Origin of the sequence: Nitrospira sp. (assembly GCA_030692565.1) — a bacterium.
GTDB lineage: Bacteria > Nitrospirota > Nitrospiria > Nitrospirales > Nitrospiraceae > Nitrospira_D.
Genome location: JAUYAO010000058.1, coordinates 57,672 through 112,415, shown reverse-complemented (window position 1 = coordinate 112,415; position 54,744 = coordinate 57,672). Strand labels below are relative to the sequence as shown.

Below are 54,744 nucleotides of genomic sequence, written 5' to 3'. Positions count from 1 at the left end.
GAAGGGGGGTGCGCGGCTTTGGAATCTGGGCCTCTTTCTCTGCCGCACTTCCAGCAAGTCCCAAACTGGCCATCGTGATGCTCTCCACATGCAGCACAGGCCCACCCGTTCTGGCTGGGCATATCGAAAGCCGATGGTTCCTCAATCAGCTCAAGAGCCTGATCGTTGTCTATGTCTCGTACTACCCACAACTCGGGGAAGACTTCTGTAAATGGGACCTCTCCGGCGAGACTGGATGAACGCTGGTTCTTGATCGTGCAGGGGATGCCTGCCCGTTCAAGGCGCTCTTTAAGCATTTCTATTTCGACTAAGTTCTGAGAGACGAAGACTTTTTTCATGCCCGCCTCACTTCTCCTGGTCGCTCGCCAGGGTTCACCGGAATTCCTTATATATGCTGAGCCCTCTCACTTCTTAAAAATCAACCTCGGCTCCGTCATGTTTCCCATCGAGGCCGCCACCAGCTCCCACCCGCTTGATCCAAACTCGTTCAGCTTGGATTGCATATTCTGCGTGTCAGGAAGCACCTCAACGATTCTGTACTGAAACTGTTTCTGCTCTTGCGCCTTCGCGGTGAACGGCTGCCCCATGAGCAGCAGGAGTCCCAATGCGCCAAGGCTTACGCCCGTGATCAGCCACGCTATTGAAAGACGTGCGTTCTGCATAGGTCACCTCACTCAGCTTATGGTTATGGATGCGCGACGCGCCGGTTGTGGCCGGTGCCGAGATCGACTTTGAGCGGCATGGATAGCCCCAAGTGCTTTATCATGCCCGCCACTCATGCTTCACTCGTTGCTTTGCTTTTCTTTGAGCCATGCGGACAGATTCGGGTGAGCGTCGGCGACGAGCTGTTCTGGTTTTCTCGAAGTCGGCAAGGATGGCGGCCTCGGTGAGACGATGGCTCTTCATCGAAGCCCGAATCTCATCGGTCAGGGTCGAGAACAGGTCTTCCTTGATTTCGGACGGGAGGGCCTCGCCGGCGGCTGGTAGGAAGAACCCCACGATCTTTCCGTGTCTTGTGACTATGATCGGCTCATCCTGCTTGAGGAGACTGGTGGCGCGATCGCGAAATTGTCTGACAGTTGCGGTCTTCATGTGGTCACCGAAGTGGGCACAGTCTGACAGGCTATGTGATCGTCTTCAACCTCGTCCCATAGGTGGGACGTGCGCCAGGAATTCTGAGCTCTGGCGAATGCTTGGAAATAGTGCATCAATTGCTTCAAGCAACACTTCTTGGCCTCACCGCGAGTTTATGAAATAATAACCGCGTGGCTAAACTGTTTCGGTATAAATTTGAGTGGGATCCCGCCAAAGCTCGGCAAAACATTCGGAAGCACGGAATTGCTTTCGAGCGAGCGGCCACAGTATTTCTCGACTCGGAAGCGCTTTCTGAATTTGACGAGAAACATAGTGGCCATGAAGATCGGTGGGCCACATTGGGACTAGACACAGCCGACACGGTATTGGTTGTGTGTCACACCTTCGATGAAGCCGCTGATGGTGCCAGAGTTCGTATCATCTCAGCCCGTAAGGCGACAAGAAACGAGACTAAACAGTACAGGAGGACGTAAATGAAACGAGAGTACGATTTTTCAAAGGGCGTGCGAGGAAAGTTTTTTCGGAAGGCCGCGGCCCTGCACTTCCCCGTTTATCTTGATGCCAAAGTCCACCGGCAACTCGAACGGATTGCCAAGAAAAAGCACACGGAAGTCGGAGACTTGGTTAATCAGCTCCTCAAGAAAGATGTCGAACTGCTTGAGGCCTTTTCCTGATCTATGGTTATGGATGCGCGACGCGCCAGTTGTGGCCGGTGCCGAGATCGACTTTGAGCGGGACGGAGAGTTTCAGTTGCTTGCCGACGCCTTCCATCTCGTGTTTCACCAGCCGCTTGGCTTCGTCCAATTCTCTTTCAGGCACTTCGAAAATCAATTCGTCATGGACCTGGAGGATCATCTTCGTGTGCGGCATCTCGTGATGGAGGGCCTTGCTCACATTGATCATGGCGACTTTGATCAAGTCGGCGGCTGAACCCTGGATGGGACTGTTCACCGCCATGCGTTCCCCGAAGCCGCGCTGCACCGGATCACCGCTCTGCAGTTCTGGAATCGGCCGCCGCCGTCCCAGTATTGTGGTGGTGAAACCTTTCTCTTTGCCTTCGGCGATATTCCGATCCATCAGGGCGCGCACGCCGGCATATTTTTCAAAATAGGTCTCGATATATTTCTTGGCTTCCGCCTGTGGCACGCCGATGTTCTGCGAGAGGCCGAAGGGGCTGATGCCGTAAACGATGCCGAAGACGACGCTCTTGGCCGCGCGTCGCATCTCGCGCGTGATCTGCGAAGCGGGGAGGTGGAAAATATCCATGGCCGTCGCCATGTGAATGTCTTCGCCTTTCTCGAACACTTCGAGCAAGCGCGGATCCTGCGACAAATGCGCGAGAATGCGCGGTTCGATCTGACTATAGTCGGCGCAGAGCAGGGTATGACCTTTCGGCGCGATGAAGGCTTCGCGAATGCGCAGACCGTAGTCGCCCTTGACCGGAATGTTCTGCAGATTAGGATCGGTCGATGACAGCCGGCCGGTCGCGGCGACGGTTTGATTGAGCGATGTGTGGAGCCGCTTGGTTTCGGGATTCACGAGTTCCGGCAAGGCATCGACGTAGGTCGATTTGAGTTTGCTGATGCTGCGATAGGTCAGGATCTGCGCAGGTAAATCGTGCTGGGTTGCGAGCTGCGTAAGCGTGTCTTCGTCGGTCGAATAGCCGGTCTTGGTCTTGCGGCCTGGCTTAAGGCCGAGTTTCTCGAAAAGTATGACTGCCAGCTGTTTCGGCGAATTGATGTTGAACTCGCCGCCCGCCAGGCCAGCGATGGTCTCCATCATCTTGTCGAGCTCGTGCTCCAATTCCTTGCTCAATACCTTGAGCCCCTCGACGTCGAGCAGGAAACCGTTTCGTTCGATCTCGGCCAGCACCGGCACGAGCGGCATTTCAATCTCATGGAAGAGTTTCAGGCTGCCCTGGGCGGTCAGTCGCTCGATCATCACCGGGGCCAGCTGGGCCAGCACGGTGGCCTGTTCGGCGGCTTCATCGCGCGAGCCGGTATCTTCATCGAAGAGCGATTGCGGCGCCTTGGCTTCGGGGCGGGATTCGCCCAGGCGATGGCCGACTGCCTCCATCGCAATGGTAGCGAGGCTGTGGTCGCGGCGATTGGGGTTGAGCAGATAGTCTGCGACCATCGTATCGAGATAGGGGCCGGCGACGGTGACGCCGATGCGATGGAACGCGAGCAGCGTGGCTTTCAGGTCATGGACGACCTTGGTGCGCGTCTGGTCATGCAACAGGGTCGTGATCGGGCGCATGTAGGTATGCACGTCGAGCGGGAAAAAGGCGGTGTGGCCTCCCGATGAGAGCGCGAACCCGAGCACGTCGGCACTGACGCTGGCCCCGCCTGAGAGCAGGCATTGCACGGCGAGCGGACTTCCTACTGGAAGGCTTTTGACGAACCGTTCTGCGGAGGGCTCGTCTTGGATGATCGTGAGTGCTGCCGCCGGAGTCTCCGGTGGCTTGGTTGCCGGTTGAAGCGTCTTCAGCAGGGCGGTGAATTCCAGTTCGCGGAGCAGGTCGGTGAGTTGATCCTGGTGCGGCGGCTTGACCCGGAAGGCCTCCGCGTCGAATTCGACCGGGCTGTTCACGTCGATGGTCGCGAGCTTGCGGCTGAGCCGGGCGTTGTCGGCCTGTTCGATCAGCATCGCTTTGATGCGGGGCGGCGTGACTTCCTCGACGCGGCGGAGCAATTCGTCGATGGTGCCGAACTGCGCGATGAGCTTGATTGCCGTTTTTTCACCGATACCTTTGACGCCGGGGATGTTGTCCGAGGCATCGCCCATGAGCCCCATAATCTCGATGACCCGCGCCGGTTCGACGCCGAACTTCTCCACGCATTCGGCTTCGCCGGACCATTTATCTTTCACCGGGTCGTAGATGCGGATGTGCGGCGTGACGAGCTGCAGCATGTCCTTGTCGCCGGTGACGATCACGACGTCATCGCCGGCGCGCTCTGCTTTCTTGGCGAGCGTGCCGATCAGGTCGTCCGCCTCGTAGCCGGCCTGCTTGACGGCGGGAATGTTCAAGGCTTCGACGGCCTGATGGATATAGGGGATTTGTGCGCTCATACCGTCGGGCATCGGGGGCCGCTGGGCTTTGTATTCTTTAAACTCCTGGTGGCGCAGTGTCGGACCCCGCTCATCGAATGCGACGACGATCCCGTCCGGCTTCCGCTCACGCAGGATCTTCAGGAGCGTGGTCATGAAGCCATAGACCGCGTTCGTCTGGAGGCCCTTGGAATTATTCAGGGCGGGGAGGGCAAAGAAGGCGCGATAGATGTAAGCGCTCCCATCGATCAGATAGAGCGTCTTGCGGCTGGAGTCAGTCGTCATAGCGGTTTACGAATCCGGCGCGAGGGTCAGGGGTGGTTTGCCGAACTTCGCGCGAATCGCGTTGAGGGCCTGCAACACGGTGTGCTGGCCGACGATTTTCGCTTCCAGTTTCCGCTTCCCAGGAAAATCCAGGAGCGAGATACCGATGAGCATGGTCAGAATTCCCTGGCCGGGCAGGAACAGCATGGCGAATCCGGCCAGGAGGAATACGGCGCCGATGGCGTTCTTGACGATCAGTCCGACCAATCGCAGGACCGGGTGATGATCTTTCATCCAGTGCCGCGGGGTGCGCGTATCGAAATAGTCTTCCGGCAGGCGCACCATGATGAAGGGGATGGCAATCAGGGTACCGATGAACCCGATCAACGAGCCGACCGTCAGCCAGATGAGCACGTGGACTGGGACATATTGTGTAATGGTCGCAAGAATGGCATCCATGGGGGAGGGATCCTAGCACGGGGATCCTCTCAACCGGAAGGGCTGGGGCTTGCATGGTTTACCTCGGAAAGGACGGCGTCATATAATGGCGCAGCATTTCCGGAGCGAGTGAGTCCTGTATGGCCCTCCGTCCCCTCATGCCCTGGCGGTTTCTCCCTGTTCTGCTGCTGTGTCTGCTCTTCGGCGGCGGACCGGTTTCCGGTCTGTCTCTGGCCGCCGAGAGCGATGAGCTTCAGATCGAAGTCAGTAAGAAGGGGCTTGGGAAAGAGGTCGTGATCACGCAGGGGGCCAAAGAGTGGTTCATGATGATTGAAGTGACGCCGGAGAATACGGTGGTGGTTCGGCAAGAAAAGGATCATGACAAGTATCTCGTCGATGAAAGCGAAACCCACGACCGTCCGCTGGTGTCTGCCGAAGTGGACGCGGCCATTGCCGATTATATTAACAGCGTGAAAGCCCGCGCCAAGAAGAAGTAACGGTCTTATGTCGAAGAAGCCCAAGTTTGTCATCTTTGCCCATAACGCCACCTACGACAAGTTGCATCAAGTCGCGACGCTCGGCATGACGGCTGCCGCGATGGGCAAAGACGTGATCGTCGTGCTGTTGTTCTGGACGATCAAGAAACTGGCCGAAGGGAAGATCGATCAGATCGACTTTCCCCCGGAGTATGCGGACTCTGCCGTGGAAGTCGCACGCTTGTTGAAAGAGAAGCAGGTTCCGAAGATTTCCGAAATGTTTCACGATGCCAAGCAGGTCGGCCACTTTCGCCTGATCGCCTGTAGCGCCGGCCTGGAATACATGGGCGTGGACGGCCAGGCGGTTGAGGCCAAGGTCGATGAAGTTCTCGGGCTCCCCGCCATTTTAAGTTTGACCGCCGAGGCGGAGACGAAGTTGTTTATTTAGCGGGATTTCTCTACTCCCACCCGATCGCAATAGTCCTTCAGTTTGCACTTGCTGCACCAGGGAGAGACCGGTTGGCAGAGGTTCTGCCCGAAGGGCACCAGGAGATCGTTGAAGGTGATCCAATGTTGCGGAGGGAGTTTCCGGCGCAACGCCTCTTCGCTCTCGTCAGGAGTCTTGGTCTTGATGTAGCCCCAGCGGTTGCTGATCCGGTGCACGTGAATATCGACGCAGATGCCTGGTTTGCCGTAGCCCACCGTGACGACCAGGTTGGCGGTCTTTCGTCCTACCCCTGAGAGCGTGACCAATTCGTCGATGGAATCGGGCACGACTCCGCCGTACGTTTCCAAGAGCCGCTGACAGATCTGATGAATGGATTTGGCTTTCGTCCGGTAGAAGCAGACCGGATAGATGGCCTGTTCTATCGTTTCGAGCGGAAGCGTCAGCATCGGGGCGGGTTTGTGCGCTAAGGCAAACAGCCGCTCGCTGGCTTCACCGGTGGTTTTGTCTTTGGTGCGGAGGCTGAGGAGGCAGGAAATCAGAATACGGAACGGATCGCGGTTCGACTCTCGCGCCACGACCCCCACAACCGGTTCCTGCCATTGACGGATCTCTCGCCTGACGATCCTGATGGCGGCATGGATCTGATCCTGACGCATCTGGTCCGACTAGCGTGGAGTGGGGGAATGCTGACCGAGGAGAGCGCTCGAGTGAACGATCAGCTACTCAGGCTTCCGCTTGGACAACCACTTCTGACGGCGGCGTTGAGCTTCGCGCAGTTTCGCTTTCTTTCTGACGCTCGGCTTTTCATAGAAACGGCGACGCTTCAGTTCGCGGAACAAACCTTCGCCTGCCAGCTTCTTCTTGGCAACCTTCAGAGCTTTTTCAACGTTGTTATTGAAAACTTTAATTTCCATCCGGTCCGACTTTCCACTTTCTCAGGCCGTGCCTGTCTGCACCCATGACACTACGTACTAGGCGGCGGAGTGTAGCATAGCCCCCTGAGTTCCTCAAGACCGTTGGCGATCTTGGTCATTCGGCGCGCATGATTTGCAGCAACAGACTGATTTCGTTGCAGTTTTACGTTGGTTTGTGCGGTATGCAGTCCGGCTTCGGTCGCGGCGATCGCGCAGATCATTCCAACAGTGAGATCCGATTGCACTGCCGGTGACAGAGACTGTCGAATGGCGGCGATCGTCAGTCCTGCTTCGCAGGCGAGTTCCGCGATTGTGAGCGGAACCTCGGTCGCTTGCTCAAGGGCCGTTGAGAGAAGCTGTGGACGGTCAGCGTGATCCGCGGGGAGGCGTCGGGCTTGTGAGACTGCGGCATAGGCCGCGCAGTCGTTCTGCATCAAGGCCGCCAGTTTTTGACTAAGGCTGTTGAGGGATTGCTCGGCCGTCGACTGCTTCCCGATTCGTGCTCCCATGGTGCCCAAAGATGCCGCGAGGGCTCCCGCCAGTGCTGCGACCGCGCCGCCGGCCGGTGCCGGCGTGGGGGCCGACAGGGCATAGAGAAACTCACTGATGGTTGATTCCGATCCGGGGTCGGGCCGGGCGCCCTGGGCGGCCGCCAGTCTTGTTTCCAGAATTTGAGTGGAGTCGAAGTTCACGATCTGTAAGAGCGACGCAGCGGCCTGATCCAGCGCGGCTTGGGGAACGAGACCGATCAGTTCGCTCTCGACGATCTCCACACCGACCTTGGCTGCCTCGGCTTGCACTCCACGGAAGGCTGCGGCCATTGATGTGACATGGTAGTCGGTCAGATTCATCGAGACTTGCACGAGTCCGCGGCTGGCCAGCGCCACTCCAATCGCTTTGACGCAGGGCAGGCCGCCGTTGGAGTGCCGGATCGTGCGCGCCATGGCCTTCGCGATCGTGAGATCGGGGGTCTTCAGATTCACATTGAAGGCAATGAGGGGGGGCCTGGCGCCGATCACAATAGCTCCCGCCGTGTCATGGAGACGGGCGGGTCCGAAGTCCGGGCGCCAGTTTTGGTCGGTCGCCATTCTCGCTCCCAGCCCGGACAGTGCTCCCCGTCGGATCGTTTCCAGCCTGGTTCGGTCCGGATGGCCAGCCGCCTGCTCATACAGAAACACCGGGATCAGCAGTTCGGTTCCTATCCGTTCGCCCAGTCGGAGGCCGAGCTGCACACAGTCTTCCATTGTCGTGCCCTGGATTGGGACAAAGGGAACGACATCCGTCGCCCCGATGCGTGGATGGACTCCCGTGTGGTTACGCAGATCAATCAGCTTCGTCGCGATTTGTATTGCTTGAAACGCCGCTTCCAGGACCGCATCGGGATCGCCGGCAAAGGTCAACACAGACCGATGGTGATCGGGATCGCTCGTCCGATCCAACAGCCAGACGCCCGGGACCGATTCCACCGCTGCGATCAGCGCCTGAACGGTGGCGGGATTCCGGCCTTCGCTGAAATTGGGGATGCACTCGATGATCTTTCCCATCAACGCTCTCATCGTCCGGAAACGAAAAAGCCGGAGGTTCACGTTCCCTCCGGCTTTCTATGGCTTCGCCTGCGAAGCCGTCGTGCGGTTACTTGGTCTTCTTGACGAAGGCTTTATAGATCCGGCCTGACGTGGCCTGCTCTTCTTCCATGCCGACCAGTTGATGTCCCGTCGTGTCGCACCAGGCGGGCATATCTTTCTTGATGCCTTCGTCGTCGGATACCACCTCGAGCACCTGCCCGAGGGTGAGTTCCTTGATCTTCTTCGAAGTCAGAATAATCGGCATGGGGCAAAAGTATCCGAGTGTATCGAGCTTCACATCAGCCTGCATCGTCGGTATCTCCGTCTGTGATCGATTTATATAAAGAGGTTGACGCTACCCTGCTTGGCCTCCGCCAAGTAAGTCGTGACCCCGGCGAATTGATCGATTCCGTCGATCAACGTGTCTTTCGTAATGCCCATGAGGCCCATCGTCGTGGTGCAGGCGATGAACCGCACGCCCAAATCCAGTGCCGTCTCCATCAGCTCGGGAACTCCCGGCATCCGGTTCTGTTTCATGACGAGTTTCATCATGCTCGTGCCGAGACCGCCGAAGTGGAATCGTGAGAGGGGGAGATTGTCGGCGCCTCCCTTGTTCAGCATGCCGAACATGCGGCGGAGCCAGTCTTTGGCCGAGCTGGTGGCCCCTTTCTTGCGGATCGTATTCAATCCCCAGAAGGTGAAGAAGACGGTGACCTGCATGCCCATTGCGGCGGCGCCGGTGGCGATGATGAACGCGGCCATCGCGCGATCCAAATCGCCGCTCAAGAGGACAATGGTCACCTTGTCGGGTTTCGTTTCTTGCAGTTGCGCCAATGTGGCGGAAGGTTCTATCTGCGTCATCTGCATGGGTGCCTCAATCTGCGTGATATGACCGTGCGATGCGAACAGCCGCTGTTTTCAAGGTGTTTTGACTATAGTCTCCGTATCTTTTTCTTGTCAAGGCAACGCGCTTGACCGCACTCGTGCGGCTGGCTATAGTCCCAGCCGATCGGGTTTTGACCAGACGTTGGATACTGCCATCCCATGAGCACCGTTCTCGAACAGGATACGACGCCGCTACGCAGTCCTCCGCTGCTGGGCTTCTGGTATGCGGCCGCGCCCAGTTCCGATGTGGCCCCTGGCGCCATGAAGGGCGTGGTACTGCTGAGCACGCCGATTCTTCTCTGTCGTACCAAAGACGGCGGCGTCTTTGCGATGCTCGATCTCTGTCCCCATCGGGGGATGCCCCTATCCTTCGGGCGGATGGATGGGGATCGGGTGGAGTGTTACTACCACGGCTGGCAATTCGGGACGGATGGACGGTGCACGGCGATTCCGTCCCTGGTGAGCGATTCCCCGATCGATCCGAAGAAGATCTGCGTCACGTCCTATCCCTGTCAGGACCAGGACGGGTATATCTGGGTTTATATGGCGGACAGCCGTTATCCCGATCGACCGATTCCTCCGTTGATGCGACATCCCCTTCCTTCGAGCCCCTATCTGATGTTCCAGCATTCACAGATGTTGTCCAGCACGCTCGATGACGGCGTGGTGGGGTTGATGGATCCGGCGCATGGCCCCTATGTGCATCAGAGCGGTTTGTGGCGGAAGCCCGCCAGCCAGCACGACAAAGCGAAGACCTTTGAACCGATCCCGAACGGGTTCCGGATGATCGGCCATGCGCCGTCGAAAAACAGTCCGCCGTATCAATTGTTGAAGTGGGTTTCCGGGGGAGAATTACGCACCACCATCGATTTCGTGTTGCCCAATCAGCGGTATGAGTTCATCCAATGCGGTTCGCTGTGGGTCTCGATCCGGGTCTTGATGACGCCGATTACCGAACACGAAACCCGCATGGATTTCTGTGCGGCCTGGAATGCCTTCCGTTGGCTGCCGTTCGGCAAGTCGATTTTCAGATATTTCGCCAAGGGCTTTCTGGCGCAGGACAAGGTGGCGATGGACCGCCAGTCGATCGGGCTCAAGCACAAGCCGCCGTTCCGTCTGGTCGGCGATGCCGATCAGCAGGCCAAGTGGTATCACAAGTTGAAAGCGGCCCATGTCGCGTCGCTCCAGACCGGACAACCGTTCGAGCATCCACTCAAAGGACCTGTTACGCTGCGATGGCGAAGCTAGGGTTCTTCCTCGTCTATCTCGGGTTGCTTGTCAGTCTTGCCTCAATAGGGTGTCCCGCTCCGGTCGCCGCTCAAGCCGCACGGATTGTGTCCGTTCCCACGCTGGGTGTGCGGACCGACGGCTTGCCTGGCGTGATCAATCAGGTCTTGATTCAATTTGAGCGAATTCCTGTTCAGCACGGTCCCGTCCTTGATTTCAATGAAATCAATCTGGGCGGAGGTTCTCTGGTGGGTGAGGAGTGGAAAGACGGAGTACGCCATGCCGTGCAGGCCGTCGCCAGGCTCGTGGGAGAGGACGGACATGATTGGCGGATCACATTGAAGAACCGGGCGGTGACGGCTGTGACGGACGGTCGAAGTTCGAGCGGTGCCATTGCGGTCGGCATTCTGGCTGCCTATAGAGGCGATGCCCTGAGGTCGGATATCGCGGTGTCCGGCGTGATTACGCCGGATGGGCGGATCGATGTCGTGGGCGGCTTGCCAAGCAAGCTGGAGGCGGCTGCCGGGGGGCAATATCGATCGTTGGTGATCTCACGCCATCAACCCTATACCTCGGATTGGCCTCAAGGTGAAGAAGCGGCGGCTCGATTGCGCATCGCGCTGATTCAGGTTCGTACGTTGGCTGAGGCGTACGAGGCGATGACCGGGGGCGGGCGCTAACGTTCTTTCGATTCAGTCGGGAGGATGAGTTCCATAGCCCGGCGGATCTGAGCACGGGAACCGAGCAGGACCACAATATCGCCGGGGAGCAGTTTGGTTTTTTCCGACGGGTTTGATTCGGTGATTCCCGCTCTGGTCCAGGCAATGACCGAGGCTCCGGTCCGTGGTCGCAACGAAAGCTGGGAAAGCAGTTTCCCGGCCGCCGGCGAGCCGTCTTCAATCCGGCAGGTCTCTACTTCCACATCGCTGAGTGTTCCGCCGCGGAGATGATGCGCCAGTTCCGGCAAGTCGTTCCGGCGCAGCAGAGCGTAGCCTTCCCGGCGCACTTGCTCGGCCTTCCGCATGACGAATTCCTGCGGCATGTTGTAGGTGCGGAGGACCAGGGCGAAGATTTCAATCGACGTCTCGAATTCCTCCGGCACCACGTCATCGGCCCCGAGTTGATGGAGTTCTTCCAGCTCCCGCAGGTAGCGGGTCCGTACTACGATGTGGAGTTTCGGATTCAAGCCTCTGGCGACTTGGACGGTGCGTCTGGCCATGAAGGGATCGGAGATCGCGACGACCAGCACACGTGCATCTTCGATCTTCACATGGCGGAGCACGTTCGGATTGGTCGCATCGCCGTAGTACAGCGGGAGTCCATGCTTGGTTTCCCGTTGGACCGTATCGCCATCGAGATCCAGCGCGATATAGGGCACTTCGGTTTCGCCCAGCACTCGCGCGAGGTTGCGCCCGTTCAAACCATATCCCACGATGATCACGTGGTCCTTGATCCGGAGATGCCGGCCTTCCGCTTCGAGCACGTGGGCCGTCGTCCGGCCGGGGAACCAGTGGCGGAGCCGCTGCATCGCTTCGGCCCGGCGGGCGAGATGCGGGGACCATTGCATGAGGAACGGAGTAATAATCATCGAACAGACGGAGACGGCCAGAAACACTTGATAGGGGGCGCCGGTCAGCAACTTATTTTCTTGTCCAACTTGCGCGAGGATGAAGCTGAATTCGCCGACCTGGGCGAGGGCCACGCCAGCCATGACGGCTGAACGTGGAGGGATGGCGACGGCGAGGACGGCTCCGGTCCCTGTCACAAACTTGATTACGAGGATGGCAGCAAGGAGGCCGGTGACCACGACAGGATATTCGAGCAAGATTCGCCAATCCATAAGAATACCGATGGACACGAAGAACAGGCTGTTGAAGCTGTCCCGAAACGGCAACACTTCTGCCATGGCCTGGTGGCTGAATTCCGACTCAGAGATGACGAGCCCCGCGATGAAGGCGCCCAGCGCCAGCGAGAGACCGCCGAGCGAGGTTAGCCAGGCGATGCCGAGGCAGAGCACGATGATCGTGAGCAGAAAGAGTTCGCGGCTGCGGCTCCGGACAATGTGCTCGAGGAGTTTCGGTACGAGATACCACGCAGCGGCTACGACGAGACCGACGACTATCACAGATTTCCCGAGCGTGAGGAGAATGGAGAGCGCGGCTCCTTCACTGGGGCTGGACAGGATCGGCGCGAGGAGGATCATCGGGACAACGGCCAGGTCCTGGAACACGAGTATGCCGATCGTCGCGCGGCCGTGGAGCGATTCGCTTTCACCGTTCGCCGCGAGGGCTTTCAAGACGATCGCGGTGCTGCTGAGGGAGAGGAGGAAGCCCCAGAAGATGCCTTGTTGCCATGGCACACCGGCGAGCGTCGCTCCGGCCCAGACGATGGCGATGACGCCTCCAACCTGAATCGGCGCGGCAATAAAGAGCAGGCGCCGCAGCGAAGCCAGCTGCACGAGCGAAAATTCGATGCCGATCGTGAAGAGCAGTAGGACCACGCCGATCTCGGCCAGTACTTGAACCGTACTGGAGTCGGAGATCAGATTGAATCCGTGGGGGCCGATCAGTGCCCCGGCCACCAGAAATCCCGCGATCGACGGGAGCCGGAATTGATGAAAGACAAACACGACGGCAATGGACACCGTGAAGATGACGAGCAGATTGCTGAGAACGCTGTAGTCGGTCATGCGATAGGCTGCCGGATTGGGTGTGAAAAGTCAGGCGGGGAGCTTGATCATCCCGTGCGGAGCGCGCCTCACGATTCACATGATTCAGAGCGGAGAATACCTCAGCGGAGGGTCCCGAACAAGGTAAAGCTTCTTGTCCGACTTATCGGAGATGCGTAGAGTGGCCCGGGGAGTGAGGAAAGGAATCGAATGATTCGCGCGATCTTGTTCGATTTTAACGGCGTCATCGCGGACGATGAGACGACCCATGTGGGGTGTTTCTGTCAGGCGCTCCAAGAATTCGACCTGACGCTTTCCAAAGCCGAGTATTACGGGACGTATCTGGGAATGGATGAACGGACCTGCACCGCGCTTCTCCTCACGGCGCGCGATGGAAAGAGTGACGCCGGGTTGGTCCAGCGGATTCAGGAGCGGAAGGCCGAGTTGTTCCGGCTCCATCCCCGCGCACAGCAACCGGAACTGTTTCCCGGCGTGATTGAGTTTGTGCAAGCCGCCCGGCGGCTGTGTCATCTGGCGATCGCCTCCGGTGGCCGGCGCGAGCAGATTGATCGGGCCCTTCGCGGGACGGTGAACGAACGGGCCATTGAACTCATCGTATCGGCAGAGGATTGTTCGGTCGGGAAACCTGATCCGGCTATCTATCTGTTGACGTTGAAGCGGTTGAACGACGTCGTTCGGCCTCCGTTGGGGGCCGACGAGTGCCTGGTCATTGAAGACTCGAAGGCCGGCATTCGCGCGGCCCGCGCGGCCGGGATGCCTGTGCTCGCGCTGGCGACGACCTACCACCTCGATGAATTGGGCGAGGCGGATCGCGTCATGCCCTCATTGGCCGGCGTCGATCCCGGGCCGTTTCTCCGGCAATTTCCCTGAGGCCGACGAGTGTTCAATCTCGCGCACTCAATCGCTGAAAATCCGCTCCAGATATGCGATTCCCCCTCCAAAGTGGCATAGACTCCCGCGGCCCTCCTTGCGTAGACTGTATTTATTACAGTGCGACTCGCATCTTGGTTCTCACGGGCGTCCGGTGCGCGGTCACAATCTTTCCCGGAGGTGTTCTATGGGCCTGTACCAGATGCTGCCAGTCATTACGCTCGTCACGTTTGCTGCGGTAAGCCCTGCGCAGAGTGATACTCCGCCTCCGTCGGAGCCGTCCCAGACGTGGGAATGTCCCCAAGCCGACGGGACGTCGGTGTACACGAATAAAGAAAAACCCGGTTGCCGGCCGATGACGCTGAAGCCGTTGTCGGTGGTTCCTTCATTGGACAACATGCCGCTGATTCCCCGCTCGATCGGCAATCCGCCCATCCTGGCTCCTGTGTCGCAGGGATATGGGCCTGTCAGCGGAGCGCAGAATGTGCCGGATTGGGCCAAAGACTGGCATGCCTCAGCGACGGGAAATCGCGGTGACATCTGCGGGATGTTTTGGGAATGGGTCCGGTTGAATGAAAGAACCAGAGGCGGATTTTTCTTTGGTTCTGATCCATCCTATGGCGGTGATCCGAGTGGACAAAACCAGCGGGGCGCCAGTTACTCGTTCTACGATCAAGCGCGGTATGCCGCGTTGGCAAGAATTTTTGGGTCAGGGTTTATCCCGGTCGGTTGTCAGTAGCAGCCGACCGGATTAGCCGCGCAGTTTCGCCAGGACCGTGGCGGGGTCTCAGTAGGCCCAGAGCGTCTGAATGTTTCCGGCCTCGTTGAACTCGAACACGTCGATCCCGTGTACCTCGACCGGCTTTCCGTTCTTCCCGATCCCTTGGCCATGAAAGACAACCGCCGCACGATTGTGGGCGATGTGTATCTCCTGTGCGTGGATGGTGACTTCCTGCAGGGCGCTGGCAATGGTGTGAAAGACCGTCTTCAATGCGGTATGCCCCTGCACGGGTGTGGCCCCATAGGGTTCGTGACTGATCGCATCGACGGCGAAACAGGCCGTCCAGGCCGTGGGATCCAGGGCACGCCAAGCGGCGAAATACCGGTCGACGCGGTTGCGAATGTCGTCGGGTGAGAGCGGCAGCTTCAGTCCTTTCGTGACCATCCTGGCAACAGGGGAAATCACCCGGCTCAGGCTTTATAGAACTCCCGATACCACTTCACGAAGCGGGGAATGCCTTCTTCGATCGGTGTCGCGGGTTTGAATCCCACATCATTGGCCAGGTCGTCGATGTCCGCATAGGTCGCCGGCACATCACCAGGCTGCAAAGGCACGAGCTGTTTCTCCGCCTTCTTGCCCAGGGCGTCTTCCAACACTTCGATAAAATGGAGCAGCTCTACCGGTTGGTGGTTGCCGATATTATAGACCCGTGCCGGAGCCGAACTGGTGCCGGGATCCGGTTGCTCGCCGGTCCAAGCCGGGTTCGGTGTCGCCGGATGATCGAGGGTACGGATGATGCCCTCGACAATGTCGTCTACGTAGGTGAAATCGCGTTTCATTTTTCCGTGATTGAAGACCTCGATCGGTTTTCCTTCGAGAATCGCCTTGGTGAAAATAAACAGAGCCATATCCGGGCGTCCCCAGGGGCCATAGACGGTAAAGAAGCGCAGGCCGGTGCAGGGGATGCGATACAGATGCGCGTAGCAATGGGCCATGAGCTCGTTAGCCTTCTTGCTCGCGGCATAGAGCGAGACCGGATGGTCGACGTTATCGTGGATCGAGAACGGCATATGGGTATTTCCGCCGTAGACGGAACTGGAGGAGGCGTAGACCAGATGGTCGACCTTGGCGTGCCGGCATCCTTCCAGAATGTTCATGAAGCCTTCGATGTTGCTCTCGGTATAGGCGTGGGGATTGATCAGCGAGTAGCGGACGCCGGCTTGGGCGGCCAGATGCACCACGCGCTTGATTCCGTGATCGGCAAAGAGCGCCTTCATGCCTGCGCGATCGGCCAAATTCAGTTTGAGAAAGCGATGGCCGCTGGCGTTGGCCAGTTGGGCCAGGCGCGCCTCCTTCAGGCGGACATCATAGTAGTCATTGACGATATCCAGGCCGATGACCTGTTCGCCGCGCGCCAGTAAGCGCTGGGCCACGTGGAAACCGATGAATCCGGCCACGCCGGTGACAAGAATCGGGGATGGTGCTCCAGCCATTCGCATGCACTCCTTCACATGTAGATAAAACGATGGTGCTTATGCCCGCCCGGTTGACTTCATGAACGGGGGATCGCCGTGGTCCAGGCGGTGTAAGGCCAGTGGGGTCAAGGATTCGCCCGACGAGACCACTTCCACACGACCGTCCTGGTCGGCCCGATAGATATCGAGCGCTCGAGCGCAATGATACCCGCAACCCTGAGGGTCGAGAAGATCTTTCAGCTTTTCCGGACGTTCCCAATGGGCCGTGAGCAGCGCAGTTCTGGCGGGATTCCGCTGACTGAACATGAATGAGAGATGGTCAGGATACCAGTCCGCCCCTCCGGTGGCGTAGGAGACAAACAAGTTGGCCTGCGCGGAGGCGCAGAGATCTGACAGGTAGGCATTGGTAAGGTAGCCGTTTTCACCCACGTCCAGCCACTTTCCGGGGTGGGACAGCGAGGCATGGGCCGCATAACTCCGCACCTCCAGCAGTTGTTGCTGTGACGCGAGCACGAGCGAGATGGGGCCGTATTTCACGACCAGTTGCTGAATGATCTGTTCCTTAAGCGCCGACCGTCCGTTATTCGTCGGGCCGCTGTCGGCATGCACAAGGATATTCTGCCCGCGGTCGTGGATCAGATAACAGTTTCTCGGCATTTCGAGATCGCAGGGGTCTTCTCCGTAAAACGGGACCGAGACGACGGCTCCCCCGTCGAAGTCCCAGCGCTCGCCGTGCGCCAGTTCAACCACTCGTCCGAAGCCCATCTCGCGTAACAGCCCGAGGTAGTCGTAGTGCAGCTTCTTGCGATTGCGCCGGCTGGGCACGATGATAGGCGTTTCTTTGGGAAGATGCAGGAGCGTTCGTGGGTCGACGTGATCGTCGTGGTCGTGCGTGAGAAACACGGCGGCCGGTTTCGGCAGCAACGCGCCCCACAACGACGGGACCGACGATTCCGCAAACCAGGGAAGCAGCCAGGGATCGAAGAGCAGCATCTGCGATTGCTGGCGGTAGAGCAGCGCCGCATGTCCCAAATGCACGAGATCACGATCCTGCACCGCGTCGAGCCAGCGCTGCCGGACGGTCGGCTGGGCGGCGCTGAGCAGACACTCGTATTGGTGCAGCGACTCAATCAGTTTGAGGAGGAGCGGCTGGGCTTCGCGCGGTGCGGCCATGACCACCGTTTTGATTTCCTCGGCTTGATGCGTGCCGTCCAGCATGCCGAGGACTTTCCCCACTGCCGGGCCGAGGAGGCGCTGATCGAATCCGATCGGAATGGCCTGCCGTTTGACGGAATGGAAAATGCGCAGGCCGCCGTTGGTGACCGTCGCAGATTTCGTCGGATCGGTCGGAAATTCCCATTGAAACGTGCCGTCTGGTTTCCTGCCGCAGCGAATATGTTGCTTCAAGTAAGGGCGGGAGTTCACCAGTTCCGCATAGGCATCTTCCAGCCGCCGTTGCCGGTCGGGGTCATCCAGCGATGCCCGCTTCGAAAAGACGTCGCTGATGGCCGTATCGATGGAGCTGGACAATAAGCTGTGGGCTTCGTGCAGACTGGCCACGACCTCCGGGGCGATGCCGGCCACGAATGGGAACGGCCCGGGCGCTTCCCCGCTTTCCAATTGCACCCAACACCAGGGAGCGAGGCTCAGGTAACGCTGGTGGGGCAAACGGTCCCAGATGTTCATAGTAGTGACAGGTGACGGGTGACAAGTGACAAGTGATGCAAAGATGTTCGGATGTGTTTCGACCGTTCACCAGTCACGCGTTACCCGTTACTTTCCATCGGAGTTTGCTGATCGTGGGTTCATAGAGGGCCTGAATCACATTGCCGTCTGGATCAGAAAAATAAAATGAGTAGCTGCCGTCCCGGTGTTGCTTCGGTTGTTTGACGATCGTTCCACCGAGCTGGGCAATCTTCGGGGAGATCTCCGCGAACATCCGGTCGACCGCTTGGGGATTGTCGAGGATCACACCGACGTGATCCAGCAATTGGCCCTGGGGCTGGCGATAGGCGCTGAGTTCATTCTGAGAAATTTGATGGAGCGCGAGATTGTCGCTTCCCGAACTGAAATAGACATTGTCGGGATCCGGCTCCCAGACGACCTTCATGCCCAGCAACTCTTCGTAGAACCGGCGTGACGCAGGAAGATCGGTCACACGGAGCGCCAGATGACGGAGTCCTCGATGAAGCGGAATAGACATGGAACCGATCCTGCCCTCACAAATCAGCCGGTTGGAAACAACCGTATAGTAGGGAGGCATTGCCTCACCCGTCAACGGAAATTCTGCCCTTCAGAAAGTCGGATGGGTGACGGGCTGCGCTTCGGACGGTTGTCTCGCAGGCTTCCGATCTCCTGCATCCTACTTCCATACGAAGCAGGGGTTCTAAGTCAGGAAATCCCGGAATTCAGCCCCTGCGGAAGCCAGGGCGGCTGTGATACGATGGCCCATTGATCGTTGCACAAAGGAGTGTCGTGGCATGAATGCTCTACGTTCTATGATGCTTGTGGGGATCGTTCTGGTTGCAGCGCCGGCCGTCACAGCGGCCCAAGGGCTTGAGAAGGAAGTAAAGGGAAAAGACGGAGCCCCGATGGTGTTGATTCCCGAAGGTGCCTTCCCGATGGGTGTTCCGCATGGCGACCGCGACGGAGGACGGGACGAATATCCCCGCCACGACGTATTTGTGAATAATTTCTATATCGACAAATATGAGCTGACGAACGGTCGTTATCTTGAGTTCGTCAAGGCGACGAACCACCGTATTCCGCAGAATCCCAAGAATGCCACGAGAAACCTCTGGCAGGGCGATACCATTACCGAGTCACTCGCCGATCGACCGGTCATCAATGTGGATTGGGCCGATGCGAATGCCTATTGCCAGTGGGCCGGCAAGCGGTTACCGACGGAAGCAGAATGGGAAAAAGCGGCCAAGGGGACAGCCGATCGTCGATTCCCTTGGGGGAACGTCGAGCCGACGAACAAGCATCTGAATTTCAACCAGCAGTGGATCGGGGAAAAGACCCTTATGCCGGTGGGAAGCTATGAGCTCGGGAAGAGCCCCTTCGGCGTCTACGACATGGCGGGCAACGTCTGGGAATGGGTCAACGATTGGTATGCCGCCAAGTATTACGAAAAGAGCCCGGCGAAAAATCCCACGGGTCCGGAAACCGGCACCAAGCGCGTGCTCCGTGGATCGGGCTGGCAGAACGAAACGCCGACCGTCCGCATCTTCACTCGCGTGGACAGCGATCCGACTATCCGCAACGAATCGACCGGGTTCCGTTGCGCGATGGATGCGCGGGCAAAGTAGCATTCGCTATGAGTGAGAAGGGGTTGTCAGGAATCGCTGTTGCCGCATTTGAAAGCCGGATGGCAGTCGAGATGACCCGGCTCATTGAACGATACGGGGGCCGCCCATCGGTGGCCCCCGCCCTCCGCGAACTCCCTATCCAAGATAATCCCACTGCCCTGCGATTTGGAGTCCGGCTCATCGAGGGCCAGGTCGATGTATTGGTGCTGATGACCGGCGTCGGGACGACCGCGTTGTTTGACATACTCAAATCCCGCCATCCTATGTCCTCCATCATGGTCGGGGTAAAGCAGTGCGCTCTCGTCGCACGCGGGCCGAAGCCGGTGGCGGCGTTGAAAGCGCTGGGGATTTCGCCGACGCTCATTGTTCCGGAGCCCAATACGTGGGTCGATGTGGTGTCGACGCTCGATGAGTATCGGCCGGTCAAAGGGCTGCGTGTGGCGGTGCAGGAATATGGGAATGCCAATCCTGAATTCTTAGAGGCGTTAACGGCTCGTGGCGCCGATGTGTTTCCCGTTCCGGTCTATAAGTGGGGACTTCCAGAAGACCTGGCTCCGCTCAGGCAGGTCTTGGCAGACGTGGTTGCGGGCGATATCTCCGTGATGCTGATCACGAACGCGGCGCAGATCGATCACGTGATGCAGCTTCTTGAACAGGAGGGCAAAGTTCCTCTGTTTAGAGAAGCCTGTAAGGCGATCGTCATCGCCTCCATCGGCCCGACCGCCAGCGAGCGGCTCCGGCACTACGACCTTCCTGTGGACTTTGAGCCGTCGCATGGGAAGATGGGCGTGCTGGTAAAGGAATTGTCCGAACAGGTTGCTCCGCTGCTCGCCTCGAAGCGCCGCTAATCGCCTCGCAGATCCTCTTCCAGCTCCTCCTCCCTCGTTCAAACCTGTGCAACGGGTGGATAGATCCCTTCGTCCGGTCTCTTGCGATCGCCATCTTTCGCGGGGTTCGGCGCGGCACTTCTCTTGCGGATCTTCGCAGAGTTCTGCTTTCACACAGAGGGTTTCATATGAAAAGGGGGATGCGATGGCAACAATGCTTGATCTGGACAAACAGACGGCTTCATTCGTGTGGCAGCTGGAAGAGCAACACAAACTCGAAAAGACGCTGCTGGTTGAACGGGTCCGCGGAACGAAAGAGGGCGCTGAATCGGTTTTCAACGATATCAAGACTCGGGTGGGGGTGCTTGAGAGATTGAACGGGTCCGCCAGTGCCACCTGCATCGCGCCGATCGGCTGGAGCAAGCTGATTTTTACCGGTGCGGACAGTGTGTCGGCGCCGAATACGATCGGGTTCGGCGACCGCGATGAAACGCTCTGCAAGCTGGATCAGATTCGCTATTTCGAAGACACCACCTATCTGCGCCTGAGCGCGAATCCCCACTATGTGGAACATGTGATGCCGAACAAATCCGCCCATGCGCGGGTTGGGGCCAACGCCTCGCTCTGGGACACGCTGGGGTATATTCACGTCGGCTATGTGACGCAACTGGGGATTCCTGCCTCGTTGGAACCGACCATCGTGTCGATCATGTCGCGTCTGAATACGCTGTTTAATTGGGTTGAAGCCAATGCTGTGGGCGACGAATGGTATGCCCATGTCTCGGCCACGGCCCGACTCTGGGTCACCTACGATGGAGAGTTTCGTCAAGCCCCACCGGCGATATTCGTGAACGTCCTGGCGACGCCGACGCAGATGCGGACCCATCACGATATTCCATCACCGGCGCCGAGCGCGGCGTTGACGATGCAGGTCTCGGCATCGGCCGGCAGCGGCACGACGATCAGTGTGTATGAGAGCATCGAGCTGGTCGCAACCACCCCGAACGGGCATGCCTATCTGGATGGGATCTTTTCGTGGGAACCGTTGGCGGTGCAGCTGAGAGAGGGTTAGCGCCCGGCGTCCTTATACAGGGATCGAATGATCTCAGCCGTGTTGAAGAGCATGGCGTTTGATCTGGTGTAGGCGGCGTGACCGTAGTAGTGCTCCTGGACATTGGTGGAGTTCGTACAGTCTTTGTAGTCGACCAGCAGGCAACTGCCTTCGCTGGGAAACCGCACGGCGCGGCGGGCGCATTCCAGCCAGCGTTCGAACCCATCGTAGGGCTCGACCATTTCCCATACGGTCTTGTTGACCGCTTTCGCGGCCTCAGTCGCCGGGACGGCATCGCTTCCCGCGACGGCCAACTGCTGGACATAGTCTCCGCCCCATGCGATGGGCATTTCCATCGTGACTTGCGGCAGCTCCATCTTGGATAGCCAGGTTTTGCCATCCGTCCGGAGATTCCGGTGATTGACGATGTGCAACAGGCGTCCCATTCCCGAGAGGTCCCATCCATATCGTACGGGAGTGCCCATGGTAACGACATCGAGGGTAGCGCCGTTCATCAAGGAATGGTCGGCGAGCAGCGGCTCGATGTGCCGGGCCATGGTGGCCAGGTCTGCTTGGTTGTGTTGTTCAGCAAAGGCGGCCAGCAGGCCCAGGAGTTTCGGCCGTTTCGTAATGGGGCTGGGACAGAGCAGATTGGAGGCCAAGGCAAGGACTAACCCCGCCTGTCCGTGAGCCTGGACGAGGATCCGGTCTCCCTTGCCGAGTTGTTGAGTCTCGCAGAGGGCGTGCAGTTCATGGAGTACGCGGACAGCGGCTGCAGCACGACCCAGGTGATGATGTTCCGAGGCCCAGAGTACGCGCCGACAGGCAATCGGTTGAGGCAGGCGCTTGTTGATGGCTTGTTGAAAGAGCGCCGTGTACGCGTTGGTGAAGTTGCCGGCCTCACCGACTTGGTCATCGACGATCTTCCGGGTGGCCTCATCGTTCGAGAGCGGGGGCTTGAGTCCCCCCGAGAGGGCCGGGATTCCGTTTCCTCCTTCACGCATGGCCGCGAGCAGAGCATCGACACCCGAAACGCCGCGCGAATAGCCGCGCTTGAGTCCGCCGACATCATCCAGCCGCTGCATCCCGAACACATCGCTGCCGTGGATCGATCCATGGAGGAGCATGATGGCGCGGACGCCCGCGCTGGCCAGCCGCGTGCCGTAGTCGGCCATACCCTCGAACCAGGCCGGAGATTCCGGAAGCGCGCCGCCGGTCAGCTCGGCGGTCGTCAATCGTTCGCCGGGGCTCTTTCGTGAGAGCTCGTCGTGCTGGAAGTTGTTCTCGTTCGGCATGGGATGAGGTATCTACCGCAAGTGGACGCGGAAGTGCAACGGAGTTCTCATTTATCGGGATGCGGGAGGGAGTGGATCGAGGTCCGGCGCTTGCTTCGGCTGGAGGGGACTCTTGAGCATCACCGCTGTGGCGGTACAGATTTTATGCTCCTCATCGATCCGGCGCTCGACAATCTTCACCCCCAACAGATATTCCTGAACAATTTCTTCGCGGGTGAGTTCAATATCCTGTTCGCTCTCACGTCCGGTCCGTTCACGGACGCGGTCGACCATATGCTCCTTCACCATCACACGAATCTGCTTGGCCAGGTCGGTCCGCGCCGAGAGTTCCGAGACGCGCTGACAGACGATCGTGCCCTTCGCCAAATCACCTTGGCCTCTTCCGATCCAATAGCGCTCTGACGAATAGGAGCCCTGACCCTCTTCGGTTGGCAGTTGGCTTCCGCTCACTGGTTTGACCGATCCCTCTGGTGCTGGTTGCTGTTTGAGCCGCTCGAATGACCGTTCTGCTCGAGTTCTGACCTCGCCTGGCTCGGCCGCATCGCTCTGATAAGGCAGGAGAAGCAGGGTGCTCCCGAGCGCGAATTCCATAATTGTCAGTCTGACCGAGTTCTTCATGGCCTACTTTGCTCGTTTTCCCCCACCGCCCCCTCCTGTTCCTCGATTTCCACCACCACCTTGTCCGCTGCCGCCGGGCATGTGGGGAGTTAATCGATAGGGAATCCGTGGGACTTGATGGGGTATGGGGGGGTGGATCTGGTTAATCGTCGGGGGCAGGCGTCGAGCGGCGGGAGGCTGATTGCCGGAACCGGCACCCGGCGTTTGTGTGAAGCTGCCGTTCTGTTGCAGGAATTGTTGCATTCGGGTGGAGGCGCGCGGCGGCAGCTGTTGGCCCGCCGATGGCGGCAGAAACGGATTCAGTTGATGGACATCGGTCAAGTTGCGCGATCCCGGCTGATGGCTGATTTGTGGCGGCCCGGTTGGGGTGGTATGGGTGATTTCGTTCAGTGTGCGCGGCATGCCCGGAGATCCGGGGCCGGGAACAATCTGATGAGTCGGCATGTGGGACGGAATACTGCCGGGTGTCGGCGGAGTTGGCGGTTGAGGCGGCGCCGGGGGCTGCCTGGTGGTGATCACTTGCTGGGCCACAACCACGTGAGGGCTGTTCGGGTAGAGGCCCCGGGCGACGTTTAAAAGCGCATGCGTCTGGGCCAGGCCGACCCAGGGATAAGGATAGACGACCGGCGAGACGATCACCCAGTCAGTCCAGGCCTGCGAGACCATCGCATTCGACTGAACGCGATTGAGAATCTCTTGCCGTTGCTGAAATGCCTGTTGCGTCTGGTCTGGGGTTGACGCGCTCGCCAGGGCCTGGTTTGCCGCCTCGAGTTCCTGCTGGAGCTGTTCGTTTTCCTGTTTCAATGCCACCAGCTGGACTCGCGCATCTTCGTTCTCCCGGAGCGCGGCAATGGCGTGACCGACTTCTTCCGTATCGACTTGGGCAACGAGATCGACTTTGACGACGATGGTATCACCGTCAATCGTCGTGTTGGTTTGTTGGTCCAGCACGAGGACGAGACCGGCGGTATAGGTCCGGATCTCATCTTTCGTGACATCCATGCCGTCTACAACTGTGATACTTTCGAGATAGGTCGCCACCTGCTCGAGCGCAGTCCGTTTGGCCGATTCCGTAGCCATTCGAATCGCCTCCTCGCGGGTGTCACGATCTCCCATCCGATATTCACCTTGAGCGGTAACCACTCGAACTTCAGCATTCGCAGGAGATGCCATCTGGAGCGGGATTGCGATCAGAAGGAGCGAGGACAACAAGATTTGCGGAAGCTGCTGAGCGGCCAGGGAGGCTGCCTGTTGTCCTGACTGAGCCAGCATTGCCTTCACCCTCTCCATAAGAGGACTGACGCACCAGGACCCCGTTGGTTGACGCAACTCTGACGGACCAGACGAATTCAGCATAACACCGGGAAACCCGTTTCGCCAGGCGATCCGCGCCTTCTGCAGCCACCTTGCCTTCCAGAAAATTCGCGTGCTAAGGTACGCATCCCCTTATTGGGTGAAAGGAAACGACACACGTCCATGAACAGCTTACCCCGCTTTTTGCTTACCGTTGTTGTCGGTCTCTCTGTGCTGGGGCTTGAGATCCTGGGAGGGCCGGCCGGCGCTCTTGCTTCATCAACGTCCAAAGCGAGTGAGCTGGCCCAGGGGGCTCCCGAGCACGTCATACTGTTTGTTCTTGAGGGATTTGGCCAGGATTCGCTCAAGGGCGGTGCTATGCCGGTTATCAGTAAACTGGTGAAAGATGGCGCAGCAACCTGGTCCGCCACAGGGGTCAATCCGGCCTTACGGTTGCCGACGATGGCATCGATCGTGACCGGGATGCCGGTCGAAAAGCACGGCATCACATGGAACGTATTCGAATTCAGCCGCGGCTATCCGCGCTCGCCCAGCATGTTCGATTATCTGGACTTAAGCGGCGGCCGCGACAGCGCCATTTTCTATATGGACGAGTCGCTCTACCAGCTGGCCAGGCCGGAGGTGTATACCGACTATCAATTATGCGGCGCGTTGCGCCCCGAGTGCCGTTCCGAGAAGATTGTGTCCTATATCCGGCAGTACTTCCAGAAAGCCACGAGCGGCTCTGGCTATGGGCATGCGATTCTCTCGGTGCCCCATCTACTGGTCGTGCATCTGCCGGAAGCCGGCCGGGCAGGGGTGGCGCATGGATGGAATTCCAAGGAGTATCGCCAGGGGTTGCAGGCGGTGGACAGCGCGATGAAGTCTGTGTTGGACGTGTTCAAAGAGCACGGGCTCTTAAACCGGACCACCGTGCTGGTGACGGCACTCAGTGGTCCCGGGACGGATCTGAGCGGTGAAGCGGCCACCACGGCAGGCACCCCAATGGTCCCGTGGATCGCGTCAGGAGTGGGGATCAAGCATGGGCAGGTCATCCACCAGCCGGTGTCGATCATCGATACCGGAGCGACGGTCATGCGCATTCTTGGGCTCGAGACCCATACGGAATGGGAAAGCAAAGCGGTCGAAGAGATTTTTCAAGCGGCAGCGGTCGCGCCGGCAGCGGCCTCGTCCAAGAAACAATAGGGCGATATATGAGGAAGCGATTTTCCCGTCAATGGTGCCTAGGACTCGCAGGAACAGCGATGTTCGGAGCTCTGATATGCGCCCAGCCGCTGATCGGGCAAGCCGGCCCGCCGCCGGCGCATCTCAAGGAGCATCTCATTACGATCGATGCGACGCAGCTGGTGCCGGCCTCCTGGTGGCAAATCCCGGGCGCGACGCCGTCAATCTATCACTCTGATCCGGATTCGCTGGATGCGCCGAAGACTTCCGAGCAACGGGAACTGCAGCTTAAGCCGGGCAAGTACAAATTCATCTCGTTTACGTTCGATTTCCCCTTTGCCGTGAATCTTTCCGGGATGTTGGAGTTTTCGAAGGCGTTGGATCAATGTGTCGAAGGTCGCGGTACCCAGACGCTGGTGATCAAGTGCAAGCGGACCTATCCCCACGGGGGGCAACGAGATCAGTATTACGAACAGAAGCCATAACTACTATGACGCAATCGCTAGAAGATTTGTTGGAAGCGCTCGAGGATGTCGATGATGCGACGCGTGAGGAGGCGGCGAAGGCCTTGGCCGAACTCGGCGATCCTAAGACCATCGACCCCCTGGTGAGCGCGTGCAGTGACGATTTCTGGTCCGTGCGGGCCTATGCAGGTTGCGCCGTGGCGAAGATCGGCGGGCCGAAGGCGCTGGAAGCGCTGGTCGGACTGTTCAACGATACCATCATGGAAGTGCGCAATCAGGCTGTCGAGGCGACGGCGAAGCTGGGCCCGGCGGTCGTCGATCGCATGATCGCGGCGTTGAAAGATGAACGGTGGCGGGTCCGGGAGCATGCGGCAAAGACCTGTGGAGAAATTCGTGACAAGGCGGCGGTCGATGCGCTCATCGCCGTCTGTCGTGATCGCGATGGCGCGGTGAAGAGTGCTGCGGCCGAAGCCCTGGGGAAGATTCGCGACACGAAGGCCGTTCCGGGGTTGATCAAGTTGTTCCGGGATTCGTCCAAGATCGTGCGTGAAACCGCCGGGACTGCGCTGATCTGTATCGGGCAACCGTCGGTCAACCCGCTGGTCGAGGCGCTGAAAGACAAGGATTTCGTCGTGCGGTGCCATGCGGCCCGGGCGCTGGGAGGGATGACCACCGACTATCAAATCGGCCGGACCTGGGTTCGCGATGCCAACGTCGTCGATGCGTTGATTGCCACGTTAAAAGATCCGGATCGGGCCGTTCGTGAGGATGCTACGATTGCCTTAGGCATGATCGGTGACTCACGAGCCATCGACGCTTTGTTGGAAGCCATGAAAGACGGTGTCGTGAAGCGGCATGCGATCGCGTCTCTCGGTATGATCGGCGATCCGCGGGCATTGCCGGCCGTCCTGGATGCCTTGAAGGGAAAGGGTATCAAGCAGGAGGGCACGCCGACGCCGGGTTGTATTGTGAGCGAAGACGCCTTCATCAAGGAAGCGGCGGCCACGGCCCTCGGCCAGTTCCGCGACCCCTCGGTCATTCCCGATCTCATTATGTTGTTGAAGGACGGGGTGTTGCGGGAAAAAGCCGCTCAAGCCCTCACGGTGATCGGGGACACGGCCATTGAACCATTGATCGCGTTTCTCTATGACCCGAAAGCGTCCGAAGTCGAGGCCGAGGGCGAGCGGGTGCTGTCGTATGCGTCCGTTCGGTTGACGGCCAAAGATGCACTCCGGTTGATCGTCCTTGAAACGTTGGAAACGCTGGGATGGTCGCCCCCTGCCGAAGAAGTGCAGATCAGCTCCAGCAAGGCGGACAATCTCCGGGTCGATCGGCCCTTGGGGGATACCGGCCGGTTTGGGCCGTCAGGCGATGTGGCCAAGTCCAGTTAGGCATCCTGGAGCTGCTGTTGTCCTTCCTCATCTCCTCGCCAGTTGCGTTCCGGTTCCGTTGACCCTGTAAAAAACCGTGTGCTAGGGTTATCGGCTCGATTCAGGAGGTCCAGAGTGGAGGATCCCGTGGCAGAGCAGATTGCAGCCCTCAAAGACGAGGACTGGGCTATTCGAGAGGAAGCCGCCGGTTTACTCGGAACCTTCAAAGATCCGCGTGCGGTTCAGCCGTTAGTCTCGATCCTTCGCGATCCTGATCGCGCGGTTCGGGAAGCGGCAATCGGGGCGCTGACGTCGATCGGTGCGCCTTCGGTCGAAGCCCTTGGCGCCTGCCTCGTCGACCGCGAATTGTCGGTGCAGGAAGCGGCCTCCGGCATCCTCGCCTCCATCGCCGATGAACGCGTGTATGGGCCCTTGGTCGTCGCGTTGCGGAGTGCCGACTGGATCGTGCGCATGCATGCGGCGAAGGCCTTAGGGCGGGTGAAAAATATGGCGGCGGTCGAGCCGTTGATTCCGCTGCTGCAAGATAAAGTCAAAGCCGTGCGGGAAGAAGTCGCGACCGCCCTGGCCTCGATCGGGGAAGCCGCGATCCCTTCGTTGCTCGAGGCGTTGCAGCATACGGAATGGCTGGTTCGACTCCATGCGGTGGAGTCGCTCGGCAAAACGAAATCGCCACGTGCCGTTGAGCCGCTCCTCGCGCTGTTATTCAACGACCAGGATTCCGCTGTTCGCGAAGATACGGTGCGAGCCTTGGGCGAGATCGGCGATCCGCTCGCAGTCGAGCTTTTGTTCACGGCGATGCGGGAACCGGGCTTGCGCACTCTTGCGGTAGAAGCGCTCGGACGCATCGGTGACCGGCGGGCGGTGCCGGTATTGATGGAAGTGGTGTTAGGGACTTGTCCGCCTGACGTGACGCGGGCTGTCGCCGGCTGTGGCGATCAATGGAGCGAAGAAGTCATCACTCAGGCTGCGGCCGCCAGGGCTTTGGGTATCATCGGCGATGACGCCGCGGTCCCTGCGCTGGTCACCGCATTGGAGTCTACGTTTACCAGAGCTGAGGCGGCGGCGGCGTTAGCCAAGTTTGGATCGAAAGTGGTTCCGCTCCTTATCCCGCTGTTGACCGGCCACCCCGATGAAAATATGCGGTATCACGTGAAGGAAACCCTGGCGCTGGCGGGATGGCGAGCCGGGCGAGTGTAGTCGGATGCTGAAAACGTCCGCCAGCGGCGTTCTCGCGTCGCGCCGAGACTCAACGTGCTAAGCAGTACTCCTGGTCCCGGTGCTTGCTGCGGTCTTGCTGGACAGCCTTTTTGAGCATCCTTGCAGTGTAGAAAAATGTATCAGTGTGCATTGTGTGTACAGTGTTTCTAATGAGAACCTAGATGTCCAAAGAGACGATTGAAACGCTGGTCTCGGAGCTGGTCCATGAAGAGGACTGGCGGCGCATGCGGGCGACGGCGGCCTGTGTGGCCGGCGGACCTCGTGCCGTCCAAGCGCTGGTCGAAGCGCTTCGGACCGGGACACCCGAGCTGAAAAAAGAAGTGGCCGCGATGTTGTCGCGCATCAAAGATCCGCAGGCCGGCGTGGCGCTGGTCGGTCTTCTGGAAGACGAAGATGACGTGGTGCGTAAGGCGGGTGCCAATGCGTTAGAGCAGATGGCCGGGGTGCTCGATACGGACACCGCTGCAGCGCTGGTGGCGTTGCTTCCCAAGTATCAGGAGGGCGAGGCGCGGCAACTGATGACCCATCTGGTCGGAGCTATTCCAACGGCGGTGATCCCGCTGTGCGACATGTTGAAGCACCCGGATCCGTCAGCGCAGGTAACGGCGGCGTTGATGCTCGACCAGCTTCTGGATCCCCGTTCCATCGATGCGTTCATCGATGCGATGGGTCAACCGGCGGTGCAGGATATTGCGGTCAGCACGTTGAAGAAGCTGAGCGCGATCCGCGAGCGGATCGATGAGACGTTCAACGCGCTTCGGGATGTGGAAGGGGCGAGCGAACGCGAAGAAGCGCGGATGTCGACGGTGATCTATCTCTTGGGCATCGGGCGGCCGAGCGTGGAGATTTTAATCGAATATCTCGAAGACGATGATTGGCTGGTGCGTGAAGCGGCGGCCGATTTGTTGGGAAAAATTGCGGATGTGCGGGCAGTCGAGCCATTGATGCGGCGACTGGAGCGCGACAAGGATACCGGCGTGAAGGAGTTGGCGATCAAGGCGCTGGGATTGATCGGCGATGCCCGTCCGACGCAGCTCTATCTGGAAGCGATTCCGATCCGGCCGCTCCGGGTGTATGCGATGGAGGCGCTGGCCAAGATCAAGGATGTAGAAGTGTTGCGCCCCCATAAGGAGCTCTTTGATCGGCTGCGGACGGACCGCGATGGGCTGGTGGCTTATAATGCGGGATTGATCGCTGATAAACTTGAAGCCTTAGGCGGAACCGATATCACAGGTCAGGAAGGGAATCACGAGGATGAGTAACGAGACAGAATCTGATCGGATTGATCTCCTCATTTCGGCATTGCGTGACGAGAATGAAGCGTTGCGTGATCACGCCATCGCGAGCCTCGGGCAGATGGGGTCCGACGCCGTGCCGCGCCTGATCGGGCTGATGGCCGATGAAGATGTGGTCATTCGAGAGGCCGCGACAACGGCGGTGGTACGGATCGGGCCCTCCGTGGTGGAGGCGCTTTTGGATGCGTTGCAGGATGATGAGTGGGCGATTCGCGAACAGGCGGCATCCGGACTGGGCAAACTCAAAGACCCCCGCGCGGTCGAGCCGTTGGTCAAGTCTCTCAAAGACAAAGATGGAGCCGTGCGGACGGCGGCGGTCTGGGCGCTGGAGCGGATCGGCGATGCGCGTGCAGTTCCCGGGCTGGTCGATGTGCTGAGCGACAACACTCTTCGGGAGGATGTCGCCCGTGTCTTGAAGAAAATCGGCGATGCGCGTGCGGTGGATGCGTTGATCGACGGCCTCTTGGGCAATAATTGGATGGTGCGGCGCCATGCCGCAGAGGCCTTGGGGAAGATCGGGGATCACCGCGGGGTCGGCCCGTTGATTGAATCATTGCAGGACGAAGATTGGCTGGTCAGGCGGAACGCGGCGGAATCGCTGGCGCGCCTTGGGGCGAAGGAGGCGATTCAGCCGCTCTTGCCTCTGCTGGAAGATGAAAATACGATGGTGCAAGAAACCGTTGAAGGCGTACTCGCGAGCTTGGGTTGGACCGCGAAACAGTAATCGCTCCTCTTACCTTATAGACAAGAAGGATACACGTTATGGCTGATGAAGCACCGGTGAAATTGATTCAGATCGGTCCGAAGGGCGGGGAAAAGAAAGACGGGTTCAACCTGGTGACTGAGCGGGTGGTGGCGATCAACCCCGAAGCCAAACAGCTCGAAGTTGAGCTGCTCGCATACGATGGCAAGACGGTGGTGCTCGAGGTCGCCGAAGAGGCGCTTGAAGACCTCAAGAAGCTCAAAGTCGGCGACGGGGCGACCATCCGGGTCGTCGAAGAGGGTGGGAAGCGCGTCGCGAAGAGTTTCCGGATTCGTTCGAAAGATCCGAACGCGGCCAAAGCCGATGCCATGTTGCTGGACCTTAAGGATCCGCACTGGCTCAATCGGAAGTATGCGGCGGAAGTACTGGGCGAGCTCAAGGATAGCCGCGCGGTGACGCCGCTGGTGGAGGCTTTGGTGGATGAGGTCGGCGATGTGCGGCAGCGTGCCTATGATTCGCTGATCAAGCTGGGCGGGATTTCTGTGTCCTCACTGGTGCCGTTGCTGGTGTCTGAAGAGGATGAAATCCGGCAATCAGCGACGGAGATTATCCGGAAGATCGGCAAGCCGGCCGTGGAGCCATTGGCGACGGCGTTGACGGATGCCGATGACCGGTTGAAGACCCGGATCATGAAAGTGCTGGATCGGATGGGCTACAAGCCGAAGGCCAAGCAGGAGACCGGGGCTGAATTGCCCCGCCTGACCTAAATTACCACCGGCCGCGGCCTAGGCAGGCCGCGGTTCTCTGGTGGGTCGACCGACTGATACGTGGCGGAACCCGTGTCCCGTCACCCGGTCGGAGTCGTAGACATTGCGCAGATCAAGCAGCAGCCTCTGCCGCATGGATTGTTTGAGCCGCTCGAAATCAAGATTCCGGAACTGGTTCCACTCGGTCATGATGATGAGTCCGTCGGCATTTTCAGCCACATCGTAGGCTTCTTTGCATGGAATCATTCCCGGGATGAGCTTCGTGGCTTCCTCCATTGACACCGGGTCGTAGGCACGCACGGTGGCGCCTTCCTTCATGAGTTCTTTCAGGATCGTCAGAGACGGGGCCTCCCGCATATCATTCGTATTCGGCTTGAACGACAGTCCGAGCACCCCGAGGGTTTTCCCGGCGAGCCCGCCGCAAGCTTCGCGGATTTTCGCGACCATTCGGAGGTGCTGTTCGTAGTTCACTTTGGCGGCTGCACCCGCAATTTGGAATGGATAGCCCACGCGCTCACCGGTCTGGACCAGCGCCGCGAGGTCCTTGGGGAAGCAGGATCCACCGAATCCCGGCCCCGCGTGGAGAAACTTACCGCCGATTCGATGATCCAGCCCCATGCCCTTGGAAACCAATTGCACATCCGCGCCGACGCGCTCGCAGACCGTGGCCATCTCGTTGATGAACGAAATCTTGACGGCGAGAAAAGCGTTTGACGCGTACTTGATCATTTCCGCTGTGGGGACGTCGGTGACGACAAAGGGCGTTTCAAGCAGGTAGAGCGGCCGATAGAGGTCTTTCATGATGGCCGCGGCTTGATCGCTATCGGCGCCGAGCACCACGCGGTTCGGGCGCATGAAGTCTTCAATTGCGGATCCTTCACGCAAGAATTCAGGGTTGGAGACAATGTCAAAATTAATGGGTTTCGTCTGGTGTTTTCGGATGACCTCCCGGAGCCGCTCGCCGGTTCCGACGGGGACAGTCGACTTGGTGACGATCACTTTATAGCCGGTCATGTGTGTGGCGATGCCACGGCCGACTTCCTCCACAAACGACAAGTCAGCAGATCCATCGCTCTTTGGGGGAGTGCCCACAGCAATGAAAATGACGAGAGCTTTATCAACGGCTTTGACGACATCTGTCGTGAAGCTCAGCCGGCCTTCTTTGATTCCTTTGGCGACCAATTCGGTGATGCCCGGTTCGAAAAATGGCACCTCTCCCTTTTCCAGCTTCTCAACCCGACGGGCGTCGTTATCCATGCAAGTGACGTTGACGCCGAACTCCGCAAAGCAGGCCCCTGTGACAAGGCCGACGTAACCGGTTCCAATGACGCTGATATGCATGGGATTGTTTCTCCTTGGTAGCTAGGGTATTGGTGGAGCGAAGTATAGCAATGGATCAAACAGTGGGCAATGAAATGGCTAAAATCAGTTGCTTAATGTTTCAGGGAGGTGACACGGCGTTGACTCTATGAAAATTGGTTGAGTAGAATCCGATACTTCTACGAGATGGAGCACTGTTGCCGTGAACTCCGTAGGGATGCAGCGTCCGCTTGCGGTCATGATGCGGTCGGTGGCTCAGGCGATCTCGCCTGATGCGACGGCCTGCGATGCCGCGCGGCAAATGCGCGTGGCGAAAGTCGGGGCGCTCTTGGTTCGGGAGGGCACCTGCTACCTCGGGATTATCAGTGAAGCGGATCTGGTTCGGAAGGTCTTGGCGGAATCGCTGGTTCCGGCTCACACGCTTGTGCGGTCAGTCATGAGTGCCCCGCTGATTACGATCGATATTGCTGCGTCGGCCCATGATGCCAGCGACGTGATGGCGCAGGCTGGTATTCGCCATCTGGCAGTAGTTGAAGGCGGAGAAGTGGCTGGACTACTCTCCGTACGAGATCTGCTGCGTTATTTCAAGAATTGGGGGCATCAATGATCCTCGTGGCCTCTTGCCTCCTTCGTCTTGGTCGATACCTGCCTGCGCTGCCTCTCGCATGACTGCTGAAGGGACCCCTCCAATCTCGCGTGCGTTCCTGCTCTCCACCGCGCTGATAACCGGAGCGGTCGTGATGGCGCTGGAAATTCTCGGCAGCAGACTGCTGGCCCCCGTGTTCGGAAACTCCCTGTTTGTGTGGGGGGCGCTGATCGGGGTCATCCTTGCTGCGATGAGCAGCGGCTATGCCTTCGGCGGATGGGCGTCAGATCGGTATGCAGGGGGGAGCGTGCTCGCGGGGCTGCTGCTCTTTTCAGGGTCCTGGACCTTTCTGGTCGCCTGGGCCAGCCAGCCGATCCTGTTTCAAGTGGATGCCTGGATACAGGATCCACGGTGGGGTCCTTGCCTCGCCGCCACGATTCTCCTGGCTCCCCCTGCGTTTGGATTGAGCGGGGTGTTGCCCGCGATGTTGCGGTTGGCCGTCTCTGATATGGGGCATGTGGGCCGCCACACGGGCCGCATGATTGCCTTGTCAACAGTGGGAAGTCTGATCGGCACCTGGGGAACCGCGTTCTTTCTGCTCTCGTGGATCGGGAGCCAGGCGCTGGTGGCTTGGCTGGGAACAATCCAAGTGGTGTTGGGATTGCTGTGGCTCTGGCGAGGAGCGAAGGTCGGGGCTGTCGGAAAATTGTGCGGGCTGGTCTGCAGTGGATTTTTCGTCGCATTGGCGCTCCATCCTATTCAGAAATTGAATCCGCCGGTTTATCAGGAGGATAGTCCCTATCAGCAAGTGCGGGTGCGGGATGACCAACTGTTCCGTTATCTCGTGCTCGATCGTACCTTTCATGCGGTGATGTGGAAGGCCGATCCCCTTCCGCTGTTTCTGCCCTACAGCCAGCTCATGGTCGCGTCATTGGCGTTGGTGGATCAGCCTCAACGGGGTTTGATTCTCGGACATGGCGGCGGCTCGCTGGCCAAGTGGCTGGCGCACTACTGGCCCGATCTGGAAATGGACGTCATCGAGTTCGATCCGGTGGTGGTGCGGATGGCAGAAGACTATTTTGAGTATCATCCTCCAGCCAATCACCATGTGCGGGTCAAGGACGGGCGGGCGTTCCTGAACACCACCGACCACCTTTATGATGTGATTTGGATTGATGCGTTTGCCCGCCACATGATTCCGTTTCATCTGACCACAAAAGAATTCTATGCGGCGGTGCGAATGCATCTGAAACCGGATGGAGTTGTGGCGTTGAATTTGGCGTCATCCGGAGAAGAGCTCGATAACGCGCGGGCGGCGGCTGTCGTCCAGACGATGCGCGGTGAGTTCCCTATGATTGAAACATTTGCGGTTAAAGGGCCATGGAAGAGCGGCCAGACCAAAGCGGAGAATTTGATTTTTTTTGCAGGGGGCCCGGTCACGGAACACGGACATGAAGCTTTCATCGCAAAAGTGACCGCGATGGCTATGAATCGACAACTGCCTAGCGAGGCCGTTGCGCTGCTCGGCTCTCACCGGACTGATCCGTGGCCAATGGGATTTGAACTGACAGACGATTTTGCTCCCTATGATGTTCTGACCGGGAGAGATGTGCCGGATGTGCGTCAGGCCGAATTCAATCGCGCAACTAATTGATGTTACTGCTGTATATTGGAATTGTAAGGCAAGTGTTGAATCGGGCTATCATGGTTCTGCACATGGAGAAGCTGCTTGCTTCCATTTTGAGCCCTATGTTATAAGTTGCGCCTCGTGATGTAGCAATTGTTGGCACAGGGTGTATGTGTGAGTGTCGGACGGCATCGGATCAGTCAAGGCTAACAGAGCTTGGCGGAAGTTATTTACCAACCTAATCACATCTCTTCTTTTTTCTTAAGGAGGTAGGTCATGGGCAAGACGATGTTATCGGTCCTCTTTGGCCTCGGGTTGACAGTCGCTGGAGCCTCGGCTGTATTTGCACTCCAAGCCGGCGGTGTTGAGATCGGCGACCTTGAAACAGGATCAGTCGTGGGCCAGTCATTCAAGGAGCTCGATGTGGACGCCACATTCTATGCCATCGAAATCGGCACTATGAAGACCTGGTATCCGCCGACGACCGTGATTGATTTCAAGACTCGCCCCGGTTCTCCAGTGCTCCTGAAGGTGACCAATAACTCGACCGCTGAGCATGGGTTTCAGCTTACTGCTGCCGTGAATCAGTCTGCACCCACCGTGTTGGATACCAAGCTGGTGCTTAAGCCAGGCGAGACCAAGTATATTGGTGTTCCGACCAGCGATCTGTTCTATGCTGCGGGGAACGTCCTGACTTACCGCTGCCATCTCCATCCGGCGCACGTCGGTGGTAAGTTGTTGATGCTGAAGTAGTTTGTCGTCATTCGAGTAGGACAAAAGTTGAGATAAAAGGCCCTGGGGAAGCAATTCCCCGGGGCCTTTGTCTTTCATCTTAGATTCGCCAGCCGAAATGATTTGCTACGCCTCTTCCGGTTGGCAGCCTGGTGCATTCTCCACCGGGACTCGTTGCACAGCTGTCAGTTTCCCCGCCACGATCAAGAGCAGGTAGCGGCTTTCTTGCGTGGCGGGCTGCTGCTTCTCGATGACATAGGTATAAAGATCGACGACCATCTCGTCCCCGTCCCATTGGGTGTCATTCACAACCCACATATGACTGGTGGCATCAGGAAAGTGGCGAGTGACGAAGCCCTCAATGATCGTTCCCAGTTCGCTTGTGCTGGCGTGGGCCCATCCGGGGGCAGTAAGGGTAAAAAAGAGGAGCGTGCTAAGGAACCAGAAGCGTGGACGCATGACTGCACCTCCAGGGTAAGAGGGAGCGGCTCAATCGAAGCGCGGCAGTCTATGAAGGATCGACTGCGACGATAAAATCCTACAGCTGATTCAATCGTAATTCTAGTGGAATGTTGCGGTCGGCGAGGTCAGGAGAAACGGAGAAGGCCTTGCGGTGATCACCGCAAGGCCTTCTGTTACATCACGAAGCCCTGAGGCGTGCGCTAGTTCCGGACGCCGCTCCAGATCTTGCTCTCGTCGATGGCCTTGTCAGGGTTCAAGGTTTTGGCCTTTGCCATCAACACGTCCGTTGTTTCCGGATAGGCCGGATCGGAGATGCAGCAATTGTCGACAGGGCAGACGGCCGCGCACTGCGGTTCATCAAAGTGCCCGACGCATTCCGTGCAGCGATCATGGGTGATGATGTAGATATTGTCGCCTACGCCCTGACCGTCGCCCACGTGATGGCCCTTGCCCTCAGCATCGCTCCGGGTTTCGAAAATCGCCTCGTTGGGACATTCAGGCAGGCAAGCCCCACAGGAAATGCATTCGTCGGTAATCAGCAGTGCCATGACCCACGCCTCCTTCTCACTTCTGAGACAACAAACAATATTGACAAGATCGCGCCGCCCCGACCATAGTGCGTGCGCTGTGTGGAGGCCATTCTATTCTGTGATTCTTTTCCAAGTCAACAGAACGGCTTCCGGTCAGAAGGCCTAGAATTCACGGGAATATGGCCCATGAGACCCAGTCTGGCGCGCTAATCTTTATTGACACCGAAGGCGAATGTTATGGGTTTGACGCAGACTCAAGGGAGCGATCGGGAACAGAAAAAAAAGCGGATCATCATGATGATCCTGCTGGCGATCCTCTTAATGAGCGTGTCCATGTTTCTGGTGCCGCAGAAGGACACCGACATCATTGTGGTGACCTTCCCTCATGGCGAAACGATCGAAGCGGAAGTTGCAGAGACGCCAGAAAAGCTGCTGTTCGGGCTCGCGTTTCGTGATCAGTTGCCGCCCAACACGGGGATGCTTTATATCTTTGAGTCTAATGGGCTCCATCGGGTCCGGACCAAGGAATTTCGATTCCCGGTGGATATGATTTGGGTCGATGAAAGCCATCATGTAGTGCATACAGTCGAGCGCGCGAGCCCCTGCGAGAAAGATCCCTGTCCGTTCTTCGGCCCTCCACCGGTGGCGGCGCGCTATGTGCTGGAAACCGAGGCTGGATTTATCCAGCGGGTTGGTGTTGCAAACGGGGACGAGCTGAAGTATTTCCTGCGCATGTAGTGGTGTGAGGGAAATCGAGGAGACGGGTATGGAGGGGTTCCAACGGGTTGCCGGACTGAACGAAGTGGCCCCCGGGCAATCGAAAGTGGTGAAGGTCAATGACAAGGCCATTGCCCTGTTCAACATCGACGGGAAGTTCTATGCGATTCACAATTTGTGTCCGCATGAAGGCGGGCCGTTGAACGAAGGTCGATTGAAAGGGTATGTGGTGGCCTGTCCCTGGCACGATCTGGCTTTCGACATTCGGAGCGGGCAGGGAACCGACGGCGGCGGCTATTGCATCGGGAGTTATGAGGTGCGTGTCGAGGATGCCGATATTTTTGTGGGTCCCCGTCGAAAGGCGTAGTGCTGGGTCGAGGGGGAGATTGTGGTCTATGGAGCTGGTGGGCAGTTATGAATAGTGCCGGGCAGAATATCTCGGGCTCCTCGGAAGGCCAAGGGAGTCGGGCGATCGAGGCCGTCCTTGGGCGAGCGTTTACCATTCATCTGTGGGAAGACCGTACCCGTGGCGAGCAATGGGTTCCGAGCTACAACACCAAGGCGTTGACCCTTGTGGATGATCAATTTCTCCGAGTCGCCAGTAATAACGCAGTCGAGAATGGTCAACGCACGTTCGAGTTTCAGGGGATGCTGCCCGGAACCCATGAATTAGTATTCGAAAAGCGCATGGGGTGGAAATTCACCGCGGAAGATCGTCGGATATTCCTGATTCAGGTTGCGCCAACCGGGAAAGGTTGATGGCCGTGCCGGATATTGCATTTATCAACGGGCGATTCCTTCCCTGGCATGAGGCTACCGTATCGATCGAAGATCGTGGGTTTCAGTTCGGCGATGGTGTGTACGAAGTCAGCAGGACCTATCGCGGCCGTCCCTTTGAACTGGATGCGCATCTCAATCGGCTTGACCGCAGTGCGCGTGAACTGAGCCTGATTCAGCCCTATACGAGAGCCCAGTGGACCGAGTGGATTCAGCAGGGCATTCGGGCGGCTGGATATGCAGAGGCGAAGGTTTATCTCCAGATCACCCGCGGGGTTGCTGCGAGAGACCACGCGTTTCCGTCCAACGTGGCTCCGACGGTGGTGATGACGATTCGAGAGTTGGCGCCGTTTCCGGCGAAGACTAGGGAGGCCGGCGTCATTGCTAAGACCTGTGAGGACTTGCGCTGGGGGCGTTGCGACATCAAGAGCGTGAATTTGTTGGCGAATGTGTTGGCACGAGAAGAGGCGAAGAGGGCCGGTGTGTTTGAGGCGATCCTGGTGAAAGATGGCCTGGTCACGGAAGGGTCGGTGAGCAATGTGATGGCGGTTCAATCGGGAACCGTGGTGACCGCTCCGGAAGGCCCGCGAATTCTATCGGGAGTAACCCGCACGGTGGTCTTGAGCCTGGCGAGGGCGGCGGGGTTCCCGGTGCGTGAAGAGTTTCTGCCGGTCGAGTCGCTCTATACCGCGGATGAAGTGTTTCTGACCGGGACGACCGTGGAAGTCCTTGCGGTGGTTCAGGTGGATGGGCGGGTGATCGGGGCCGGTCGACCCGGTCCGGTTGTCGAGGCTCTGGCTTCCCGCTGGGCGGCATTGACGGGGTCGTCCCCCTTGCGTTGAGGGGGGGGGCCATGTTAAGGTGCCGTCGCTGGAAGTGGGCTCAGGCCCACTTTTTTGTTTGGGCAGATGTACGGCAGTGTCAGAGGATACCGCATTGAGCATTCCGGAGCATGGATCCCGGTCTTCCATTGATCGGATTCAGGACATTCTTTCTCCGATTCTCTGGACACTAGGGTTGGAATTAGTGGACGTGGTGTGCGTCGGGCAAGGTTCCCGATCCGTTGTCCGAGTGCTGATCGACAAACCAGGTGGTGTGACCGTTTCAGATTGTGAGCGGGCCCATTTGGCGGTAGGTCCCGCGCTGGATGTTGCCGATCCATTTCCACATACCTACACGCTGGAAGTGTCATCACCCGGGCTTGACCGCCCGTTCAAGCGGCTCCAAGACTATCAGCGTGCGGTCGGGAAGCGGGTGAGCGTCAAGCTGAAGCAGCCGCTTGACGGCCAATGGCGTATTATCGGAGAGCTAGTGGAGGCGGATGAGGACTCGGTCGTTTTAGCGATCGCGTCGAAGGCCGCTACGACGGACACAGTGAAGCTGGATCGCCACTCTGTCGCGGAGGCCCGGTTAGTGATTGAGATTTAGCCGATGGTCAGGAGTGGTCACAGTCCCGCACGATCGAGCAGGAGCCTAAATTTATGAACCGAGAATTAATCGCAGTCATCGATGAGATTGGACGCCAAAAGGGCATCGAAAAGTCCCGTGTCATCGGGGCCATCGAGTCGGCCCTCCAAACCGCTGCCAAGAAGCGCTTCGGGCAGGCGGAGAATATCCAAGTCGAGATCGACTCCAAGACCGGCGAGATCTCCGTGGTCTCGAAGAAGACGATTGTCGATCACGTGAGCAACCCGAAGGCGGAAATCTCCCTTCAGGAAGCGCGCCAACTTGATAGCGAAGCGGAAGTGGGAGACGAAATCGGCTCGCTCATCGAAATGGACGAGCTCGGCCGTATCGCGGCACAGACGGCGAAACAGGTCATCTTCCAAAAGGTGCGTGAAGCCGAGTGGGAAGCGGTTCAGAAAGAATATTCGACCAGGCAGGGCGACCTCGTCAACGGCATTATCTTGGGCATGGAACGCCGGAATTATCTGGTAGATCTCGGCAAGACGGAAGCCGTCCTTCCGATTCAGGAGCAGATTCCGCGCGAGACGTATCGGCGCGGCGACCGGGTCAAGGCGATGTTGTTGGAAGTCCGCCGGACGCCGAAAGACGTGCAGGTCATTCTGACGCGGAGCCATCCCCAATTCGTCTCGAAGCTGTTTGAGCTGGAAGTGCCGGAAGTCATGGAAAAGATCGTGGAGATCAAGTCGATCGTCAGAGAGCCGGGCGATCGCACCAAGATTGCGGTGACCTCGCGTGAGAAAGCGGTCGATCCGGTCGGCGCCTGTGTCGGCATCAAGGGATCGCGCGTGCAGGCGGTGGTCCGCGAGTTACGAGGTGAGAAGATCGATATCATCACCTGGACGCAGGATCCTCGCGTGTTTATTGCGGAGGCGCTGAATCCGGCTACGATCGAAAAAGTCGGCATCGACGACGAGAAGAAGTCGGCGTTGGTCGTGGTCGCCGATTCGCAGCTGTCGCTGGCGATCGGGAAGAACGGGCAGAATGTGCGGTTGGCGGCTCGTTTGACCGGATGGAAGATCGATATCATCAGCGCGACGGAATACGAAAAAGAAAAAGTGGAGCGCGACAAGGAAATCAAAGCTGCGATGGCCGACGAGGCCGAAGCGCAGCGATTGCAGGAAGAAGCCCGGCAAGCCGCCAGGGCCGAAGAAAACGAATCGAACTAGAATCGAGTTCAACCAGTGTCTGCAATGCGCGTCTATGAATTAGCGAAGAAGCTGGGGATCGAGAACAAAGATCTCATCCCTGAACTCAAGAAGATGGGTGTGCCTGTCGCCTCTCACAGCAGTGCGCTCGATGACGACACGGTGCAAAAAGCTCTGGACAAACTCAGCCCGAAAGCCAAAGGGGCCGTGAAGGCGAGTGGGAAGGCGTCAGGCGACGATGTGGTCGGAAAAACACGCGACACTGAGGTAAAGCACGAAAGCGGGCATGGCGCCAAGGCGTCTGCCTCCAAGGCGGCGATTGTGGAGGAGCCGGCAAAGACGGACAAGCGGCGCATCCTCATCAAGCGCAAGAAGGAAGATGAGCCGATTGAAGCCAGCAGTCCGGTGGCTCCCCCGCCGAGTGAGATCGAGACGTCAGCCGTCGCAGCAACGTCCGCTGCGCACCCGGCGGTGAGTGAACCGCCCCCTCCTCCTCCCCCTGTGGTCCTGCCGGAGTTGCCGGAAATCGGAACGATCCTCGCGCAACCTCCGCCTCCTCCGGTGGAGAAGGTTGTTGTAAAGTCCGCGGCTGTTACGCCGGGAGCGGCGCCTGGAATCGTACTGACGCCGGAAGCGCTCGCAGCGAAGAAGAAGAGCTTGGCGCTCGAAGCGATTGAAGCGGAAGGGCTCAAGGAAAAGCTCAAAAAAGCCAAAAAAACCGGTCGGCCCAAAGAAGAGCCGGATGTGAAGCATCGTGAAGATGCAGCCCGGTGGCAGGATCTTCGTGCCATTCCGACTGTGCAGCGCCGCGATGATCGGTCCCGGCATCTGCATCACAGTGCGCCTTCAGAAATTACCAAGCCGCGTAGAAAGAGCGTCAAGGTGACGGTGGGGACGACGGTGAAAGAGTTTGCCGAGTTGATCGGGCAACGTCCGGCTGACATCGTTCGAAAGTTGATGGAGATGGGGCAGATGCTCACTTTCAATCAGCCGATGAACATGGATGTGGCCTCGATGATTGCCGAAGAAGCCGGCGTCAAGATAGAAATCTCCGTTGAGAAGGCCGGCGATGAACTCCTGGAGGCCGTGGTGCAAGCGGGAGAGGGCGATGAGCGCCTTGAGCCCAGGCCTCCGGTCGTCACCATCATGGGCCACGTCGACCACGGAAAAACATCGCTCCTGGATGCGATCAGGCAAACGAAGGTGGCCGAGGGCGAGGCAGGCGGGATTACGCAGCACATCGGGGCCTATACCGTCTCGGTTCATGGGAAGCAGGTCACATTCCTGGATACGCCGGGCCACGAAGCCTTTACCGCCATGCGGTCGCGTGGAGCCAAGGTGACGGACATCGTCATTCTCGTGGTGGCTGCCGACGATGGCGTGATGCCGCAAACCATCGAAGCGATCAACCATGCGAAGGCGGCAGGGGTGCCACTGATTGTGGCGATGAATAAAATCGACAAGCCTGAGGCCAACCCCGATCGGGTGCGCAATGCGCTGTCCGAGCACGGGCTGATTTCCGAAGCCTGGGGCGGCGACACCATTATGGTGGAGGTCTCAGCCAAGCAGAAGACCGGTCTCGACACCTTACTCGAAATGATTTTGCTTCAGTCGGAAGTGTTGGAGTTGAAGGCCGATCCGCACCGTCAGGCCAAGGGGACGGTCGTGGAAGCCAAGTTGGAGCGGGGCCGTGGCCCTGTTGCAACGGTCCTGGTTCAGAGCGGTACGCTCAAAGTGGGCGATGTGTTTGTGGTCGGAACGTTCAGCGGTCGCGTCCGGGCCTTGCTCAATGACCAGGGTGTCAAGACGCAGCAGGCGACGCCGTCGATTCCGGTCGAGGTGATCGGGTTGCCGGGAGTGCCTTCCGCCGGAGATGTCTTCCAAGTGGTCTCCGACGAGCGAGTGGCGCGAGAAATTGCCGATGAGCGGGCGCAGAAGCAGCGCACGGCGGATCTCGCGGGTCAGACGAAGGTTTCGCTCGACGATCTCTTTGCCAGAATTAAGGAAGGGTCAGCCAAGGAGCTCGCCATCGTCATTAAGGCGGACGTGCAGGGCTCATCTGAAGCGCTGGCCGCGGCGGTTGAAAAGCTTCCAACTCCTGCGGTGAGGATCCGGGTCATTCACAACGGCGTCGGGGGAGTCACGGAGTCCGATGTGCTCCTGGCTGCCGCCTCGCGCGCGATTATTATCGGGTTCAATGTTCGTCCTGAACCGAAAGCCGCGTCCCTGGCCGAGCAGCAAGGGGTCGACGTTCGGTTGTATACGATTATTTATGAAGCTTTGTCCGACATTAAGGCCGCGATGGAAGGGTTGCTGGACCCCACGCTTAAGGAGCGGTCGTTGGGCCGGGCCGAAGTGCGCCAGGTTTTCACGATTCCCAAGGCCGGCGTCGTGGCCGGTTCCTACGTGGTCGAGGGCACGATCTCTCGAGCGGCGGTGGGAGTCAGGCTCATTCGAGACAACGTGGTGGTGTTCGAGGGCCGCCTCGGCTCGTTGCGCCGGTTCAAGGATGACGTGCGCGAAGTGCAGCAGGGATACGAGTGCGGTATCAGCATCGAGAACTTTAACGACATCAAGGCTGGCGATGTGATCGAGGCCTATACGATCGATAAGATCGCGGGGAAGCTCTAAGTCGCAGCGCCGGTAGGTGTGATGTGTGGCTGGGATGGTCGTGGGAGTCTGCACCGTCGAGTTGTGGATTCCGGAGAGTCAGTCGCTCAAGGATAAGCGGCAGGTCTTGCATAGCGTGAAGGATCGCCTGCGCGGCAAGTTCAACCTCTCTGTTGCCGAAGTGGACGGGCAAGACCTCTGGCAAAAAGCGGTGCTCGGGATGGCCTGTGTGGCGAATGACGGGAGCCACGTCGAACAGGTCCTCGAGCAGGCGCTCAACGTCATCAAGAGTATGCCAACCATTGAAGTTGTTCGTGTGCATCGGGAGCTCTTGTAACACGCATGCGTGTGAGATCGGGAAGAAGTAGGCAGGAAGAGCGAGCGTGCGACAGGTGGGCGATGTCCAAGACGACCTATAAGCGATCAGACCGAGTGGCCGACCAGATTCGCATGGAGGTGGCGGACATCTTAATGCGCAAGATCAAGGATCCGCGCGTGCGGTCGGTCACGGTGACAGACGTCGAACTGACGGCGGATCTACGGATCGCCTACATCTTCGTCACGACGATGGAGAAGGAGCAGGCTGAGCGCGATGTGTTTGCCGGATTATCGAAGGCCAGCGGCTTCGTTCGTGCCGAGCTGGGTCGGCGATTGGCATTGCGGTATTTGCCTGAAATCGTCTTTAAGCGAGATGAGACGGGCCCGCGCGGTGACCGAGTCATGAAATTGCTCGATGAATTGCAGCCGCATGAGACGGCCCAAGACACGTCCGATGGCACGTCCGGTCCAGCGGAGTTGATCATTCCCCCGATGAGAACGAAGTGATGGCGTTGGTGACGGAAGGGCGGCAAAAGACTCGTGTGGGCGATGGCGTGCTCATCGTGAACAAAGAGGCGGGCTGGACCTCCCATGATGTGGTGGCGAAAGTACGGGGCCTGTTGGGTGGGGCTAAGGTCGGGCATGCCGGCACGCTGGATCCCGCGGCGACGGGTGTGTTGCCGCTGCTGATCGGGAAAGCGACGCGGGTGGCGGAATATCTGGTGGGTTGGGACAAGGAGTATCGTGCGGTCCTGCGGTTGGGTGAAACGACGGATACGCAGGATGCGACCGGGACCGTGCTTCAGCGGGTGGAGACGGCGGGTGTGAGTGCCGGAATTCTTGACGGCGTGGTCGCTCGATTTCGCGGGCCACAAAAGCAAATGCCTCCGATGTATTCGGCGGTGAAGGTGGCCGGGCGACCGTTATATAAGTCGGCCCGCGCCGGAGAAACCGTTGAGCGAGCAGAACGGGACATCGTCATTCACGAGCTCGAAGTGACGGCCGTCGACGGACGCGACATTGCATTGCGAGTCGTCTGCTCGAAGGGAACCTATATCCGGACGTTGTGCGCCGATATGGGGCAGGCATTGGGCGTCGGCGGACATCTGCTGTCGCTTGAGCGCACGCGCGTCGGGTCGCTGACGATCGAGCAGGGGCTGACGGTCGACCAGATTGCCGCTCATGTGACGATTGGCTCGGTTGAATCGATCTTATTGACGCTGGATCAGGTGTTGGCGCAGCTGCCCCTTGCGACGGTGACGATGGAGCAAGCCGCACGCGTGCTGCACGGGGCGCCAATCGGATTGCCGCACGATCTGTCGCCCACCTCGTCGCCCATCCGCCTGAAGGATGAGCAGGGACGGTTGTTGGCAATCGGTGCGTATGACGGGCAAGGTAAAGGGTCGGTCAGAATTGACAAAGTGTTAGTGGACAGTGAATCACTCAATTAAAAGGCAGGAGGAGTACGAGTCATGGCCTTGTTGAAGGAAGCAAAGACGGAGTTGATCAAGCAGTATCGCCAGCACGATACGGATTCGGGATCCCCCGAAGTTCAGATTGCGGTGCTGACCAACCGGATTACCTATTTGACCGAGCATTTCAAGCTGCACAAGAAGGATCACCATTCACGGCGTGGTCTCTTGCAGCTGGTCGGACGGCGGCGCCGGTTGCTCGACTATCTGCGTGGCGTCGATGAAGCGCGGTATCGCGCAGTCATCGAACGACTCGGTATTCGCAAGTAGTCGGAAGAGAGACGGACGCAAGCCGCTGTCGCACAGGTGAACACGGAGATACGCTCGCGTGCGAGCGTATCTCTGTGGGCATCTGTGGGACCCAACCTGGAGGAAACCATAGATGGTACACGTTGTTGAATTAGAGATTGCAGGCCGCACCTTGCGGCTTGAAACCGGTCGAGTGGCCAAGCAGGCCGACGGCTCGATTTGGGCCACCTACGGAGACACCGTAATATTGGCCACCGCGGTGGCGTCACAGAACGCCAAGCCCGGTATCGATTTTCTGCCCCTCACGGTCGATTACATTGAAAAAGCCTACGCCGCTGGAAAGATCCCGGGAGGATATTTCAAGCGCGAGGGACGTCCGGCGGAAAAGGAAGTCCTGACCAGCCGCTTGATCGATCGTCCTTTGCGACCGCTCTTCCCTGAAGGCTACTACTTCGAAACCCAGGTCATCGCGTCGGTCTTGTCCGCAGACAAAACAGGCGCGACGGATGTGGTCGGCATTACCGCGGCCTCCGCGGCCTTATCGATTTCGAATATCCCGTTCGCAGGACCCGTGGCCGGTGTGAAGATCGGCCGGGTGAAGGGCCAGTTTGTCGTGAATCCCGACCTGGAGACCTTGGAAATCAGCGATCTCCATTTGGTGGTAGCCGGGACGGCCGATGCCATCATGATGGTCGAAGCGGGCGCCAATGAATTGCCCGAGGCCATCATGCTGGAAGCCCTGGCCTTGGCCCATGCCGAGATCAAGAAGATCGTCGCGAAGATTTCCGAACTGGCCAAGCTGGTCGGGAGCAAGAAGCGCGAAGTGAAAGTTGAAGCGATCGATCCGACGCTGGCTGCCAAAGTGAAGGCGATGGTCGCGCAGCCGATTCGCGAAGCAATCATGATCCCGAACAAGGCCGCGCGTCAGGAGCGGTTGGATCAAGTGATGGCCGAGGCCGTCGAGAAGCTCAAGAATCCCGAGGTGCCCACCACCGAGCGCCACATCAAGATCGTCTTCCACGGGTTGGAATACACCGAAGTTCGAAACATGATTCTCGAAAAGCGTTCACGCGCCGACGGGCGCGGCCCGGCGGATATCCGGCCGATCACCTGCGAAGTCGGGGCTTTGCCCCGGGCGCACGGGTCCGCCATTTTCACGCGCGGCGAGACGCAGAGTCTTGCGGTCGTGACGCTGGGGACAACGGACGACGAGCAGCGCATCGATGCGCTGGAAGGCGAGTACACCCGCACCTTCATGCTGCATTACAATTTCCCGCCCTTCAGTGTCGGCGAGGCGCGGCCCCTTCGCACGCCGGGTCGGCGCGAGGTCGGTCACGGCGCGCTGGCAGAGCGGGCGTTGAAGCCGGTCATTCCCGGGAAAGACGTGTTTCCCTACACGCTCCGTATCGTGTCCGAAATTCTGGAGTCCAACGGATCCTCGTCGATGGCGACCGTCTGCGGCGGCACCCTGGCGATGCTGGATGCCGGCATTCCAATTAAGGAACCGGTGGCGGGTATTGCGATGGGTCTGATTAAGGAAGGGGACGGAGTCATCATCCTCTCCGATATCCTCGGCCTCGAAGATCATTTGGGCGATATGGATTTCAAAGTCTGCGGAACGAAGAATGGCGTGACGGCCTTGCAGATGGACATCAAGATCGGCGGGATCACGATGGCGTTGATGCAGCAGGCGCTGGAGCAGGCCCGTACCGGACGCATCCATATCCTTGAGCGGATGGCCTCGGCGTTGACGACGCATCGTGCGAACCTCTCGCCGTTTGCTCCGCGTATCTATACGGTCAAGGTCAAGCAGGATAAGATTCGGGACATCATCGGCCAGGGCGGGAAAACCATCCGCGCGATCCAGGCCGATTGCGGCGTCAAGATCAATATCGAAGATACCGGTATCGTCACTATCGCGTCCGCCGACGAGGCGTCGTTGCAGAAGGCGAAGGATATGATCAACCGGCTGACCGAAGAAGTCGAGATCGGCAAGATCTATATGGGGACCGTCAGGAAGATTATGGATTTCGGCGCATTCGTCGAAGTATTGCCGGGCACCGATGGTCTCGTGCACATTTCTCAATTGGCGCACCATCGCGTGAAGGCCGTATCCGACGAAGTTGCAGAGGGCGATCAGATCATGGTGAAAGTCCTGGAGATCGATCGCCAGGGCAAGATCCGCTTGAGCCGGAAAGAGACCATGCCGGCTCCGGCAGGAGGCTCACAGGAACCAGCGGCCGAGTAATCCTCGTGTATCGCAAACTCATTCTGGAGAACGGGGTCCGCTTGGTCAGCGAGCGGATCCCCACTCTCAAGTCGGTCACCGTCGGCATTTGGGTCAACGCCGGATCGCGTGACGAGCAGCCGGCACAAGCCGGATATTCCCACTTCATCGAACACATGTTTTTCAAGGGGACGACCAGCCGGTCGGCCACCGACATCTCGCGCGAGATCGATGCGCTGGGCGGCGAGATGAATGCCTTTACTACGCGCGAGACCACCACGTTTTATGTGAAAGTGCTCGACCAGCATCTGCCGAAGGCCCTCGACCTGCTCTCCGATCTCTTGCACCGCTCTAAATTCGCTCCGAAGGATATCGAAAAAGAAAAACAGGTGGTGTTGGAAGAGATCCGCATGGTGCAGGATGATCCGGAAGATCTTGTCCAGGAGCTCCACACCGGCCAGGTCATGGGCCGTCATCCGTTGGGCCGTCCGATTCTTGGGCGGGCAGCGACGATCGGGGCGTTGCGGCGGCAGGATCTTCTCGATTACATCGATGCGCGATATCAGCCGCAGGAGATTGTCGTCGCGGTGGCGGGAAGTTTTGATCAGCGAGCGCTTGAGCGGACCATTGCGCGCGAGTTCGGCCGTCGTCGTCCGTCATCGCCGCAGCCGCATGTGCGCCGTGCGCCGGAGATTCTCGGCGGCGTGGTGATGCAGCAAAAGAAATTGGAGCAGGTTCATCTCTGCATCGGCATGAAGGGCATATCTGCCGGCCATCCGGATCGGTATGCCGCGTATGTGTTGAATAGCGTGCTGGGCGGGAGTGTGAGTTCGCGCCTGTTTCAGGAAGTCAGAGAAAAGCGGGGACTGGCCTATTCGATCTACTCCTTTCTTTCCGGCTATTCAGACGGCGGGACCATCACCGTGTATGCGGGAACGCGCCAGAAAGAAGTCGAGCGGGTGCTCGACGTCATTCGCCGCGAGATTCGTCGCATGGCTGCCAACGGCATCACGCGGGATGAGTTGAAGCGAACGAAGGATCAAATGAAGGGCAGCCTGATGCTCAGCTTGGAGAGTTCGCATAGCCGGATGAATAAGCTGGCGAAGGACGAGATGATCAAAGGCAAACACACGTCACTCGATGACATGACGCGGGCCATCGATGCCGTCACATTCAAGCAGATGGAGCGAGTCGCACAGGAACTTCTTGACGAAAGATCGATGGCTATCACCGGTCTTGGGCCTCTGTCTGCGCGCCAACTCCAGCTCGCGAGATGAGAAGGTTTTAATGGAGCTGTATTTAGGACAGAATAAATGATTAAGAGAATGCTGCATAACGCGTTGTTGTATATGATGTTTACCTGTGGATTAAAATTTTATTAGAGGGTCAAACATTTTCTTGACACTAATTGACCGTTTCAGTACGATTGCGCCGGTCTAGTGAACTAGAAATTTTAAACGGGGAACAACCGCGAAAGAGAAAGAGGGAAGGGGGTGGCCGAACACTTTCTCCTGAGCTTTGTAGCCTCTGATCATTCGGTAGCAGACGTATTCATCGCTTTCAAAGTGAACGTTCATTAGGTTGTGGGTTTTATTTTTATGAAGGAGGGACTAGGTATGAAGAGGGTCTTAGTACTAGCCGCCGTTGCAGTGTTCTCTGTGGCTGGCTTGCTATCGGCCGGATTTGCCGTGGCCGCCGATGCTCCAGCTGGAGGTGGTCCTGCCACCGACGTGGTCGGTGGAAAGGTCATGAAGGGCGATGCCGCCAAGACGCTTCAGGGTCGTGTCTGGTCGCAGTGGGCCGACAATCCCGATAGCGAATTGCTGTTCGGTATTCAGTATTGGAACACCGGTGATCCTGCTTCAGGCACTCCGGCCGGCCGTTCGTCAACCATGATGGACGTCAAGCCTCCGGATCCTTTGGTCACCTGCTGCGGCTGGGGCTTTGTCGGCGGCACCGATAAGAACAACGCCTACGCAGGCTGGTACCATGCCGCCACGACGGTGCGTTTGGCTGTGAAGGACAAGGCGTTGATGGATCAGATCATCAAGGCTGCGCAGGAACTCGTGGCCATGGAAGTCACCTTGGACGGCCGGACCATTACCGGATTCAAGGTTCTCAAGTAATCGATTTCATCACGCTTTATTCTTTCATGTTGTTGAAGGAGGATTCGATTATGAAGCTTCAGAAGCAAGGCGGGGCCGTGATGGCAGCTGTTGCCCTGGTAGTCGGCATGGCTTCCAGCGCACTGGCCATCGAAGCATTTCAAGAGCGGTTTGAGTGGGGCGATCTCAGCAAGCCCACCACATTGCAGGGCCGAGTGATTGTGCTGGATCCCTACGACGAGGCGGTCTGGATCAATGTCGCGGTGTTCGGCGGCAACGCCGAGAGCGGCTTATTCTGGCAGAAAGTTCACCCGGGCAAGAACCTCAAGTTCTATGCAGACAAGGGTGCGTGGGAAGAGTTGAAGAAGATGGGCCGTCCGCATTCCGGACCGGCCGCGGCGAAGGAAGTGCCTCCGGGCAGCACGACCGACCTGGTCGAGTTTGTCGTCACGGAGACCGAGCAGAACCATCGCGTGATCTCGTCCGTCAAGAAGCTTCCAGAGATTGCCGGCGCTCCTGGGAAGACCATGAGCATTTCCAGCCTTCGCCTAAAGGAGTGCGCTGGTAAGAACGAAGCCGATGCTGGTTGCTCAGCAGCTAAGCAGGTGCTCAATGTGGCCCCGAAGGGCGAGCCGACTCAGCAGTATGATGTGATGGTGCCAGGCGGACGCACTCTCGGTGGTTTGATCCCTTGGGAAGCCAAGTACAATCAGGGCGGCGGGCACTGATTTAGTTTCCCGTTCGTAAGAAAAGGCGGTCGCTCCTCACGGGGCGGCCGCTTTTTTATTTTCCCGCTGATGGATATATACTGAATTGTATGAGAGGAAGTGTGGAGCTTGAGAGACTGCGACGACCTGGCAACTGTTAGTCAGGAAGAGCAATTGCCCGATGAAGCCTTCTCACAAGCCGTTCCGGAAGAAGAGAGATGCTTCGTATCAGCCTTTTTGATGGCGGGAGGCATTCCCTGCAAAGAGAACAAGCCCAGCGAGCAGCACGCTGATTCCGACGACAATCGCGCTCATCGTGCGTAGCTGACGATCTGCCTCGTCTCGGACTTCACCCGCGATCTTCGCAACGACTTCCAATAACAGATCCAGCTCTAGCGTCACCGCGATAAATTTGGACCCCGCCCGCTCCGCTGCGTTTTCCTCCGCGGCATCGCGCAGGCGTTGCGCTTCTTCCTGTGAAGTGGTTTTCCAGCGCTGTTGGATCAGACCGATGGTTTGCTCGGAGGTAGCCATATAGTCCGCGAGGCGTGCTTTGACCGCCTGGAGTTCCCGCAGCTCATCGGCCATTCCGCTTCTCTTGACGGTCGCGCTATTGGCGGCTTTGATGAATCGTTCGATGGGTTGCTCGATCTGGGCACGTCGTTCCGATAAACGAGCAGTAATACTCTCAAAGTCCTTTTGCGAATCGGCTTCGATCGCGCGCAGAATCGACGTGCGGTAGCGAATCAGTTTGGCATTGATGTGGCCGAGATCGGTCGTGGCCAGGGTGTACTCCGCATAGATGACCCGGAGTTCCTGATCCACGCGGCTGAGAGAATAGCCGCCCCAGAGACCGGTCAACAGGATGAGCAAACTGATGACGATAGTTCTCATGTCCGAACAATACCGGATTGAGGCAGAGAACACCATCGTAGGACAACGGATCGGCGGATCCGCAACGGCGGTTCACGCTACTTGAGTCTGATCGTTCGGCCTTCGATCTTGAGATCTCCAAGAAATGTTTTGAAATTGGTTTCAAAAAGATCGGTCGTCAAATGCTGGGCATCCTCTTGATCGAACCAAAACACCCGATCGCTTCCCGTTCCGGAGACCTTTTCTCGCACGATGCTCTCATCGGTGTGGTTTATGATCTGAAATGCCAGCGCGTTCGTTGCCGTGAGATCCGTATGCATGAATCCGCTCTTGGCATCCACGGACAGGCTCTGAATAGTCCCTGCAATCGTGATATCCGCGCCGTCGCTTCCCTGCGTACGTGCCATGAACGCTTTCCAGCCCTGCCGGCTCAGATAGTCGATGAGGGCTTGGGCCGTGGCTTTGGCCGCGCTCCCGCTCGGTAGATCAAAATAGCTGATTCCACCCCAGAGGTGCGATCGTGTTCCGAGATGGGCTTGATTGAGCCGCTGATCTTCGAAGGGGAGTACCGCAATCCTGGGTCCCGGGGTGGCCGAGGCGGTTCCGCCGCCCGGAGTGATTCCAGGAATCGCAATATCGATACGCTCGCCCTTGCCGGCACAGGCTCCCAGGACAAGCACCCCGATGCACAACAGAATCCGACAGGATAGACGATTCACAATTGCCTCCTTCTCCCGATGGATGGCCCAGGCAAAGTATCCGAAGAAAGTTTATTGCACGACAAAATGCGCGCGCCTATTGTATTTCCAGCAGCCTTCGTTGTGTTCGTTGCAAGCAGGTTTAACTTCACCATAACTGGTGGTGTGAAGACGGGAAGCCGGGATCCCGAGATTCTCCAAGTATCGCTTGGCGGATTTGGCGCGCTTTTCTCCCAACACGAGATTGTAGGCCAGAGTCCCGCGCTCGTCGCAATGCCCCTCGATCAATAGCGACTTGCCGGAAGCGTTCTGAATCCAATGGCCGTTGCGTTCGAGCACGGGCTGCGCATCGGTGCGAATGGTGTACTGATCGAAATCGAAATAGATATCTCCGATTCCAGTGGAGTCCGGAGTCATGACGGAACCGTTCTCATGCAACGAAGCTGCGCTGTTTGACGGGACGGTCCTTCCTGGTGCCTGGGCGGGAATCTGGTTGGTTTGCGTTTCTTGGGTGCGGGATACTCCGTTCTCCGCAGGAGGCTCTATCGAGGCGATCCGATCCGGTCGGACAGTCTCGGATGGAGTTTGGCCTTTTGTCGTCATGGATTGGTCTCCTGCGCTCGAGGACAATTGCTTGTTCGCGCAGCCAGCACCGCCAAGGATGAGACCACTCAGAGATAGGACGGTCCCCAGATACAAGAGAGTTCGGCTCAGGCGTCGGATCATTGGTCACCTCATGGCTGATTGAGAGTGGGTGGCATACCGTTGAGGCTTCCACCGCCGATCATCATGAACGTTGCATAGGCCGAGACGGGAAGGGGTGTCGCTACCGGTGAAGGTGCGACGAGGGCCAGAACCTCACAGATGTTGGGAGAATTCCTGCTGACTCTCGGGCGTGGCGATTCAGCGGCGAAGAGCGTCGTCATTTTCCGCGCGGTTGATCTTTGTATACGCGTAGGATAAGCAACACCAGGAGAATCCCGAACACCAGGCTCCCCCCAAGAAAGATCATGCCGTCAGTCGACATAGTGAGCGTTTCTTTTCTATCAGTGCGAGATCACGTTCATGTCTGTTCGTGAATTCGACGGTTGTAGCCTCAGAGGCACATTCCTCTTCTAGCCAGCTCACACGATGCGAGGCCGGACCAGTCGTTCACGCGAGCGAAGTGGGGGGCTGCAAGAGAGGCCGTTTCTTACAGCCCATTATTCGGTCGTTCCCATGGGACTGATCTGGCGTCTCGATCATCGGGCATGCTCATATCGTAGTCGCGCTGCATCGTCGGCAGATGGTGTGACACCACCAGACTTGGGAGGCCTTCAACTTGTGCAGGGTAAAAAAGCGCGATTGGTCTGTCCATTTCTCTTCACTGGCCTGTTCTGAAAGACCGTCTTGCACACGATGACAGGTGTCGCACAGTAAGACAACGGGGTCGCTCATCCATCGTCCCGGCGTGATGGTCTGTTCGGACTCGTCCTCTAACTCCATCTGCACCGCCTGGCCACAGAAGCCGTTGAGTCATGCCACTCTATACGGACTATTATCGCGGGATGGAACTCGTAATTCCCGAAGGTGCCGGATGTATTTTTACGAGGAAGCGGTCGATTCTGATGGGCCTAGGTGGGGGTAACAATTCCGTGGGACAGCGCATATTTGATCAAGTCAGCCGTATTCTCCAACTGCAAGAGTTCCAGGATTTGCCCCTTATGGAATTCAACGGTTCTCGGTGAAATGTTCAGCACATTAGCGATGTCTTTGGCGGTGCGCCCTTCGGTAAGAAGTTGAAGAACTTCCTTCTGCCGCAGAGTGAGGCCGCCGGCGCCATTGGCCTTTTCGGATGGGGTGGCGAGAAAGACGGCCAGGAGGTCCTTGGTAATGAGCGGGGTAATATACGAGTGCCCGGCAAGGACCGCTCGGATCGCCTGCTCCAACTCATCGACCGCTGATCGTTTCAGGACATAGGCAGAGGCGCCGGCTTCAAACGCAGAGCGAACATATTCCGTGTCCGCATGCATCGTGACGAAGATCAGCTTGGCCATCGGGCACACTTTTTTAAGATGGGCAGCCGCATCAATGCCGTTCAGGAGGGGCATCGACACGTCGAGTATAATGATGTCCGGCTGAAGGGCTTTGGCCGACTCGATCAGTGCGCGACCGTCTGCGGCGGTGCCGACAAGGTCGTACCGGCCTTCCAGAATACGTTTGAAGCCTTCAATGATGAGCGCGTGGTCGTCGGCCAGCAGAACGCGGGGTTTATGCACGGGGTGCTCCTGTAGTCAGGGGAATCTCAACATGGATATGGGTGCCCTGGGAGGGCGTAGAATCGATTCCGAATCGACCCTTCGCCAGGCGAACCCGTTCTTTCATGCTGAGAAGCCCCAGGTGTGCTCGGGTCTGCGAGAGTTGCGCCTGGTCGAATCCCTTGCCGTTGTCATGGACAGAGAGAGACACGAGATCGTCTTCGCAGATCAACTCGACTTCAACCTGGGAGGCGTGGGCGTGGCGGACGATGTTGCTCAGACTTTCCTGTACGATCCGATAGAGGCAGATCGCCATTTCTGCGGGGAGCCCCGTCGTAGGATCCCGATG

The 54,744-nt window shown here is 58.3% G+C and carries 61 protein-coding genes (2 of these 61 running past the window's edge); 35 read left to right on the top strand and 26 right to left on the bottom strand.

The annotated features are described in order from the left end of the window. From Q8N04_17230 to Q8N04_17220, 3 genes are all read right to left on the bottom strand, one after another. Window positions 1–338, bottom strand: the start of a protein-coding gene (locus Q8N04_17230; GenBank protein ID MDP3092419.1) for a DUF2007 domain-containing protein. The gene continues 595 nt to the left of window position 1, outside the view; only the first 338 of its 933 coding nucleotides appear in the window; its start codon is at window positions 336–338; the stop codon falls past the left edge of the window. Window positions 339–404: 66 nt separating this feature from the next. Further along, on the bottom strand, window positions 405–662 hold the full coding sequence (locus Q8N04_17225; GenBank protein MDP3092418.1) for a hypothetical protein: 258 nt from the start codon (window positions 660–662) through the stop codon (window positions 405–407). Window positions 663–762: 100 nt separating this feature from the next. Continuing rightward, complete coding sequence (locus Q8N04_17220; GenBank protein MDP3092417.1) at window positions 763–1,092, bottom strand: hypothetical protein; 330 nt, start codon at window positions 1,090–1,092, stop codon at window positions 763–765. A gap of 476 nt (window positions 1,093–1,568) precedes the next feature. On the opposite strand from Q8N04_17220, the gene Q8N04_17215 reads away from it, so the two are divergent. Next, window positions 1,569–1,769 (top strand): hypothetical protein, encoded by a 201-nt coding sequence (locus Q8N04_17215; protein ID MDP3092416.1) that lies wholly within the window; start codon window positions 1,569–1,571, stop codon window positions 1,767–1,769. A 7-nt stretch (window positions 1,770–1,776) separates the two neighbouring features. Here Q8N04_17215 and polA read toward each other — a convergent pair whose 3' ends face one another. Together polA and Q8N04_17205 are read right to left on the bottom strand one after the other, a co-directional pair. Then, the gene (gene polA, locus Q8N04_17210) at window positions 1,777–4,431 is read right to left on the bottom strand and encodes a DNA polymerase I (GenBank protein ID MDP3092415.1); all 2,655 of its coding nucleotides are present in this window, start codon (window positions 4,429–4,431) and stop codon (window positions 1,777–1,779) included. 6 nt (window positions 4,432–4,437) lie between these two features. Then, on the bottom strand, window positions 4,438–4,869 hold the full coding sequence (locus tag Q8N04_17205) for a PGPGW domain-containing protein (protein ID MDP3092414.1): 432 nt from the start codon (window positions 4,867–4,869) through the stop codon (window positions 4,438–4,440). 119 nt (window positions 4,870–4,988) lie between these two features. Between Q8N04_17205 and Q8N04_17200 the strand changes: the two genes are divergently transcribed. Together Q8N04_17200 and Q8N04_17195 are read left to right on the top strand one after the other, a co-directional pair. Next, the gene (locus Q8N04_17200; GenBank protein ID MDP3092413.1) at window positions 4,989–5,345 is read left to right on the top strand and encodes a hypothetical protein; all 357 of its coding nucleotides are present in this window, start codon (window positions 4,989–4,991) and stop codon (window positions 5,343–5,345) included. Window positions 5,346–5,352: 7 nt separating this feature from the next. Further along, entirely contained in the window at window positions 5,353–5,772 is a 420-nt protein-coding gene (locus Q8N04_17195; GenBank protein MDP3092412.1) for a hypothetical protein, read from the top strand. Here Q8N04_17195 and nth read toward each other — a convergent pair. From nth to Q8N04_17170, 5 genes are all read right to left on the bottom strand, one after another. Next, entirely contained in the window at window positions 5,769–6,428 is a 660-nt protein-coding gene (gene nth, locus Q8N04_17190) for an endonuclease III (GenBank protein ID MDP3092411.1), read from the bottom strand. The two genes, Q8N04_17195 and nth, sit on opposite strands and share 4 nt — an antisense overlap. A gap of 63 nt (window positions 6,429–6,491) precedes the next feature. After that, on the bottom strand, window positions 6,492–6,686 hold the full coding sequence (gene rpsU / locus Q8N04_17185) for a 30S ribosomal protein S21 (GenBank protein MDP3092410.1): 195 nt from the start codon (window positions 6,684–6,686) through the stop codon (window positions 6,492–6,494). A 50-nt stretch (window positions 6,687–6,736) separates the two neighbouring features. Then, window positions 6,737–8,230 (bottom strand): glutamate formimidoyltransferase, encoded by a 1,494-nt coding sequence (gene ftcD / locus Q8N04_17180; GenBank protein ID MDP3092409.1) that lies wholly within the window; start codon window positions 8,228–8,230, stop codon window positions 6,737–6,739. Window positions 8,231–8,318: 88 nt separating this feature from the next. Continuing rightward, window positions 8,319–8,561: a sulfurtransferase TusA family protein gene (locus Q8N04_17175; protein ID MDP3092408.1), complete on the bottom strand. Its 243-nt coding sequence runs from the start codon at window positions 8,559–8,561 to the stop codon at window positions 8,319–8,321. 26 nt (window positions 8,562–8,587) lie between these two features. Continuing rightward, window positions 8,588–9,112: a DsrE/DsrF/DrsH-like family protein gene (locus Q8N04_17170; GenBank protein ID MDP3092407.1), complete on the bottom strand. Its 525-nt coding sequence runs from the start codon at window positions 9,110–9,112 to the stop codon at window positions 8,588–8,590. A 183-nt stretch (window positions 9,113–9,295) separates the two neighbouring features. On the opposite strand from Q8N04_17170, the gene Q8N04_17165 reads away from it, so the two are divergent. Both Q8N04_17165 and Q8N04_17160 read left to right on the top strand, forming a co-directional pair. Next, window positions 9,296–10,384, top strand: coding sequence for an aromatic ring-hydroxylating dioxygenase subunit alpha (locus Q8N04_17165; protein MDP3092406.1), 1,089 nt, complete (start codon window positions 9,296–9,298; stop codon window positions 10,382–10,384). Beyond that, window positions 10,372–11,043: a S16 family serine protease gene (locus Q8N04_17160; GenBank protein MDP3092405.1), complete on the top strand. Its 672-nt coding sequence runs from the start codon at window positions 10,372–10,374 to the stop codon at window positions 11,041–11,043. Before Q8N04_17165 ends, Q8N04_17160 begins: the two co-directional genes overlap by 13 nt. Here Q8N04_17160 and Q8N04_17155 read toward each other — a convergent pair. Then, entirely contained in the window at window positions 11,040–13,052 is a 2,013-nt protein-coding gene (locus Q8N04_17155; protein MDP3092404.1) for a cation:proton antiporter, read from the bottom strand. The two genes, Q8N04_17160 and Q8N04_17155, sit on opposite strands and share 4 nt — an antisense overlap. A gap of 189 nt (window positions 13,053–13,241) precedes the next feature. Here Q8N04_17155 and Q8N04_17150 point away from each other — a divergent pair, with 189 nt between their 5' ends. Both Q8N04_17150 and Q8N04_17145 read left to right on the top strand, forming a co-directional pair. Next, entirely contained in the window at window positions 13,242–13,922 is a 681-nt protein-coding gene (locus Q8N04_17150) for an HAD family phosphatase (protein MDP3092403.1), read from the top strand. A gap of 187 nt (window positions 13,923–14,109) precedes the next feature. After that, window positions 14,110–14,661, top strand: a complete 552-nt coding sequence (locus Q8N04_17145) for a hypothetical protein (GenBank protein ID MDP3092402.1) — start codon at window positions 14,110–14,112, stop codon at window positions 14,659–14,661. Between the two features lie 48 nt (window positions 14,662–14,709). Here the strand turns inward: Q8N04_17145 and Q8N04_17140 are convergent, their stop codons facing one another. The 4 genes from Q8N04_17140 to Q8N04_17125 form a co-directional block, all read right to left on the bottom strand. Next, entirely contained in the window at window positions 14,710–15,087 is a 378-nt protein-coding gene (locus Q8N04_17140; GenBank protein MDP3092401.1) for a nuclear transport factor 2 family protein, read from the bottom strand. Between the two features lie 26 nt (window positions 15,088–15,113). Beyond that, window positions 15,114–16,136, bottom strand: coding sequence for an NAD-dependent epimerase (locus tag Q8N04_17135; protein ID MDP3092400.1), 1,023 nt, complete (start codon window positions 16,134–16,136; stop codon window positions 15,114–15,116). Window positions 16,137–16,175: 39 nt separating this feature from the next. Beyond that, window positions 16,176–17,804 (bottom strand): MBL fold metallo-hydrolase, encoded by a 1,629-nt coding sequence (locus Q8N04_17130; GenBank protein MDP3092399.1) that lies wholly within the window; start codon window positions 17,802–17,804, stop codon window positions 16,176–16,178. Window positions 17,805–17,877: 73 nt separating this feature from the next. Continuing rightward, window positions 17,878–18,321: a VOC family protein gene (locus Q8N04_17125; GenBank protein ID MDP3092398.1), complete on the bottom strand. Its 444-nt coding sequence runs from the start codon at window positions 18,319–18,321 to the stop codon at window positions 17,878–17,880. A gap of 277 nt (window positions 18,322–18,598) precedes the next feature. On the opposite strand from Q8N04_17125, the gene Q8N04_17120 reads away from it, so the two are divergent. From Q8N04_17120 to Q8N04_17110, 3 genes are all read left to right on the top strand, one after another. Further along, entirely contained in the window at window positions 18,599–19,429 is an 831-nt protein-coding gene (locus tag Q8N04_17120) for an SUMF1/EgtB/PvdO family nonheme iron enzyme (protein MDP3092397.1), read from the top strand. A gap of 8 nt (window positions 19,430–19,437) precedes the next feature. After that, complete coding sequence (locus Q8N04_17115; GenBank protein MDP3092396.1) at window positions 19,438–20,277, top strand: uroporphyrinogen-III synthase; 840 nt, start codon at window positions 19,438–19,440, stop codon at window positions 20,275–20,277. 184 nt (window positions 20,278–20,461) lie between these two features. Beyond that, complete coding sequence (locus Q8N04_17110) at window positions 20,462–21,328, top strand: hypothetical protein (GenBank protein ID MDP3092395.1); 867 nt, start codon at window positions 20,462–20,464, stop codon at window positions 21,326–21,328. Here Q8N04_17110 and Q8N04_17105 read toward each other — a convergent pair. The 3 genes from Q8N04_17105 to Q8N04_17095 are packed head-to-tail and all read right to left on the bottom strand — an operon-like array spanning window position 21,325 to window position 24,336. Continuing rightward, window positions 21,325–22,602, bottom strand: a complete 1,278-nt coding sequence (locus Q8N04_17105) for a hypothetical protein (protein ID MDP3092394.1) — start codon at window positions 22,600–22,602, stop codon at window positions 21,325–21,327. The two genes, Q8N04_17110 and Q8N04_17105, sit on opposite strands and share 4 nt — an antisense overlap. 51 nt (window positions 22,603–22,653) lie before the next feature. Further along, the gene (locus Q8N04_17100) at window positions 22,654–23,220 is read right to left on the bottom strand and encodes a hypothetical protein (GenBank protein MDP3092393.1); all 567 of its coding nucleotides are present in this window, start codon (window positions 23,218–23,220) and stop codon (window positions 22,654–22,656) included. A gap of 3 nt (window positions 23,221–23,223) precedes the next feature. Next, the gene (locus Q8N04_17095) at window positions 23,224–24,336 is read right to left on the bottom strand and encodes a hypothetical protein (protein MDP3092392.1); all 1,113 of its coding nucleotides are present in this window, start codon (window positions 24,334–24,336) and stop codon (window positions 23,224–23,226) included. Between the two features lie 360 nt (window positions 24,337–24,696). Between Q8N04_17095 and Q8N04_17090 the strand changes: the two genes are divergently transcribed. The 7 genes from Q8N04_17090 (at window position 24,697) to Q8N04_17060 (ending at window position 31,536) form a co-directional block, all read left to right on the top strand. After that, entirely contained in the window at window positions 24,697–25,719 is a 1,023-nt protein-coding gene (locus tag Q8N04_17090; protein ID MDP3092391.1) for an alkaline phosphatase family protein, read from the top strand. Between the two features lie 59 nt (window positions 25,720–25,778). Beyond that, window positions 25,779–26,183 carry a hypothetical protein gene (locus Q8N04_17085; protein ID MDP3092390.1) on the top strand — a complete coding sequence of 135 codons (405 nt, stop codon included), beginning with the start codon at window positions 25,779–25,781 and terminating at the stop codon, window positions 26,181–26,183. Between the two features lie 5 nt (window positions 26,184–26,188). Beyond that, the gene (locus Q8N04_17080; GenBank protein ID MDP3092389.1) at window positions 26,189–27,553 is read left to right on the top strand and encodes a HEAT repeat domain-containing protein; all 1,365 of its coding nucleotides are present in this window, start codon (window positions 26,189–26,191) and stop codon (window positions 27,551–27,553) included. 126 nt (window positions 27,554–27,679) lie between these two features. Then, window positions 27,680–28,750: a HEAT repeat domain-containing protein gene (locus tag Q8N04_17075; GenBank protein MDP3092388.1), complete on the top strand. Its 1,071-nt coding sequence runs from the start codon at window positions 27,680–27,682 to the stop codon at window positions 28,748–28,750. A gap of 182 nt (window positions 28,751–28,932) precedes the next feature. Continuing rightward, the gene (locus Q8N04_17070) at window positions 28,933–30,033 is read left to right on the top strand and encodes a HEAT repeat domain-containing protein (protein MDP3092387.1); all 1,101 of its coding nucleotides are present in this window, start codon (window positions 28,933–28,935) and stop codon (window positions 30,031–30,033) included. Next, complete coding sequence (locus Q8N04_17065) at window positions 30,026–30,790, top strand: HEAT repeat domain-containing protein (protein ID MDP3092386.1); 765 nt, start codon at window positions 30,026–30,028, stop codon at window positions 30,788–30,790. Before Q8N04_17070 ends, Q8N04_17065 begins: the two co-directional genes overlap by 8 nt. Before the next feature lie 38 nt (window positions 30,791–30,828). Then, window positions 30,829–31,536: a HEAT repeat domain-containing protein gene (locus tag Q8N04_17060; protein MDP3092385.1), complete on the top strand. Its 708-nt coding sequence runs from the start codon at window positions 30,829–30,831 to the stop codon at window positions 31,534–31,536. Window positions 31,537–31,554: 18 nt separating this feature from the next. Here Q8N04_17060 and Q8N04_17055 read toward each other — a convergent pair whose 3' ends face one another. Then, window positions 31,555–32,877, bottom strand: coding sequence for a UDP-glucose/GDP-mannose dehydrogenase family protein (locus Q8N04_17055; GenBank protein ID MDP3092384.1), 1,323 nt, complete (start codon window positions 32,875–32,877; stop codon window positions 31,555–31,557). Window positions 32,878–33,058: 181 nt separating this feature from the next. Here Q8N04_17055 and Q8N04_17050 point away from each other — a divergent pair, with 181 nt between their 5' ends. The 3 genes from Q8N04_17050 to Q8N04_17040 all read left to right on the top strand — a co-directional run bounded on the left by Q8N04_17050 (window position 33,059) and on the right by Q8N04_17040 (window position 35,822). Next, on the top strand, window positions 33,059–33,463 hold the full coding sequence (locus Q8N04_17050) for a CBS domain-containing protein (protein MDP3092383.1): 405 nt from the start codon (window positions 33,059–33,061) through the stop codon (window positions 33,461–33,463). A gap of 58 nt (window positions 33,464–33,521) precedes the next feature. Beyond that, on the top strand, window positions 33,522–35,096 hold the full coding sequence (locus tag Q8N04_17045; protein ID MDP3092382.1) for a fused MFS/spermidine synthase: 1,575 nt from the start codon (window positions 33,522–33,524) through the stop codon (window positions 35,094–35,096). Window positions 35,097–35,345: 249 nt separating this feature from the next. Then, window positions 35,346–35,822 (top strand): hypothetical protein, encoded by a 477-nt coding sequence (locus Q8N04_17040; protein MDP3092381.1) that lies wholly within the window; start codon window positions 35,346–35,348, stop codon window positions 35,820–35,822. Between the two features lie 105 nt (window positions 35,823–35,927). Here Q8N04_17040 and Q8N04_17035 read toward each other — a convergent pair whose 3' ends face one another. Then, window positions 35,928–36,260, bottom strand: coding sequence for a hypothetical protein (locus Q8N04_17035; protein MDP3092380.1), 333 nt, complete (start codon window positions 36,258–36,260; stop codon window positions 35,928–35,930). Between the two features lie 203 nt (window positions 36,261–36,463). Further along, window positions 36,464–36,811, bottom strand: a complete 348-nt coding sequence (locus Q8N04_17030) for a 4Fe-4S dicluster domain-containing protein (protein MDP3092379.1) — start codon at window positions 36,809–36,811, stop codon at window positions 36,464–36,466. Window positions 36,812–37,030: 219 nt separating this feature from the next. Here Q8N04_17030 and Q8N04_17025 point away from each other — a divergent pair, with 219 nt between their 5' ends. The 15 genes from Q8N04_17025 to Q8N04_16955 all read left to right on the top strand — a co-directional run bounded on the left by Q8N04_17025 (window position 37,031) and on the right by Q8N04_16955 (window position 50,608). Then, window positions 37,031–37,531 (top strand): DUF192 domain-containing protein, encoded by a 501-nt coding sequence (locus Q8N04_17025; GenBank protein MDP3092378.1) that lies wholly within the window; start codon window positions 37,031–37,033, stop codon window positions 37,529–37,531. Between the two features lie 28 nt (window positions 37,532–37,559). Further along, window positions 37,560–37,877 carry a Rieske 2Fe-2S domain-containing protein gene (locus Q8N04_17020; protein ID MDP3092377.1) on the top strand — a complete coding sequence of 106 codons (318 nt, stop codon included), beginning with the start codon at window positions 37,560–37,562 and terminating at the stop codon, window positions 37,875–37,877. A 47-nt stretch (window positions 37,878–37,924) separates the two neighbouring features. Further along, a complete protein-coding gene (locus Q8N04_17015; GenBank protein MDP3092376.1) occupies window positions 37,925–38,269 on the top strand; it encodes a protease inhibitor I42 family protein in 345 nt (114 codons plus the stop codon). Beyond that, window positions 38,269–39,129: a D-amino-acid transaminase gene (gene dat, locus Q8N04_17010; protein MDP3092375.1), complete on the top strand. Its 861-nt coding sequence runs from the start codon at window positions 38,269–38,271 to the stop codon at window positions 39,127–39,129. The genes Q8N04_17015 and dat overlap by 1 nt, the downstream gene beginning before the upstream one ends. Before the next feature lie 94 nt (window positions 39,130–39,223). Continuing rightward, a complete protein-coding gene (rimP, locus tag Q8N04_17005) occupies window positions 39,224–39,715 on the top strand; it encodes a ribosome maturation factor RimP (GenBank protein MDP3092374.1) in 492 nt (163 codons plus the stop codon). A 53-nt stretch (window positions 39,716–39,768) separates the two neighbouring features. Continuing rightward, the gene (nusA, locus tag Q8N04_17000) at window positions 39,769–40,920 is read left to right on the top strand and encodes a transcription termination factor NusA (protein ID MDP3092373.1); all 1,152 of its coding nucleotides are present in this window, start codon (window positions 39,769–39,771) and stop codon (window positions 40,918–40,920) included. 24 nt (window positions 40,921–40,944) lie between these two features. Beyond that, a complete protein-coding gene (gene infB, locus Q8N04_16995) occupies window positions 40,945–43,530 on the top strand; it encodes a translation initiation factor IF-2 (GenBank protein ID MDP3092372.1) in 2,586 nt (861 codons plus the stop codon). A gap of 34 nt (window positions 43,531–43,564) precedes the next feature. Continuing rightward, window positions 43,565–43,846 (top strand): DUF503 domain-containing protein, encoded by a 282-nt coding sequence (locus Q8N04_16990; GenBank protein MDP3092371.1) that lies wholly within the window; start codon window positions 43,565–43,567, stop codon window positions 43,844–43,846. A gap of 62 nt (window positions 43,847–43,908) precedes the next feature. Continuing rightward, entirely contained in the window at window positions 43,909–44,334 is a 426-nt protein-coding gene (gene rbfA / locus Q8N04_16985; GenBank protein MDP3092370.1) for a 30S ribosome-binding factor RbfA, read from the top strand. Then, window positions 44,334–45,278: a tRNA pseudouridine(55) synthase TruB gene (truB, locus tag Q8N04_16980; protein MDP3092369.1), complete on the top strand. Its 945-nt coding sequence runs from the start codon at window positions 44,334–44,336 to the stop codon at window positions 45,276–45,278. Before rbfA ends, truB begins: the two co-directional genes overlap by 1 nt. 21 nt (window positions 45,279–45,299) lie before the next feature. Next, window positions 45,300–45,569 (top strand): 30S ribosomal protein S15, encoded by a 270-nt coding sequence (gene rpsO / locus Q8N04_16975; GenBank protein ID MDP3092368.1) that lies wholly within the window; start codon window positions 45,300–45,302, stop codon window positions 45,567–45,569. 112 nt (window positions 45,570–45,681) lie between these two features. Continuing rightward, window positions 45,682–47,796 (top strand): polyribonucleotide nucleotidyltransferase, encoded by a 2,115-nt coding sequence (pnp, locus tag Q8N04_16970; GenBank protein MDP3092367.1) that lies wholly within the window; start codon window positions 45,682–45,684, stop codon window positions 47,794–47,796. A gap of 5 nt (window positions 47,797–47,801) precedes the next feature. Continuing rightward, on the top strand, window positions 47,802–49,052 hold the full coding sequence (locus Q8N04_16965; GenBank protein ID MDP3092366.1) for a pitrilysin family protein: 1,251 nt from the start codon (window positions 47,802–47,804) through the stop codon (window positions 49,050–49,052). Between the two features lie 339 nt (window positions 49,053–49,391). Beyond that, entirely contained in the window at window positions 49,392–49,901 is a 510-nt protein-coding gene (locus Q8N04_16960) for a hypothetical protein (protein MDP3092365.1), read from the top strand. 50 nt (window positions 49,902–49,951) lie between these two features. Beyond that, window positions 49,952–50,608, top strand: a complete 657-nt coding sequence (locus tag Q8N04_16955) for a hypothetical protein (GenBank protein ID MDP3092364.1) — start codon at window positions 49,952–49,954, stop codon at window positions 50,606–50,608. 207 nt (window positions 50,609–50,815) lie between these two features. Here Q8N04_16955 and Q8N04_16950 read toward each other — a convergent pair whose 3' ends face one another. From Q8N04_16950 to Q8N04_16930, 5 genes are all read right to left on the bottom strand, one after another. After that, a complete protein-coding gene (locus tag Q8N04_16950) occupies window positions 50,816–51,481 on the bottom strand; it encodes an MCP four helix bundle domain-containing protein (protein ID MDP3092363.1) in 666 nt (221 codons plus the stop codon). A gap of 77 nt (window positions 51,482–51,558) precedes the next feature. Then, on the bottom strand, window positions 51,559–52,179 hold the full coding sequence (locus tag Q8N04_16945; GenBank protein MDP3092362.1) for a hypothetical protein: 621 nt from the start codon (window positions 52,177–52,179) through the stop codon (window positions 51,559–51,561). Between the two features lie 51 nt (window positions 52,180–52,230). After that, entirely contained in the window at window positions 52,231–52,761 is a 531-nt protein-coding gene (locus Q8N04_16940) for an OmpA family protein (GenBank protein MDP3092361.1), read from the bottom strand. A gap of 1,010 nt (window positions 52,762–53,771) precedes the next feature. Further along, window positions 53,772–54,416 (bottom strand): response regulator transcription factor, encoded by a 645-nt coding sequence (locus tag Q8N04_16935; protein ID MDP3092360.1) that lies wholly within the window; start codon window positions 54,414–54,416, stop codon window positions 53,772–53,774. Then, window positions 54,409–54,744, bottom strand: the final stretch of a protein-coding gene (locus Q8N04_16930) for a sensor histidine kinase (GenBank protein ID MDP3092359.1). It continues 834 nt past the right edge of the window; 336 of the gene's 1,170 nt are visible here — the last part of the coding sequence; its start codon lies off the right edge, out of view — the gene reads right to left on this strand; it ends in the stop codon at window positions 54,409–54,411. The genes Q8N04_16935 and Q8N04_16930 overlap by 8 nt, the downstream gene beginning before the upstream one ends.

What these genes read in the sequence shown, in the direction of transcription:
- Q8N04_17035 (MDP3092380.1), bottom strand. Translation starts at nt 36,260, where the DNA reads ATGCGTCCACGCTTCTGGTTCCTTAGCACGCTCCTCTTTTTTACCCTT.
- Q8N04_17195 (MDP3092412.1), top strand. Translation starts at nt 5,353, where the DNA reads ATGTCGAAGAAGCCCAAGTTTGTCATCTTTGCCCATAACGCCACCTAC.
- Q8N04_17100 (MDP3092393.1), bottom strand. Translation starts at nt 23,220, where the DNA reads ATGAAGAACTCGGTCAGACTGACAATTATGGAATTCGCGCTCGGGAGC.
- Q8N04_17220 (MDP3092417.1), bottom strand. Translation starts at nt 1,092, where the DNA reads ATGAAGACCGCAACTGTCAGACAATTTCGCGATCGCGCCACCAGTCTC.
- Q8N04_17205 (MDP3092414.1), bottom strand. Translation starts at nt 4,869, where the DNA reads ATGGATGCCATTCTTGCGACCATTACACAATATGTCCCAGTCCACGTG.
- Q8N04_17110 (MDP3092395.1), top strand. Translation starts at nt 20,462, where the DNA reads ATGGCAACAATGCTTGATCTGGACAAACAGACGGCTTCATTCGTGTGG.
- nusA (MDP3092373.1), top strand. Translation starts at nt 39,769, where the DNA reads ATGAACCGAGAATTAATCGCAGTCATCGATGAGATTGGACGCCAAAAG.
- Q8N04_17055 (MDP3092384.1), bottom strand. Translation starts at nt 32,877, where the DNA reads ATGCATATCAGCGTCATTGGAACCGGTTACGTCGGCCTTGTCACAGGG.
- Q8N04_17015 (MDP3092376.1), top strand. Translation starts at nt 37,925, where the DNA reads ATGAATAGTGCCGGGCAGAATATCTCGGGCTCCTCGGAAGGCCAAGGG.
- Q8N04_17200 (MDP3092413.1), top strand. Translation starts at nt 4,989, where the DNA reads ATGGCCCTCCGTCCCCTCATGCCCTGGCGGTTTCTCCCTGTTCTGCTG.
- ftcD (MDP3092409.1), bottom strand. Translation starts at nt 8,230, where the DNA reads ATGGGAAAGATCATCGAGTGCATCCCCAATTTCAGCGAAGGCCGGAAT.
- Q8N04_17085 (MDP3092390.1), top strand. Translation starts at nt 25,779, where the DNA reads ATGTTCGGAGCTCTGATATGCGCCCAGCCGCTGATCGGGCAAGCCGGC.
- Q8N04_17045 (MDP3092382.1), top strand. Translation starts at nt 33,522, where the DNA reads ATGACTGCTGAAGGGACCCCTCCAATCTCGCGTGCGTTCCTGCTCTCC.
- infB (MDP3092372.1), top strand. Translation starts at nt 40,945, where the DNA reads ATGCGCGTCTATGAATTAGCGAAGAAGCTGGGGATCGAGAACAAAGAT.
- Q8N04_17135 (MDP3092400.1), bottom strand. Translation starts at nt 16,136, where the DNA reads ATGGCTGGAGCACCATCCCCGATTCTTGTCACCGGCGTGGCCGGATTC.
- Q8N04_17155 (MDP3092404.1), bottom strand. Translation starts at nt 13,052, where the DNA reads ATGACCGACTACAGCGTTCTCAGCAATCTGCTCGTCATCTTCACGGTG.
- rbfA (MDP3092370.1), top strand. Translation starts at nt 43,909, where the DNA reads ATGTCCAAGACGACCTATAAGCGATCAGACCGAGTGGCCGACCAGATT.
- nth (MDP3092411.1), bottom strand. Translation starts at nt 6,428, where the DNA reads ATGCGTCAGGATCAGATCCATGCCGCCATCAGGATCGTCAGGCGAGAG.
- Q8N04_17120 (MDP3092397.1), top strand. Translation starts at nt 18,599, where the DNA reads ATGAATGCTCTACGTTCTATGATGCTTGTGGGGATCGTTCTGGTTGCA.
- Q8N04_17095 (MDP3092392.1), bottom strand. Translation starts at nt 24,336, where the DNA reads ATGGGAGATCGTGACACCCGCGAGGAGGCGATTCGAATGGCTACGGAA.
- pnp (MDP3092367.1), top strand. Translation starts at nt 45,682, where the DNA reads ATGGTACACGTTGTTGAATTAGAGATTGCAGGCCGCACCTTGCGGCTT.
- Q8N04_17165 (MDP3092406.1), top strand. Translation starts at nt 9,296, where the DNA reads ATGAGCACCGTTCTCGAACAGGATACGACGCCGCTACGCAGTCCTCCG.
- dat (MDP3092375.1), top strand. Translation starts at nt 38,269, where the DNA reads ATGGCCGTGCCGGATATTGCATTTATCAACGGGCGATTCCTTCCCTGG.
- Q8N04_16955 (MDP3092364.1), top strand. Translation starts at nt 49,952, where the DNA reads ATGAAGCTTCAGAAGCAAGGCGGGGCCGTGATGGCAGCTGTTGCCCTG.
- Q8N04_17130 (MDP3092399.1), bottom strand. Translation starts at nt 17,804, where the DNA reads ATGAACATCTGGGACCGTTTGCCCCACCAGCGTTACCTGAGCCTCGCT.
- Q8N04_17105 (MDP3092394.1), bottom strand. Translation starts at nt 22,602, where the DNA reads ATGCCGAACGAGAACAACTTCCAGCACGACGAGCTCTCACGAAAGAGC.
- Q8N04_17115 (MDP3092396.1), top strand. Translation starts at nt 19,438, where the DNA reads ATGAGTGAGAAGGGGTTGTCAGGAATCGCTGTTGCCGCATTTGAAAGC.
- Q8N04_17080 (MDP3092389.1), top strand. Translation starts at nt 26,189, where the DNA reads ATGACGCAATCGCTAGAAGATTTGTTGGAAGCGCTCGAGGATGTCGAT.
- Q8N04_17140 (MDP3092401.1), bottom strand. Translation starts at nt 15,087, where the DNA reads ATGGTCACGAAAGGACTGAAGCTGCCGCTCTCACCCGACGACATTCGC.
- polA (MDP3092415.1), bottom strand. Translation starts at nt 4,431, where the DNA reads ATGACGACTGACTCCAGCCGCAAGACGCTCTATCTGATCGATGGGAGC.
- Q8N04_17125 (MDP3092398.1), bottom strand. Translation starts at nt 18,321, where the DNA reads ATGTCTATTCCGCTTCATCGAGGACTCCGTCATCTGGCGCTCCGTGTG.
- Q8N04_17170 (MDP3092407.1), bottom strand. Translation starts at nt 9,112, where the DNA reads ATGACGCAGATAGAACCTTCCGCCACATTGGCGCAACTGCAAGAAACG.
- Q8N04_17040 (MDP3092381.1), top strand. Translation starts at nt 35,346, where the DNA reads ATGGGCAAGACGATGTTATCGGTCCTCTTTGGCCTCGGGTTGACAGTC.
- Q8N04_16950 (MDP3092363.1), bottom strand. Translation starts at nt 51,481, where the DNA reads ATGAGAACTATCGTCATCAGTTTGCTCATCCTGTTGACCGGTCTCTGG.
- Q8N04_17160 (MDP3092405.1), top strand. Translation starts at nt 10,372, where the DNA reads ATGGCGAAGCTAGGGTTCTTCCTCGTCTATCTCGGGTTGCTTGTCAGT.
- Q8N04_17065 (MDP3092386.1), top strand. Translation starts at nt 30,026, where the DNA reads ATGAGTAACGAGACAGAATCTGATCGGATTGATCTCCTCATTTCGGCA.
- Q8N04_17020 (MDP3092377.1), top strand. Translation starts at nt 37,560, where the DNA reads ATGGAGGGGTTCCAACGGGTTGCCGGACTGAACGAAGTGGCCCCCGGG.
- Q8N04_17225 (MDP3092418.1), bottom strand. Translation starts at nt 662, where the DNA reads ATGCAGAACGCACGTCTTTCAATAGCGTGGCTGATCACGGGCGTAAGC.
- Q8N04_17090 (MDP3092391.1), top strand. Translation starts at nt 24,697, where the DNA reads ATGAACAGCTTACCCCGCTTTTTGCTTACCGTTGTTGTCGGTCTCTCT.
- rpsU (MDP3092410.1), bottom strand. Translation starts at nt 6,686, where the DNA reads ATGGAAATTAAAGTTTTCAATAACAACGTTGAAAAAGCTCTGAAGGTT.
- Q8N04_16960 (MDP3092365.1), top strand. Translation starts at nt 49,392, where the DNA reads ATGAAGAGGGTCTTAGTACTAGCCGCCGTTGCAGTGTTCTCTGTGGCT.
- Q8N04_17145 (MDP3092402.1), top strand. Translation starts at nt 14,110, where the DNA reads ATGGGCCTGTACCAGATGCTGCCAGTCATTACGCTCGTCACGTTTGCT.
- truB (MDP3092369.1), top strand. Translation starts at nt 44,334, where the DNA reads ATGGCGTTGGTGACGGAAGGGCGGCAAAAGACTCGTGTGGGCGATGGC.
- Q8N04_17175 (MDP3092408.1), bottom strand. Translation starts at nt 8,561, where the DNA reads ATGCAGGCTGATGTGAAGCTCGATACACTCGGATACTTTTGCCCCATG.
- Q8N04_17060 (MDP3092385.1), top strand. Translation starts at nt 30,829, where the DNA reads ATGGCTGATGAAGCACCGGTGAAATTGATTCAGATCGGTCCGAAGGGC.
- Q8N04_17150 (MDP3092403.1), top strand. Translation starts at nt 13,242, where the DNA reads ATGATTCGCGCGATCTTGTTCGATTTTAACGGCGTCATCGCGGACGAT.
- Q8N04_17025 (MDP3092378.1), top strand. Translation starts at nt 37,031, where the DNA reads ATGGGTTTGACGCAGACTCAAGGGAGCGATCGGGAACAGAAAAAAAAG.
- Q8N04_17215 (MDP3092416.1), top strand. Translation starts at nt 1,569, where the DNA reads ATGAAACGAGAGTACGATTTTTCAAAGGGCGTGCGAGGAAAGTTTTTT.
- rpsO (MDP3092368.1), top strand. Translation starts at nt 45,300, where the DNA reads ATGGCCTTGTTGAAGGAAGCAAAGACGGAGTTGATCAAGCAGTATCGC.
- Q8N04_16990 (MDP3092371.1), top strand. Translation starts at nt 43,565, where the DNA reads ATGGTCGTGGGAGTCTGCACCGTCGAGTTGTGGATTCCGGAGAGTCAG.
- Q8N04_17030 (MDP3092379.1), bottom strand. Translation starts at nt 36,811, where the DNA reads ATGGCACTGCTGATTACCGACGAATGCATTTCCTGTGGGGCTTGCCTG.
- Q8N04_17070 (MDP3092387.1), top strand. Translation starts at nt 28,933, where the DNA reads ATGTCCAAAGAGACGATTGAAACGCTGGTCTCGGAGCTGGTCCATGAA.
- Q8N04_16940 (MDP3092361.1), bottom strand. Translation starts at nt 52,761, where the DNA reads ATGACGACAAAAGGCCAAACTCCATCCGAGACTGTCCGACCGGATCGG.